This is a genomic window from Amycolatopsis sp. NPDC051371, from assembly GCF_040682155.1.
Classification (GTDB): Bacteria; Actinomycetota; Actinomycetes; order Mycobacteriales; family Pseudonocardiaceae; genus Amycolatopsis.
Genome location: NZ_JBFBAG010000044.1, coordinates 54,568 through 96,615 on the forward strand (window position 1 = coordinate 54,568; position 42,048 = coordinate 96,615).

At 71.3% G+C, this 42,048-nt stretch carries 41 protein-coding genes; 30 read left to right on the plus strand and 11 right to left on the minus strand.

Annotated features, from left to right (window positions below):
- The first annotated feature begins 634 nt into the window (after nt 1-634).
- The 6 genes from rpsB (at nt 635) to AB0M59_RS40420 (ending at nt 6,466) form a co-directional block, all read left to right on the plus strand.
- Entirely contained in the window at nt 635-1,519 is an 885-nt protein-coding gene (gene rpsB / locus AB0M59_RS40395; protein WP_364626355.1) for a 30S ribosomal protein S2, read from the plus strand.
- A gap of 93 nt (nt 1,520-1,612) precedes the next feature.
- Nucleotides 1,613-2,428 carry a translation elongation factor Ts gene (gene tsf, locus AB0M59_RS40400; protein ID WP_364626358.1) on the plus strand — a complete coding sequence of 272 codons (816 nt, stop codon included), beginning with the start codon at nt 1,613-1,615 and terminating at the stop codon, nt 2,426-2,428.
- A gap of 154 nt (nt 2,429-2,582) precedes the next feature.
- Nucleotides 2,583-3,326 (plus strand): UMP kinase, encoded by a 744-nt coding sequence (gene pyrH, locus AB0M59_RS40405; protein ID WP_284750389.1) that lies wholly within the window; start codon nt 2,583-2,585, stop codon nt 3,324-3,326.
- Between the two features lie 49 nt (nt 3,327-3,375).
- Nucleotides 3,376-3,933, plus strand: coding sequence for a ribosome recycling factor (gene frr / locus AB0M59_RS40410; protein WP_155545327.1), 558 nt, complete (start codon nt 3,376-3,378; stop codon nt 3,931-3,933).
- On the plus strand, nt 3,933-5,066 hold the full coding sequence (locus AB0M59_RS40415; protein WP_364626361.1) for a phosphatidate cytidylyltransferase: 1,134 nt from the start codon (nt 3,933-3,935) through the stop codon (nt 5,064-5,066). The genes frr and AB0M59_RS40415 overlap by 1 nt, the downstream gene beginning before the upstream one ends.
- Nucleotides 5,067-5,146: 80 nt before the next feature.
- Entirely contained in the window at nt 5,147-6,466 is a 1,320-nt protein-coding gene (locus tag AB0M59_RS40420) for an MFS transporter (protein WP_364626364.1), read from the plus strand.
- Here the strand turns inward: AB0M59_RS40420 and AB0M59_RS40425 are convergent.
- Nucleotides 6,454-7,299, minus strand: coding sequence for a VOC family protein (locus tag AB0M59_RS40425; RefSeq protein ID WP_364626367.1), 846 nt, complete (start codon nt 7,297-7,299; stop codon nt 6,454-6,456). The two genes, AB0M59_RS40420 and AB0M59_RS40425, sit on opposite strands and share 13 nt — an antisense overlap.
- 112 nt (nt 7,300-7,411) lie before the next feature.
- Between AB0M59_RS40425 and AB0M59_RS40430 the strand changes: the two genes are divergently transcribed.
- Complete coding sequence (locus AB0M59_RS40430) at nt 7,412-8,233, plus strand: methyltransferase domain-containing protein (protein WP_364626370.1); 822 nt, start codon at nt 7,412-7,414, stop codon at nt 8,231-8,233.
- Here AB0M59_RS40430 and AB0M59_RS40435 read toward each other — a convergent pair.
- A complete protein-coding gene (locus AB0M59_RS40435; protein ID WP_364626372.1) occupies nt 8,161-8,805 on the minus strand; it encodes a PadR family transcriptional regulator in 645 nt (214 codons plus the stop codon). The genes AB0M59_RS40430 and AB0M59_RS40435 overlap by 73 nt on opposite strands.
- A 161-nt stretch (nt 8,806-8,966) precedes the next feature.
- Between AB0M59_RS40435 and AB0M59_RS40440 the strand changes: the two genes are divergently transcribed.
- The 6 genes from AB0M59_RS40440 (at nt 8,967) to AB0M59_RS40465 (ending at nt 15,737) form a co-directional block, all read left to right on the plus strand.
- Nucleotides 8,967-9,974 carry an iron chelate uptake ABC transporter family permease subunit gene (locus AB0M59_RS40440; RefSeq protein ID WP_364626375.1) on the plus strand — a complete coding sequence of 336 codons (1,008 nt, stop codon included), beginning with the start codon at nt 8,967-8,969 and terminating at the stop codon, nt 9,972-9,974.
- Entirely contained in the window at nt 9,971-10,996 is a 1,026-nt protein-coding gene (locus AB0M59_RS40445) for an iron chelate uptake ABC transporter family permease subunit (protein ID WP_364626377.1), read from the plus strand. Before AB0M59_RS40440 ends, AB0M59_RS40445 begins: the two co-directional genes overlap by 4 nt.
- A gap of 10 nt (nt 10,997-11,006) precedes the next feature.
- Nucleotides 11,007-11,825 (plus strand): ABC transporter ATP-binding protein, encoded by an 819-nt coding sequence (locus AB0M59_RS40450; RefSeq protein ID WP_364626379.1) that lies wholly within the window; start codon nt 11,007-11,009, stop codon nt 11,823-11,825.
- Nucleotides 11,815-12,822 (plus strand): iron-siderophore ABC transporter substrate-binding protein, encoded by a 1,008-nt coding sequence (locus tag AB0M59_RS40455; protein WP_364626382.1) that lies wholly within the window; start codon nt 11,815-11,817, stop codon nt 12,820-12,822. Before AB0M59_RS40450 ends, AB0M59_RS40455 begins: the two co-directional genes overlap by 11 nt.
- Nucleotides 12,823-12,834: 12 nt before the next feature.
- Entirely contained in the window at nt 12,835-13,320 is a 486-nt protein-coding gene (locus AB0M59_RS40460; RefSeq protein WP_364626385.1) for an Lrp/AsnC family transcriptional regulator, read from the plus strand.
- Nucleotides 13,321-13,427: 107 nt separating this feature from the next.
- A complete protein-coding gene (locus AB0M59_RS40465; protein WP_364626388.1) occupies nt 13,428-15,737 on the plus strand; it encodes a pyruvate dehydrogenase in 2,310 nt (769 codons plus the stop codon).
- On the opposite strand, the gene AB0M59_RS40470 is transcribed toward AB0M59_RS40465, so the two are convergent.
- Both AB0M59_RS40470 and AB0M59_RS40475 read right to left on the minus strand, forming a co-directional pair.
- A complete protein-coding gene (locus AB0M59_RS40470; protein WP_364626391.1) occupies nt 15,730-16,323 on the minus strand; it encodes a hypothetical protein in 594 nt (197 codons plus the stop codon). The genes AB0M59_RS40465 and AB0M59_RS40470 overlap by 8 nt on opposite strands.
- 91 nt (nt 16,324-16,414) lie before the next feature.
- The gene (locus AB0M59_RS40475; RefSeq protein WP_364626394.1) at nt 16,415-17,152 is read right to left on the minus strand and encodes an RDD family protein; all 738 of its coding nucleotides are present in this window, start codon (nt 17,150-17,152) and stop codon (nt 16,415-16,417) included.
- Between the two features lie 175 nt (nt 17,153-17,327).
- Here AB0M59_RS40475 and rlmN point away from each other — a divergent pair, with 175 nt between their 5' ends.
- From rlmN to AB0M59_RS40490, 3 genes are read left to right on the plus strand one after another with little or no spacing between them, the layout of a single operon-like run.
- Nucleotides 17,328-18,434, plus strand: a complete 1,107-nt coding sequence (rlmN, locus tag AB0M59_RS40480) for a 23S rRNA (adenine(2503)-C(2))-methyltransferase RlmN (RefSeq protein ID WP_364626397.1) — start codon at nt 17,328-17,330, stop codon at nt 18,432-18,434.
- Between the two features lie 32 nt (nt 18,435-18,466).
- The gene (locus AB0M59_RS40485; protein ID WP_364626400.1) at nt 18,467-18,733 is read left to right on the plus strand and encodes a hypothetical protein; all 267 of its coding nucleotides are present in this window, start codon (nt 18,467-18,469) and stop codon (nt 18,731-18,733) included.
- Between the two features lie 42 nt (nt 18,734-18,775).
- Complete coding sequence (locus tag AB0M59_RS40490; protein ID WP_364626402.1) at nt 18,776-19,633, plus strand: helix-turn-helix domain-containing protein; 858 nt, start codon at nt 18,776-18,778, stop codon at nt 19,631-19,633.
- A 36-nt stretch (nt 19,634-19,669) separates the two neighbouring features.
- Here the strand turns inward: AB0M59_RS40490 and AB0M59_RS40495 are convergent, their stop codons facing one another.
- On the minus strand, nt 19,670-20,167 hold the full coding sequence (locus AB0M59_RS40495) for a MarR family transcriptional regulator (protein ID WP_364626404.1): 498 nt from the start codon (nt 20,165-20,167) through the stop codon (nt 19,670-19,672).
- Between the two features lie 127 nt (nt 20,168-20,294).
- On the opposite strand from AB0M59_RS40495, the gene AB0M59_RS40500 reads away from it, so the two are divergent.
- Nucleotides 20,295-21,233 carry an NADP-dependent oxidoreductase gene (locus AB0M59_RS40500; protein WP_364626406.1) on the plus strand — a complete coding sequence of 313 codons (939 nt, stop codon included), beginning with the start codon at nt 20,295-20,297 and terminating at the stop codon, nt 21,231-21,233.
- Between the two features lie 327 nt (nt 21,234-21,560).
- Here the strand turns inward: AB0M59_RS40500 and AB0M59_RS40505 are convergent, their stop codons facing one another.
- The 6 genes from AB0M59_RS40505 to AB0M59_RS40530 form a co-directional block, all read right to left on the minus strand.
- Nucleotides 21,561-22,358, minus strand: coding sequence for an arginine deiminase-related protein (locus tag AB0M59_RS40505; protein WP_364626409.1), 798 nt, complete (start codon nt 22,356-22,358; stop codon nt 21,561-21,563).
- A gap of 92 nt (nt 22,359-22,450) precedes the next feature.
- The gene (locus tag AB0M59_RS40510) at nt 22,451-22,597 is read right to left on the minus strand and encodes a hypothetical protein (protein WP_364626412.1); all 147 of its coding nucleotides are present in this window, start codon (nt 22,595-22,597) and stop codon (nt 22,451-22,453) included.
- Nucleotides 22,598-22,687: 90 nt separating this feature from the next.
- Nucleotides 22,688-23,260: a hypothetical protein gene (locus AB0M59_RS40515; protein ID WP_364626414.1), complete on the minus strand. Its 573-nt coding sequence runs from the start codon at nt 23,258-23,260 to the stop codon at nt 22,688-22,690.
- Between the two features lie 205 nt (nt 23,261-23,465).
- Nucleotides 23,466-24,788: a helix-turn-helix domain-containing protein gene (locus AB0M59_RS40520; RefSeq protein ID WP_364626417.1), complete on the minus strand. Its 1,323-nt coding sequence runs from the start codon at nt 24,786-24,788 to the stop codon at nt 23,466-23,468.
- A 203-nt stretch (nt 24,789-24,991) separates the two neighbouring features.
- A complete protein-coding gene (locus tag AB0M59_RS40525) occupies nt 24,992-26,206 on the minus strand; it encodes an MFS transporter (RefSeq protein WP_364626420.1) in 1,215 nt (404 codons plus the stop codon).
- Between the two features lie 236 nt (nt 26,207-26,442).
- On the minus strand, nt 26,443-26,739 hold the full coding sequence (locus AB0M59_RS40530; protein WP_364626423.1) for an antibiotic biosynthesis monooxygenase: 297 nt from the start codon (nt 26,737-26,739) through the stop codon (nt 26,443-26,445).
- Nucleotides 26,740-26,905: 166 nt separating this feature from the next.
- Here AB0M59_RS40530 and AB0M59_RS40535 point away from each other — a divergent pair, with 166 nt between their 5' ends.
- The 13 genes from AB0M59_RS40535 (at nt 26,906) to AB0M59_RS40595 (ending at nt 41,363) form a co-directional block, all read left to right on the plus strand.
- Nucleotides 26,906-28,291: an AlkA N-terminal domain-containing protein gene (locus AB0M59_RS40535; RefSeq protein ID WP_364626426.1), complete on the plus strand. Its 1,386-nt coding sequence runs from the start codon at nt 26,906-26,908 to the stop codon at nt 28,289-28,291.
- A gap of 22 nt (nt 28,292-28,313) precedes the next feature.
- Nucleotides 28,314-29,138, plus strand: coding sequence for an isocitrate lyase/phosphoenolpyruvate mutase family protein (locus tag AB0M59_RS40540; protein WP_364626428.1), 825 nt, complete (start codon nt 28,314-28,316; stop codon nt 29,136-29,138).
- A gap of 162 nt (nt 29,139-29,300) precedes the next feature.
- Nucleotides 29,301-30,476, plus strand: coding sequence for an acyl-CoA dehydrogenase family protein (locus AB0M59_RS40545; protein WP_364626431.1), 1,176 nt, complete (start codon nt 29,301-29,303; stop codon nt 30,474-30,476).
- 31 nt (nt 30,477-30,507) lie between these two features.
- Nucleotides 30,508-32,172, plus strand: coding sequence for an ABC transporter substrate-binding protein (locus tag AB0M59_RS40550; RefSeq protein ID WP_364626433.1), 1,665 nt, complete (start codon nt 30,508-30,510; stop codon nt 32,170-32,172).
- Nucleotides 32,173-32,244: 72 nt separating this feature from the next.
- The gene (locus AB0M59_RS40555; protein WP_364626436.1) at nt 32,245-33,585 is read left to right on the plus strand and encodes a SidA/IucD/PvdA family monooxygenase; all 1,341 of its coding nucleotides are present in this window, start codon (nt 32,245-32,247) and stop codon (nt 33,583-33,585) included.
- Nucleotides 33,582-33,953: a cupin domain-containing protein gene (locus tag AB0M59_RS40560; RefSeq protein WP_364626439.1), complete on the plus strand. Its 372-nt coding sequence runs from the start codon at nt 33,582-33,584 to the stop codon at nt 33,951-33,953. The genes AB0M59_RS40555 and AB0M59_RS40560 overlap by 4 nt, the downstream gene beginning before the upstream one ends.
- On the plus strand, nt 33,950-35,488 hold the full coding sequence (locus AB0M59_RS40565) for a class I tRNA ligase family protein (protein WP_364626442.1): 1,539 nt from the start codon (nt 33,950-33,952) through the stop codon (nt 35,486-35,488). Before AB0M59_RS40560 ends, AB0M59_RS40565 begins: the two co-directional genes overlap by 4 nt.
- Complete coding sequence (locus tag AB0M59_RS40570) at nt 35,485-36,732, plus strand: FAD-dependent oxidoreductase (RefSeq protein WP_364626445.1); 1,248 nt, start codon at nt 35,485-35,487, stop codon at nt 36,730-36,732. Before AB0M59_RS40565 ends, AB0M59_RS40570 begins: the two co-directional genes overlap by 4 nt.
- Nucleotides 36,733-36,748: 16 nt before the next feature.
- Complete coding sequence (locus tag AB0M59_RS40575; protein WP_364626448.1) at nt 36,749-38,047, plus strand: ATP-grasp domain-containing protein; 1,299 nt, start codon at nt 36,749-36,751, stop codon at nt 38,045-38,047.
- Entirely contained in the window at nt 38,044-38,385 is a 342-nt protein-coding gene (locus tag AB0M59_RS40580; RefSeq protein WP_364626451.1) for a hypothetical protein, read from the plus strand. The genes AB0M59_RS40575 and AB0M59_RS40580 overlap by 4 nt, the downstream gene beginning before the upstream one ends.
- Entirely contained in the window at nt 38,382-39,728 is a 1,347-nt protein-coding gene (locus tag AB0M59_RS40585) for an FAD-binding oxidoreductase (RefSeq protein WP_364626453.1), read from the plus strand. Before AB0M59_RS40580 ends, AB0M59_RS40585 begins: the two co-directional genes overlap by 4 nt.
- 23 nt (nt 39,729-39,751) lie before the next feature.
- Nucleotides 39,752-40,258 (plus strand): flavin reductase family protein, encoded by a 507-nt coding sequence (locus AB0M59_RS40590; RefSeq protein WP_364626456.1) that lies wholly within the window; start codon nt 39,752-39,754, stop codon nt 40,256-40,258.
- A 55-nt stretch (nt 40,259-40,313) separates the two neighbouring features.
- Nucleotides 40,314-41,363: a radical SAM protein gene (locus AB0M59_RS40595; protein ID WP_364626459.1), complete on the plus strand. Its 1,050-nt coding sequence runs from the start codon at nt 40,314-40,316 to the stop codon at nt 41,361-41,363.
- The last annotated feature ends 685 nt before the right edge of the window (nt 41,364-42,048 follow it).

Sequence of the window (42,048 nt, forward strand, 5' to 3'; positions counted from 1 at the left end):
TGAGGTCGCCTGCTCGTGGCGGCACGGGTGGCGGTCCGAGGTCGCCCGTCTGGGCGGCAGGTATCCCCAGCCCCAGCGTCGCTACCACACCCGATCGGGCGGCCCCACCACCGACCGCCGCACCCGATCCGGCCGACCACGCCACCGCCGCAGGCTCTGAAGTCCAAGCACCGAACACCCCCGTAAAACCCACCGTGACCAGGGCGATCACGGCCAAATCACGACCCGCCACCCACCATCGGAAACCGCTGATCAACTTCACCTCTCCAGCCTGCGGCACCGGAGACCGCCGCGGGGAGGGGAAGCTGAATCTGTGGACAACCGGACCCGATGTGGACAACTCCGTCCGTCCGCGGCCGCCGGTGGGGGAGGGGCTGGTGGCAGGGGGTAGAATCTTTTCCGCGGTCCACGTGAGTGGGCTGACTTCGCGTGCACGTGCGCGATCCCCGGCGGAATTTCGGCCGGCGAGTCGCACGATGTCCGGCGGTCCCTGGGGTTCCTCACTCCTCAGGGTCCGGACACCGCCACGGGCACCAGGGCGAGCGGCCACCCGGCCGCGAGCGACAAAACCGAGTAGCGCGTGACCGGCGGACCGCCGCGAACGCGCACGACACAGAAGAGGTTGATTCCGGCAATGGCCGTCGTCACCATGAAGCAGCTGCTCGACAGCGGCGTGCACTTCGGGCACCAGACTCGTCGGTGGAACCCGAAGATGAAGCGCTACATCTTCACCGAGCGCAATGGCATCTACATCATCGACCTGCAGCAGACGCTGACCTACATCGACCGCGCCTTCGAGTTCATCAAGGAAACCGTCGCGCACGGTGGCACGATCATGTTCGTCGGCACCAAGAAGCAGGCTCAGGAAGCCATCGCGGCCGAAGCCTCCCGCGTGGGCATGCCCTACGTGAACCAGCGCTGGCTCGGCGGCATGCTGACCAACTTCCAGACCGTGCACAAGCGTCTCCTTCGCCTCAAGGAGCTCGAGTCGCGCGAGCAGACCGGCGGCTTCGAAGGTCTCACCAAGCGCGAGATCCTGACGCTGACCCGCGAGAAGGACAAGCTCGAGAAGACCCTCGGCGGTATCCGCGACATGGCCAAGGTGCCGAGCATCGTGTGGATCGTCGACACGAAGAAGGAGCACATCGCCGTCGGCGAGGCTCGGAAGCTGAACATCCCGGTCGTCGCGATCCTGGACACCAACTGCGACCCGGACGAGGTCGACTACCCGATCCCGGGCAACGACGACGCGATCCGCTCGGCCGCTCTGCTGACCAAGGTCGTCGCCGAGGCCGCGGCCGCCGGTCTCATGCAGCGCTCCAGCCGCAACGGTGCCTCCGCGGACACGAAGCCGGAGCCGGGTGTCGCCACGGACGAGCCGCTGGCCGAGTGGGAGAAGGAGCTGCTCGCCGGCTCCGAGACCGCCGCCGCCGACGCGACCGAGGCCGCCGCTGCCGTCGAGGCTCCGGTCGAGACGCCGGCCGAGGCCCCCGCCGAGCAGGCCACCGCCTCCTCCTGATGCACCGCTGCCCGTGCGGCCGGCTTCGCGCCGGCCGCACGGGCGTAGCACCCCCCAAGATTTCACGTACCTGAAAAGGACGGATTTAGCAGAATGGCGAACTACACCGCCGCTGACGTGAAGCGCCTGCGCGAGATGACCGGCGCCGGCTTCATGGACTGCAAGAAGGCGATGGAGGAGAACGACGGCGACTTCGACAAGGCCGTCGAGTTCCTCCGGATCAAGGGCGCCAAGGACGTCGGCAAGCGCGCCGAGCGCGCCACGGCCGAGGGCCTGGTCGCCGGCGACGGCGGCGTCCTGATCGAGCTCGACTCCGAGACCGACTTCGTCGCGAAGAACGCCGACTTCCAGGCGCTCGCCGCGAAGATCGTCGAGGTCGCGAAGACCCTCAAGACCAGCGACGTGGACGCCCTCAAGGGCGCCGAGCTGGAGGGCAAGACCGTCAACGAGGTCGTCCAGGAGATGTCCGCCCGCATCGGCGAGAAGCTCGAGCTGCGTCGCGTCGTGTCCTTCGAGGGCCAGACCACCAGCTACCTGCACCGCCGTGGCTCGGACCTGCCGCCGGCCGTCGGTGTGCTCGTCGAGTTCACCGGTGACGACGTCGAGGCCGCCCGCGGTGCCGCCATGCAGGTCGCCGCGCTGCGCGCGAAGTACCTGACCCGCGACGAGGTGCCCGCCGAGATCGTCGAGAACGAGCGCTCCATCGCGGAGAAGACCGCTCGTGAAGAGGGCAAGCCGGAGCAGGCCCTCACGAAGATCATCGAGGGCAAGGTCAACGCTTACTACAAGGACAACGTCCTGCTCGAGCAGCCTTCGGTCAAGGACAACAAGAAGACCGTCAAGGCCCTGCTCGACGCGGCGGGCGTGACGATCACGAAGTTCGCGCGCTTCGAGGTCGGCCAGGCCTGAGGCCAGGTCCGGGTATAGGTTTCACCCCCAGTGCCCCGTCTCCGTCCATCGGGGACGGGGCACTGTCAGGTCCAGGCGGGGAGACGGGCCGAGGGGCCACCCGCCGACGCACTCCCTCCCGCGGAGGCGGCGATCAACACAGGAGGCGACGTAGATGGGTGACCGGGTCGAAGGTGGCTACCGGCGGGTGCTGCTGAAGCTGGGCGGCGAAATGTTCGGCGGTGGTTCCATCGGCGTCGATCCGGATGTCGTCCACTCGGTCGCGCAGCAGATCGCCGACGTCGCCCGCACCGGTGTCCAGGTCGCGGTCGTGATCGGCGGCGGCAACTACTTCCGCGGCGCCGAGCTGTCGGTGCGCGGCATGGACCGCGACCGCGCCGACTACATGGCGATGCTGGGCACCGTGATGAACTGCTTGGCGCTGCAGGACTTCCTGGAGAAGGAGGGTCTGCCCACCCGCGTGCAGACCGCCATCACGATGGGCCAGGTCGCCGAGCCCTACATCCCGCGCCGCGCCGAGCGGCACCTGGAGAAGGGCCGCGTCGTGATCTTCGGCGCCGGGGTCGGCATGCCGTACTTCTCCACCGACACCGCGGCGGCGCAGCGGGCGCTCGAGCTGGGCTGCGAGGCCGTGCTGATGGCCAAGGCCGTCGACGGCGTCTACACCGCTGACCCCAAGAGCGACCCCACCGCCGAGATGTTCCGCGAGATCACCCACCGCGAGGTGCTGGAGCGGGACCTCAAGGTCGCCGACGCGACGGCGTTCAGCCTCTGCATGGACAACAACATGCCGATCATCGTGTTCAACCTGCTCACCGAGGGGAACATCGCCCGCGCGGTGAGTGGTGAAAGAATCGGCACGTTGGTCAGCACCCCCGCCGACGGGGTGCCGGCCTAGACCTGCTGGGATCAGCAAGCGCCACACCATCACAACACCGGGAGTAGCCGTGATCGACGAGACCCTCCTCGACGCCGAGGAGAAGATGGAAAAAGCGGTGTCCGTCGCGAAGGACGACCTGACGTCGGTGCGCACCGGCCGGGCCACCTCGTCGATGTTCTCGCGCATCGTGGTCGACTACTACGGCGCGCCGACCCCGCTGAACCAGCTGGCCAGCGTCAACGTGCCGGAGGCGCGGATGGCGCTGATCAAGCCCTACGACCAGACGCAGCTGAACGCCATCGAGAAGGCGATCCGCGAGTCCGACCTCGGGGTCAACCCGAGCAACGACGGCAACGTGATCCGGATCGTCATCCCGCAGCTCACCGAGGAGCGGCGCAAGGAGATGGTGAAGGTCGCCAAGAGCAAGGGCGAGGACGCCCGGGTGACCATCCGCAGCATCCGCCGCAAGGCCAAGGAAGAGCTCGACCGCATCGGCAAGGACGGCGAAGCGGGCGAGGACGAGGTCGTGCGCGCGGAGAAGGAACTGCAGAACCTCACCGACACCTACTCGCACAAGGTCGACGAGCTGGTCAAGCACAAGGAAGCCGAGCTGCTCGAGGTCTGATGGCACAGGTGAGCGAGGAACGCGAGGACCGGGTGGAAGCCACCGGAGAAGAACCGGCGGCCGCTCCCGGGACGCCGGGGCCGGCCGACGCCGGCATCCCGGCCGCGCCGGAGTTCCCGGGGACCGGCCCAGCGGCCGAGACGCCGGGTGTGCCGGTGACTCCGGGAACCGGCAGCGCGGCCGAGACGCCGGTCGTGCCCGAGACCTCGGGTGCGGCTTCGGTGCCCTCGGGAACCGGTGAAGCCAGCCGCTTGTCGGCCGCCGGGACCGCCGCGGCGGAGACGCCCGTCGGGACCCCGGCGCCCGAGGCCAAAAAGGGCTCCAAGGCCGGGCGGAACCTGCCCGCGGCCATCGGCGTGGGGCTGCTGCTCGGGGCCGCGATCATCGTTTCCCTGCTCACCGTGCGCTTCCTGTTCATCGGGATCATCGCGATCGCGATCGCGGTCGGCACCTTCGAGTTCGCCGGGGTGCTGCGCCGGGTCGCCGACACCCGGGTCGCGATGATCCCGGTGCTCGTCGGCGGGCAGACGATGATCTGGCTGGCCTGGCCGTTCGGCCGGGAAGGCGCGCTCACCGCGTTCGTCCTCACCGTGCTCGCCTGCCTGCTGTGGCGTCTGCCCGGCGGCGCGAAGGGCTACCTGCGCGACATCAGCTCGTCGGTCTTCGCCGCCGCGTACCTGCCGCTCTTCGGCGCCTTCGCGGCGATGCTCGTGCCGCCCTCGGACGGCGTCGGGCGCGTCCTCACGTTCCTGATCGGCGTTGTCGCGTCGGACACCGGTGGTTACATCGCCGGCGTCCTCGGCGGGAAGCACCCGATGGCGCCCACCATCAGCCCGAAGAAGACCTGGGAAGGTTTCGGCGGTTCGCTGGTCGGCGGCGTCGTGGCCGGGGCGCTGACCCTCAGCCTGCTGCTGGACGGCCACGTCTGGCAAGGCGTGCTCTTCGGTGTCGCGATCGTGCTGACCGCGACCCTCGGCGACCTCGTCGAGTCGCTGATCAAGCGCGACCTCGGCGTCAAGGACATGGGCACGCTGCTGCCCGGCCACGGCGGGATCATGGACCGCCTCGACTCGCTGCTGCCTTCAGCGGTGGTGTCCTGGCTGCTGCTTTCGGCCTTCGTGCCCCTAGGCTGACCTGGGGTGGGAGCTTCCGCCTAAGAGACGTAGGCGAAGCGTCGTGGACGGCCGAAGCTTCGGCGGGTTTCACTCGGGGCATGCTCACCGAATCCCGCGCCCGGCTCGCGCTCGCCGCCGTCTGCCTGGGCTTCGTGATGATCACGCTCGACGCGACCATCGTGAACCTCGCCCTGCCCGCGATCGGCGCCGACTTCGGCGAACCGTCGACGGCCGCGCTGCAGTGGGTTGTCGACGCCTACACCGTCACGCTCGCCGCGTTCCTGCTCACCTGGGGCGCCGCCGGCGACCGGTGGGGTTCGCGACACGTGTTCGAGGTCGGCGTCGCCGTCTTCGTCCTCGCGTCCGTCGCCTGCGCACTCGCCGGTGACGCCGCCTGGCTGATCGCCGCGCGGGCGGTGCAGGGCGCGGGCGCCGCGGCGCTGCTGCCGTCGTCGCTCGCACTGATCGTCCACCAGTTCCCGGACGCGCGGGAGCGGGCGCGCGCCCTCGGTGTGTGGGGCGGTATGAGCGGCGTCGGCCTCGCCGCCGGACCGATGCTCGGCGGGCTCGCGGTCGGCCTCGCCGACTGGCGGCTCGTCTTCGCGGTCAACGTCCCGGTCGGCGTCGTCGCGATCGTCCTGACGCGGCGCGCGGTCGCGGAACCGCCCCGCCACACCACCACCCGCCTGGACCTGGCCGGGCAGCTGACGGGCACGGCGTCGCTCGCGGGGCTCGTCGCCGGGTTCATCGGGTCCGGGCACGCCGGCTGGCTCGCGCCGGGGACGCTCGCACTGCTGGGCGGAGGAGTCGTGGCCGGTGCGGTGTTCGTGGCGGTCGAGAAGCGCGTCGGGGAACCCGTGCTCCCGCTCGGAATCCTGAAGATCCGGAACTTCGCGGTGGCCACCGGGATCGGCGGCCTGTTCAACTTCTGCCTCTACGGCACGCTCTTCTGCCTCGCGCTGTACTTGCAGCGCGCCTGGTCGCTCGGCGCGCTCGCCGCCGGGCTCGTCTTGGTGCCGCTGACGGTGGTGATCGGGCTCAACGCGTTCTTCAGCGGCCGCCTGACCGGGCGGTCCGGCCCGCGCGTCCCGATGGTCGCGGGCGCGTTGGCGGGCCTCGCCGGTTCCGTGGGCTTCGCGCTGCTGCCGCAGGACCGGGCGCTCGTGCCGTTCGTCGTGGTCTCGGTCGTCTTCGGCTGCTGCTCGCTGGCCATGCCCGCGATGACGTCGCTGGCGATGAACTCCTTGCCGGGCAAGGCCGGGCTGGCCGCGGGCGTGCTCAACGCGTCGCGCCAGACCGGCGGCGCGATCGGGGTCGCGCTCGTCGGCGCACTGCTGCCGGCCACGGGGATGTGGCTGGTGGCGGGCGGGTACGCGCTCGTCGCGGGGCTCGCGTTCGCCGAGCGTCAGTCGTCGTAGGGGTCGTCGACCTCGGCGCGGCCCCAGTCCTCCGAGACGCGCGAGTGGTCGATCACCGCGAAGACGGCGCCTTCCGGGTCGGCGAGGATCGACATCCGGCCGAACGGCGTGTCGTACGGCTGGATCACGACGGTGCCGCCGTTCATCAGCGCTTCGCCGGCGACGGCGTCGACGCCGCGGGCCGGGTCGATGTCGAAGTAGACGAGCCAGTGCGGCGGGGTGTCGAGGCTGTACTCCGAACCCATCACGTACCGGTACAGCACGGGCTCGTGCTCGATGAGCCATTCGACGTAGTCCAAGGACTCGCCGTCGCCGATCTGGTGGCTCCCGTAGGTGAACAGCTTGGTGTAGAAGTGATCCGCCGCGACGCCGTCGTGGGTGTTGAGGTCCGCGCCGCTGAAGGTGTTGGGGATCCCGGTGACGAACTCCCAGTCCGGCGGCACCTCCCAGAACACCACCGGCGCGCCGCTCGTGTCGTAGGCGTGCAGGATCGTGCCGCGCTGCGGGATCGGCATGGGGCCCAGCGTCAGCCGCCCGCCGAGGTGCTCCACCCATTCGGCCGCGCTCGCGGTGTGCGGCACCGACAGGTGCGGCATCCAGCCCAGCGGCGCGCCCTGGGCGGCGCGGTAGAGGCCGCCCACCGGGACGGCACCGAGCGTCGCGATGGCGTACCGGCCGTCGGACGTCGCCGGGTCGCGCTGAGTGGCGTAGGTCCATCCGAAGAGGGCACCGTAGAATCTTTCCGCCACGGCCTGTTCGCGGCAGGCCAGCTCGATCCAGCACGGGATTCCGGCCGGGACCGGGGACGCGGTGGTGGACGGGTCGATCGCCATGGGTGCTCCTCCCGAGACCCACCGAATTCTATGCGTGATCCGTGAGGTTTCCGCCAAGATTCGGCCGCCGGAAAATAACTGCCGGCGAGTGAAGGCCCCGAAAGGAGCAGCGGTGCGGTGGTCGTCCCGGCGCGCGGAGGTCGTGCCGAGTCCGAACATCTGGTACTACCAGGCCGATTACGAGCTGGAGAACCGGGCGCAGGACAGCGGCGGCGAGATCTGGCGCGTGCTGCGTGAAGAGGGCGACTGGGCCGGCCGGGACGTGCTGGACGTCGGCTGCGGGGACGGGTTCCACCTGCCGCGCTTCGCCCGCGACGCGCGTTCGGTGCTCGGAGTGGAACCGCACGAGCCGCTCGTGCGCACCGCGCTGGAGCGGGTCGAGGGACTGTCGAACGTGGACGTCCGGATGGGCCGGGCCCAGCGGCTGCCGGTCCGCAGCGCGAGCGTCGACGTCGTCCACGCGCGCACGGCGTACTTCTTCGGGCCCGGCTGCGAGCCGGGGCTGGCGGAGGCCGAGCGGGTGCTGCGGCCGGGCGGGGTGCTGCTGATCGTCGACCTCGACGTGACCAGCGAGCCCTACGGCACCTGGATGCGCGCCGACCTACCGCACTACGACCCGGGTGCCGTCGAACGGTTCTTCGCCCGGGCCGGGTTCGGGTGCCGCCGGGTCACCACCGAGTGGCGGTTCGAGACGGCGGGGGACCTCGAAGCGGTGCTGAAGATCGAGTTCAGCAAGCGCGTCGCCGAACAGGCGATCGCGGAGTCGGTGCAGCGTAATGGGAATCGCGCGCACGACCTGACGCTGCCGGTGGGCTACCGCGTCCACGCGCGGGGCAAGCCCACCGGCCTCGTCCTGCCACGTCACTCGGCTGCTTCTTCGGTCGAAGTCTCGGGGGCCGAGGACTCATCCTCGTCTTCGCCGAGGATGCCGTAGAGCGAGCGCCGGGCGTCGTTGAGCACCTCGGCCGCGCGGGCCTGCTGGCTCTCGGTGCCCGCGCGCATGATCTGCAGGACGGCGGCGGCCAGGTTCTTGCCCGCCTTGGCGAGCCCGACCTCGGTCGGGTCGACGTCCTGCGCGATGTGCTCCCACGGCGGAGTGCTGTCCTGCTCTTCCGCGGCGGTGCGGCCGGTGTCGGTCAGCTCGAAGAGCTTCTTGCCGTGTTCGTCCTTGCTGATGACCAGGCCTTCGTCGGCCAGCAGCTGCAGCGTCGGGTAGACGGAGCCGGGGCTCGGCCGCCAGAAGCCGCCGGAGCGCTCGCCGATTTCGCGGATGATCTCGTAGCCGTGCCGGGGCTGCTCGGCGAGCAGCGCCAGGATCGCGGCGCGGACGTCACCGCGACGGCTGCGCCGTCCACCGTGACCCCGCCGGCCCGGTCCGTGACCCCGGCCGCGTCCGCCACGCGGGCCGAAGCCCGGGGGGAACTCGCCGAAGCCACCGAAGGGTGCACGCCCACGTTCCTGGGCGAAGGGATGTTCTTGCGTGAAGGGGTGTCGTTGCCTACGCATGTCTGTGTTCCTTTCTCGAACTGTTGCGACTGCTTCACGATATATCGGAAACGGTCGGATGGCAACCTCGGTCCGGTGATGCCGCTCACGGAACTTGAGTCGTCAGGTGCTGAGCTTTAGATTAGGCAAGCCTAAACAGCTGTTAGCAAAGGTAACGACCAGTGCGCACCCGATCGCTCCCGCTGACGGCGGGGCTGCTGGTCCTCACCGCGGCCGTCGCCGCCGCCGTGCTGCTCAGCATCGCCGTCGGGACCCGCGGCCTGAGCCCGGGCACCGTGCTGGACGCGCTCTTCCACTTCGACGCGAGCAACCCCGACCACCTCGTCGTCCGCGAGCTCCGGCTCCCGCGCACCCTCGCCGGGGTGCTCGCCGGCGTCGCGCTGGGCCTGTCCGGCGCCATCATCCAAGGCGCGACGCGCAACCCCCTGGCCGACCCGGGACTGCTCGGCGTCAACGCGGGTGCGGCGCTCTTCGTCGTCCTGGGGATCGGCACCTTCGGCATCACCAGCGTCGGCGGCTACGTCTGGTTCGGCTTCGCGGGCGCCGCGGCCGCCGGTGCCGTCGTCTACGGCGTCAGCTCGCTCGGCCGGGCCGGGGCGACACCGGTGAAGCTCGCGCTCGCCGGCGCCGCGGTGACGGCGGCCCTCGCCTCGGTGACGAGCGCGTTGCTGCTGACCGACACGACGACCTTCGACCAGTACCGCTTCTGGCAGGTCGGCTCGCTGACCGGCCGGGACGCGGCGACGATCACCCAGGCCGTGCCGTTCGTCCTGGCGGGCGTCGTGCTGGCGCTGATCTCCGCCCGGCTGCTCAACGCGCTCGCCCTCGGCGAGGACGTCGCCCGCTCGCTCGGCCAGAACGTGCCGGTCGCGCGGCTGGTGTGCGCGCTGGCCGTCGTCGTGCTGTGCGGGACGGCGACGGCGATCGCCGGGCCGATCGCGTTCGTCGGGCTGACCGTGCCGCACGCCGCCCGGCTGCTCACCGGCCCCGACCACCGCTGGCTCCTGCCGTACTCGGCCTTGATGGCGCCGCTGCTCCTGCTGGTTTCCGACGTCCTGGGCCGCGTGGTCGCGCGCCCGGCCGAGGTCCAGGTCGGGATCGTCACCGCGCTCGTCGGCGCGCCCGTGTTCGTGCTGCTGGTGCGCCGCCGGAAGGTCGTGGCGGTGTGAACGCCGTCGAGGTAGTGGTTGCCGCGCGCCGCCGCGGCGCTGTCCGGGCCCGCACGGTGTCGCTGCTGTTGCTGCTCGCGATCGTCGTCGTCTTCGCGGTTTCCCTGGCGGTGGGCGACTTCCCGGTCCCGCTCGGCGACCTGCCTGGTCTCCTGTTCGGGGACGCCACCGGCCGCGCGGCCTACGTCGTGACCGAACTCCGGCTGCCGCGAGCCGTCACCGGTGTCCTCGTCGGCGTCGCCTTCGGGACGTCCGGCGCGCTCTTCCAGCGCCTCCTGCGCAACCCGCTGGCCAGCCCCGACGTCATCGGCGTGACGCAGGGCGCGAGCGCGGCGGCCGTCGTCGCGATCGTGCTGTTCGGGGCCGGCGGCGCGGTCGTCTCGGCCGCGGCCCTGGCCGGCGCGCTGCTCACCGGCGCCACGATCTACCTGCTCGCCCGCCGCGGCGGCGTCCACGGCTACCGGCTGGTGCTCGTCGGCGTCGGCGTCGGCGCGGTGCTGACCAGCGTCGTGTCGTATCTGATGACCTGGGCCGACGTCACCCTCGCCCAGCAGGCGCTGGTCTGGCTGACCGGCAACCTGAACGGCCGCGGCTGGGACCACGCCGGGCCGCTCGCCGCCGCGCTCGTCGTCCTGCTTCCCGCGGCGTTGCTCCAGAACCGGGCGCTCATCGGGCTGCAGCTGGGCGACGACACCGCCGCCGGACTCGGCCTGCGCGTCGAACGCAGCCGCGTTGCGCTCCTCCTGGTCGCCGTCGCGCTCGCCGCGTTCGCGACCGCGGCCGCCGGACCGGTCGCGTTCGTCGCCTTCGTGGCCAACCCGATCGCGACCCGGCTCGTCGGCGGCGCCCGCGCGGGACTCGTCCCCGCGGCGCTGACCGGCGCGCTCGTGGTGCTGCTGGGCGACTTCGTGGCCCAGCACCTGCTCGGCGCCCAGCTGCCGGTCGGCGTCGTCACCGGCGCTGTGGGCGCGCCGTACCTGCTGTGGCTGCTCGCGACCGCGAACCGCGCCGGGCGAGTGTGAGGGGAACGCCATGACACTGCACACCGAGAACCTCGAACTCGGCTACGGATCTCTGCGGGTGGTCAAGGACTTGTCCGTCCGCATCCCCGAGGGACGCGTGACGATGATCGTCGGGACCAACGCCTGCGGGAAGTCGACGCTCCTGCGCGGCCTGGCGCGGCTTCTGACGCCGACCGCGGGGGCCGTCTACCTCGACGGCAAGGGCATCACCACGTTGCGCAGCAAGGACGTCGCCACCGTGCTCGGCCTGCTGCCGCAGTCGCCGACCGCACCCGAGGGCATCACCGTCGCCGACCTCGTCGGCCGCGGCCGCTACCCGCACCAGGGCATGTTCCGCCGCTGGAACGCCGAAGACGACGGCGCCGTCGCGAAAGCGATGCTCGCGACCGACACCGTCGAGCTGGCCGACCGGCCCGTCGACGAGCTGTCCGGCGGGCAGCGCCAGCGCGTCTGGATCGCCATGGCCCTGGCGCAGCGGACGCCGGTGCTGCTGCTCGACGAGCCCACGACGTTCCTCGACATCGCCCACCAGGTCGAGGTCCTCGACCTGCTCGCGGAGCTGAACGCCGAGGACGGCCGGACGATCGTCATCGTCCTCCACGACCTCAACCTGGCCGCCCGCTACGGCGACCACCTGATCGCGATGAAGGACGGCCGGATCGCCGCCGAGGGCGCGCCCGCCGACATCCTCACCGCCGACCTCGTCGCCGACGTCTTCGGCATGCCCTGCCGGGTCATCCAGGACCCGGTCTCCGCCACGCCCCTGGTCGTCCCGATCGGCCGGCGGCGGGCCACCCCCCAGGAAGAAGGCACTCCCGATGCGTCCTAAGTGGACCCGCCTGGTCGCGCTGCTCGCGGCCGGCACGCTCCTCGCCGCCTGCGGACAGCCGGCGAAGCCGAGCACGTCCGGCGTCGGCGACCAGGACGTCGCGACCGGCGGCCGGCTGTTCTCGACCGCGGACAGCGAGACCGCCAAGCTCGGCGCGGACGTCGGTCCCGGCGTCTTCCCGCGCACCGTCACGCACGCGCTGGGCAAGACGAAGCTCGACAAGAAGCCCGTGCGGGTCGTCGTCCTCGACAGCGGTGAGCTCGACGACGTCCTCGCGCTCGGCGTCACCCCGGTCGGCATGGCCACCACCGCCGGGCAGACGGGTGTGCCGTCCTACCTGGCCGATCGCGTCAAGGGCATCCAGACCGTCGGGGACATCAACAACTTGAACCTCGAGGCGATCGCGGCGCTGACGCCGGACCTGATCGTCGGCAGCAAGCTGCGCGCCAACGACCTCTACCCGCAGCTGTCGAAGATCGCGCCGACGGTGTTCAGCATCCGGCCCGGCTTCCCGTGGAAGGAGAACCTGCTGCTGATCGGGGCGTCGCTGGGCGACGAGACGAAGGCCGTCGGGCTGCTCAACGACTACCAGAAGCGCGCGAACGAGGTGAAGGCCGCCGTCAAGGGCGCGCCCAAGATCTCGCTGCTGCGGTTCCTGTCGGGCAACATCCGGCTCTACGGCAACCTGTCCTTCATCGGCGTGATCCTCAAGGACGTCGGCCTCGAGCGGCCCGCGAACCAGAACATCGACGAGCTGGCGGCGCAGATCTCCAAGGAGCGCATCGACGAGGCCGACGCCGACTGGATCTTTTACTCCAGCTACGGCGCGGGCCCGAGCGCGGACGAGAAGGCTGTCACGAGCAGCGGGCTGTGGGCCGGGCTGGGTGCGGTCAAGGCCAAGCACGCCATCCCCGTCGCCGACGAGGTCTGGTTCCTGGGGCTCGGCCCGATCGGGGCGATGAAGGTCCTCGACGACCTCAAGAAGTACCTGGGCTGAGAAGATCGGCGCGTGCCGGAAACCATCGACGAGATCGACGCGCGCCTGCTCCAGGCCCTGGGGGAGGACCCGCGGTCCACGGCCGTCGCGCTGGCCGAGCGGCTGGGCCTGTCCCGCAACACGGTGCAGGCCCGGCTCGCGCGGCTGGAGCAGCGCGGCGTCCTCGGGTCGTTCGAACGCCGCATCGACCCGGCGCGGCTGGGCTACCCGCTGCGGGCGTTCGTCAACGCGCAGGTCGACCAGCGGCGGCTGGCGGAGATCGCCGACGCGCTGGCGACGATCCCCGAGGTCACCGAGGTGTGCGGCCTGACCGGGGCGAGCGACCTGATGGTGCAGGTGGTGGCCGTCGACGCCGACGACCTCTACCGCATCGCCGGGCGGATCCTCGCCTCGCCCGGCGTGGAGCGGACGAACATCTCGCTCGTCATGCGCGAGCTCGTCCCGTACCGGCTCACGCCCCTGCTGGAGCGCGTGCATTCTGCGCACCCGGAGACCTGAGCCGTCCCGTTCGGGTGGGCATTCTGCTCGGTTGCGAGGGCGTCGGTTGTGCGAAGCGTCCACCAGTGCTGTCCTGGTGGGCACTTCCTGCACGAAAGGTGTCGACGATGACCCAGCCCTCCGCGACCGTTCCGGCGACCGGCTCCGAAGAGCTCGCCGCGATCGAACGGCGGGTGCTGTGGCTCGCCACCGCGATCGTGCACCAGGCCAACCGCGTCCGGCCCAACCCGTCCGGGCTGAAGGTCGGCGGGCACCAGGCGTCGTGCGCGTCCCTGGTCTCGATCATGACGTCGCTGTGGTTCCGGCACCTGCGCCCCGAGGACCGCGTCTCGGTGAAGCCGCACGCGTCCCCGGTGCTCCACGCGATCAACTACCTGCTCGGCGAGCTCGACGAGGCCTACCTGCCGACGCTGCGCGAGTTCGGCGGCCTGCAGAGCTACCCGAGCCGCGCCAAGGACCCCGACCCGGTGGACTACTCGACCGGCTCGGTCGGCATCGGCGCGACCGCCCCGATCTGGGGCGCGCTGGCCCGCCGCTACCTGACCACCCGGGGCTCGTCGGCCGGCACCGGCCGCCAGTACTCGCTGGTCGGCGACGCCGAGCTGGACGAAGGCGCGATCTGGGAGGCCATCCTCGACCCGGGCGTCGCCGACCTGGGCGAGATCGTCTGGATCGTCGACCTCAACCGCCAGTCCCTCGACCGCGTCGTGCCGAACATCGCGGCCGGGCGGCTGCAGGGCATGTTCGACGCGGCCGGCTGGCAGGTCCTGACGCTGAAGTACGGGCGGCTGCTGGAAGAGCTCTTCACCCGACCCGGCGGCGCCGAGCTGCGCGCGCGGATCGACGGCATGCCGAACCCGGAGTACCAGCGGCTGCTGCGCTGCGACGCCGCCCAGGTCCGGGACCGGCTGCCCGCGGGGGACTCCGCGCTGGCCGGCCTGGTGGCGTCGCTCGACGACGAGACGCTGCTGGCCGCGATCCGGAACCTCGGCGGCCACGACCCCGGCTCGCTCGACGACGCCTTCGCGTCCATTTCGGACAGTCGCCCGACGGTGATCTTCGCCTACACCGTCAAGGGTCGCGGTCTTCCGACGCAGGGACATCCGCAGAACCACTCGTCGCTGCTGACCGTCGCGCAGATGGAAGAGCTGGCATCGTCGTTGGGGACGGATCTCGCTTCGCCGTGGGAGGGCTTCGCGCCGGGCTCGTCCGAAGCGGCGTTGTGCGCTGAAGTCGCTTCGCGCCTTCGCCGTCCCGACGTCCCTTCGGCGCCTTCGCTGGAGCTGCCCGTCGACATCGGGCGGACGCCGTCCGGGACCGCGACGACGCAGGCCGCGTTGGGACGCGTCCTGCTCGACCTGACGCGTGAAGCGCCCGAAGCGGCGAAGCGTGTCGTGACGGTCAGCCCCGACGTCAGCTCGACGACCAACCTCGGCGGCTGGGTCAACAAGGTCGGCGTCTGGTCGGCGACCGAGCGCCGCGACTGGTTCGACGACGACCCCGAAACGATCATGCACTGGCGCGAGAAGCCCACCGGCCAGCACGTCGAGCTGGGCATCGCCGAGACGAACCTCGTCGGGCTGCTCGGCGAGCTGGGCGCGACCTGGAGCCGCTGGGGCGAGCCGCTGCTGCCGATCGGCGTCATGTACGACCCGTTCGTCGAGCGCGCGCTGGAGCCCTGGTCGTTCGGCATCTACGCGGGCGGGCAGTCGATCCTGATCGGCACGCCGTCCGGCGTCACGCTCGCCCCGGAGGGCGGCGCGCACCAGTCGATCACCACACCGTCGATCGGCATCGAGCAGCCCGGCTGCGTCAGCTACGAACCGGCGTTTGCGATCGACACGGAGTGGACGCTGCTGGCGGCGCTCGGCCGGCTCGGCAAGCCGGGCGGCACGTCGTCGTACTTCCGGCTCTCGACGCGGCCGGTCGACCAGACCCTCGCCGGCGTGCCCACGGACCCGGCGGCGCGCGAACGCCGTCGCCGTCAGGTGGTGGCGGGCGCCTATCTGCTGAGGCGGGCTTCGTCGCCTTCGGTCACCCTCGCGGCGATGGGCGCGCTCGTGCCCGACACCCTGGCCGCGGCCGAGCGGCTGTCCCAGGTGGGCGTCGAGGCCGACGTCGTGTGCGTGACGAGCCCGGGCCTGTTGTTCGAGGCCATGCAAGCGCGGTCGGGCCGCGGCAGCGGGGACTCGTGGATCCTCGACCAGGCGTTCCCGGCTTCGCGGGCGAAGCCGCTGGTCACCGTCCTCGACGGGCACCCGCACACGCTGGCGTTCCTGGCCGGGATCAACCGGGTGCCGTCGGTCGCGCTGGGCGTCACGGGCTTCGGTCAGTCCGGGTCGCTGGAGGACGTGTACCGCCACCACGGCATCGACACGGACGCGATCATCCGGGCGGCGCTCGACGTCCTCAGCTGAACGTCGCCGCGGCGAGCATCGCGTCCATCTTCGTGTCCCAGTCTGCGGAGGCCCCGTACTCGACCACGAGGATCTTGCTCGTCGGCAGCCACCACATCCGGACCTGGTTGTTCTGGGTCGCGTCCTGGCAGGTGACCTGCCACTTGCCGTACTCGGCCTTCTTCGGGCCGATCGGCTTGAACCCGGAGTCGAGCAGGTCGCTGCCGGTCGCCACGGCGGCGTCCCCGGGCGGCGAGGCGGCGGTGATGCAGGTCGGGACGTCCGTGCCGGTGTACCAGCCGAAGGGCCGCTTCGCGCTGGGCAGGTTGATGGGCGCGTTGGGGTCCGACGTCGCTTCGCGCAGATCCAGCAGCCGGGCCTGGCAGACGGCGCCGCCTTCGGCGACGCAGCCGTCGAGCAGGCCGTCCTGGCCCTTGTCCGTGTACGTCGTCCCGACGGGCAGGGCGACGTGCATGGTCGCGACCACGACCTGCGGCCCGGCGACCTTGGTCACGGTCGGAACGGGCTGCGCCTGACCGCCGGTGGTGGAACTGCAGGCGGCGGCGCCCAGCACCACCGCGACGGCCAGGAGGAAACGGCTCCGCACGGGTTCACCTCTTTCGTCCGCCCTTGGACTCACGACCGCCCCGGCCGGTTTCGCCGGGCGATCGACAATCTAGCCAGGGCGGGCGGAGGCGTCAGGACGCGGTGTCGTCCACCGGGTCGCCGGTCGCGCGGGACCGCAGCTGCCGGCCGGTCGCGCGCAGCTGGGCCGCGGCCGGCGAGTCCTGCACCTGCCGCAGCTGCTGCCCCCAGGTGATCGGCACGACGACCGACCCGGCCCGGCGGTCGTGCCAGCAGGTGCGGCCTTCGGGCGTGGCCCGCAGCGCGAGGCAGTCGGCGAGCGACGCCACGAGCAGCAGGACGCCGGGCACCGCCCACAGGAGACTGAGGTCGAGCAGCGCGAGGATCAGCAGCACCCAGGCCAGTCCGGGGAGGACGACCGCGCTGGCGGTGCGGCGAAAGGTGTTGCCGAGCGGGAGCAGGGCGCCGCCCGTCCCGGCCCGGACCACGGTCAGCGAAAACGCCATCTTCCCCGGGGTGCGACCGAACCGGTACACGAAGACGACCTCATACGCCGCGACGAGGAGGACTTGGAGCGTCAGCGTGCAGCCGACGATGAGCACGATGGTGCTCCAGTAGCCGGACAGCGCCGCGAGCCCGACGTCGTCGAGGTTGCCCCACTTGCCGAACACGGCGTCGAGGGTGCTGTCGCGGGTCAGCAGCGCGGCCTGTTCGGTGGCGCCGGACTGGATCAGGTGGCCGGCCGCGAACCACAGGGGTGAGCCGATGAGCCAGGGAAGGAGCCAGTCGATCCAGCGGGCGCCCCACCGGCGCCAAGTCGTCGGGCGCGGTCCGCCGCCGGGTGTGGTCACGATCGTTCCCTTCGCCGCTGTTCGCGTTCAAGCCGGGAAGTCGTGCGCCGCCGCGGCGCTGATGCACGCCTCGCGCCTTTGTCCGGGAACTGTCCAGTCCGCGGGGTGACCTGGCGTACACCCGGCCAGGGCGGCCCGGGCGGCGGCTGGGGGCCCGTGGGAGACTGGTTCGGTTATGACTGCCCTCCCGCTCGTTTTCGACGCTCCCAAGCGCGGCCTGCCGCCGCGCCACCTCGCCGACCTCACGGTGGCCGAGCGCGCCGCCGCCGTCGCCGAGCTGGGGGAGAAGCCGTTTCGCGCGAAGCAGCTGTCGAACCACTACTTCTCGCGCCTGACGGTCGACCCGGCGGAGATGACGGACATCCCGGCGGCTTCGCGCTCCCGGCTCGTCGAGTCGTTGATGCCGACGCTCCTCACGGAGGTCCGCGCCCTGGAGGCCGACAACGGCGCGACGCGCAAGACGCTGTGGCGCGCGCACGACGGCACGCTGCTGGAGAGCGTCCTGATGCGCTACCCGGACCGCGCGACGCTGTGCATTTCGAGCCAGGCCGGCTGCGGCATGGCGTGCCCGTTCTGCGCGACCGGCCAGGGTGGGCTCGACCGCAACCTGTCGACGGCGGAGATCGTGGACCAGGTCCGTTCGGCGGCGGCGGTCATGCGCGACGGCACGATGCCCGGTGGGCCGGGCCGGCTGTCGAACATCGTCTTCATGGGCATGGGTGAGCCCCTGGCCAACTACAAGCGCGTGGTGGCGGCGGTCCGGCGGATCACCGATCCGGCCCCGGGTGGATTGGGGATCGGTCAGCGGTCGGTCACGGTCTCCACCGTGGGTCTGGCGCCGGCGATTCGTAAGCTGGCTGACGAGAAGATGCAGGTGCGGTTGGCGGTTTCGTTGCACACGCCGGACGACGAGCTGCGGGACACGCTGGTGCCGGTGAACGAGCGCTGGTCGGTGGACGAGGTGCTGACCGCTGCTCGGTACTACGCCGACACTTCCGGGCGCCGGGTGTCCATCGAGTACGCGCTGATCCGGGACATCAACGACCAGCCGTGGCGGGCGGAGCTGCTGGCGAAGCGGTTGCGGAAGCACTTGGGTCAGCTGGTGCACGTGAACGTGATCCCGTTGAACCCGACGCCGGGTTCGAAGTGGGACGCGTCGCCGAAGCCGGTGGAGCGCGAGTTCGTGCGGCTGGTCAACGCGGGCGGAGTAGCGTGCACGGTGCGCGACACGCGCGGCCAGGAGATCGCCGCGGCTTGCGGTCAGCTCGCCGCCGAAGGCTGAGTTTTCGTTTCTATGATGGAGAAATCGTCGTGATGTATGCCCCCAGCCTGTTGGACCCGGCTGCGGAATCGTTGAAGCTCGCGGATTTCACCGGCGCGACTCAGATCGCCCGTGAGGCCCGGACGTTGCTGGGTGAGCGGTTCAGCTCGGTGACGTTCATGTACGTGCTGATGCGGGCGTACGAGGTGGAGTACACGGCGGCGCGGGATGCTTCGCGGTGGCACGAGTTCCACGGTGGGCCGCGTGCGTTGTCGGACGCGGATCTGGAGAAGCTGCTCGCGCCGTGGCTTGATCGCTGATTCCCCTGCGGACGGACGCCCGCCGTGGTGCAGACTCGCATCATGGCGTTGCGTGAGCTCGGGGCGGCGGTGCGCTGGTTGCGCGAGAACACCGAGCCCGCCTCGGTGGGACTGCCGGCCGAGGGCAGACGGCGGGTTCGTGGGTTGCGGCGGGAGGAGCTCGCCGAGCTGGCCGGGGTTTCCGCGGACTACGTGCGGCGGCTGGAGCAGGGACGCAGTCACCCGTCGGCCGGTGTGGTGGGCGCCATCGCGCGTGCCTTGCGGGTCGGGCGAGCCGATTACGAGCGGCTCTGTGCGCTGGCCGGGTACGCCGCCGCCGAGGGGCACGTGCCGCGCGAGGCCGGGGCGGCCGCGGTGCGGCTGCTGGACCGGTTCGGCAGTACTCCCGTTTTCCTGACCGACGCCGCGTGGAACGTGGTCGCCGTCAACGGTGCGTGGCTGGCGCTGGAATGCGGGGCGCCGGCCGGGAACGCCCGGGACTGGAACGTCGCGTGGCGCACCTTCCGCAACGCACTCGGCGGAATCAGCCGCACCGACGAGCGCGCGGCCGGTTTCCAGGCGATGCTCGTCGCGCGGTTGCGCAGCACCTTCGCGCGCTACCCGGCTGATGAGTCGCTCGCCGAGCTCGTCGACGAGTTGAGGAGCACGAGCCGGCCGTTCGACACCTGGTGGCGCGCGCCGGCTACAGCCGCCCCCTACGAGAACCGGGCCGTGTTCCGTCATCCGGAAGCCGGCGAGATCACGCTCGACGGCAACCTGCTCGAGGTCCCGGGTGACGACTTGATGGCGGTGGTCCTCACCGCGGCACCGGGCTCGGCCGACGCGGCGCGGCTCGGTGAGGTCGTCGGCGCCTCCGGCAAGCCGGCCGTCGTCAGGGTGGGCCAAGCCGGCCCAGGCTGACCGGGCCGGTGGCCGCCATCCTGGGGGCCATGTGGATCAAGCTCCGCCCTTGCGGCGGCGAGGCGCGGCCGAGCGGGGCGGTGTCGAGCGCATGTGGTCGCGCACCGGCGCCAGCAGGCCGGCGAGGGTTTCGACGTCGGCACGCGAGAGCGGCTCGAACAGCAGGCCGCCGACCACCTCGATGTGCCCCGGCAACACCTTCGCGAGCAACGCGCGTCCGGCGTCGGTGATGGTGACCGTGACGCTCCGCTCGTCGTCCGGCGAAGGGGTGCGCACGACCAGGCCCGCCTTCTCGAGCAGTCCCGCCTGGTAGGTCAGGCCGCTGCGGCTGTAGACGACGCCGTCGGCCAGGTCGGTCATGCGGTGGCTGCCCGTCGGCGAATCCCCGAGCCGGGCCAGGAGCTGGAACTGCACGTAGCTGAGGTCGCCGGCCTCGCGCAGCTGCTGCTCGACCGCGTGCCGGAGCAGGCTGGTCACCTCGACGAGGTCGAAGTACGCGCCGAGCTGCACCGGGTCGAGCGACGGTTCAGGCATGGCGGCAGTCTACTGCTTCGAATTGGAAGTACCCGTGACCGGCATCACTTGCTTCGAATTTGAAGCAGATGTACTGTCGCCTTCAGTTGCTTCGAACTCGAAGCAAACGAGTGAGAGTGAGACCGCCATGAAGGCAGTGCGTTTCCACGAGTACGGCGAGCCCGGCGTCCTGCGCTACGAAGACGTGGAGAAGCCCGTCCCCGGCGCCGGTGAAGTCCGGATCCGCGTCGCCGCGACGTCGTTCAACTCCGTCGACGGCAACATCCGTGGCGGCTTCATGCAGGGCCCCATCCCCGTGGTGCTGCCCCACACCCCCGGCCTCGACGTCGCCGGCACGGTCGACGCGCTGGGCGAGGGCGTCGACGGCATCGAGGCCGGCGTCGACGTCATCGGGTTCCTGCCGATGGACGGTGACGGCGCCGCCGCGGAATACGTCATCGCGCCGGCCGCGGTCCTGACGCCGGCGCCCAAGAGCATCCCGCTGCCCGACGCCGCCGCGCTGCCGGTGGTGGGCCTCACCGCCTGGCAGGCGCTCTTCGACCACGGCAAGCTGCAAGCCGGGCAACGCGTGCTCATCAACGGTGCCGGCGGAGCGGTCGGCGGCTACGCCGTGCAGCTCGCCAAGCGGGCCGGGGCCCACGTCATCGCCACGGCCAGCTCGCGCAGTCGCGAGGCGGTCAAGTCCGCCGGCGCCGACGAGGTCATCGACCACACGAGCACCAGCGTGCCCGCGGCGGTGACCGAACCGGTCGACGTCGTGCTCAACCTCGCGCCGGTCGACCCGGCCGACCTGGCCGCGCTCGTCACCTTGGTCCGCCCGGGCGGTGTCGTGGTCAACACGACGGTGTGGATGCCCGCGCCCGCTGACGAAGAGCGCGGTGTGCGCGGCATCGACCTCTTCGTCCGCAGCGACGCCGAACAGCTGTCGCAGCTGGTCGAGCTGATCGACGGCGGGGAGCTGCGCGTCGACGTCGGACAGCGGGTGCCGCTGGCCGAGCTGCCGGCGATCCACGCCCAGGCCGCCGCGGGCACGCTGGCCGGGAAAGTCGTCGTCCTCGCGCCCTGACGCGAAGCCGGCGCTAGGATTTCGCGTCATGGCAGCGGTACCCCGGGAACTGACGGGGACGGAAAGCGAAGTCCTCGAATTCATGCCCGAGACCGTTGCCGCCGCTCGACTTCCGGACGGCGAGCTACCGTCCGGGGCCGAAGTTCGCGGCCCCGCGGGCGAATACCTGGGCGAGGTGCTCGTCCGGGTCGGCGGCGGGTACCTGTCGGCCATCGAGTACGCGTGGGTCACCGACGAAACCCCGGATCGGCCGCCCGGCGTCTCGACGATGAAACTCGTCCGACCTCAGCGGCGCCTGGCGAGGAAGCTCTCGCCAGGCACCACTCGTCAGGCCGGGTTGTCCAGCGTCAGCGCCGTGCAGCGGATTCCGCCGCCGCCCTTGCGAAGTTCCGTCGTGTCCAGCTCCGTCACCGCCAGCCCCAACGACCGCAGGTCCGCCGCCAGCCGCGGGGCTCCCGCGGTCATCGTCACCGTCTGACCGTCGCTGATCAGGTTCAGCGCGAACGCCGCCGCCTCCGCGGGCGACACCTCGATCAGCTCCGTCCCCAGTCCCCGCAGTGTCCGCAGGCTGGCCGCGTCCAGCGCCGACGGGTTGTAGGCCAGGACAGAGGAAGCGATCACCGCCACCGCCAGGTCCAGGTCGTACCACCGGGCGCTCGTCGTCCGCAGCGGCACGACCTCGTAGTCCAAGTGCCGCGCCAGGGTGCGGAGCGCGCGGATGTCCGTGCGCTGCCCGTGCGCCGCCAGCAACAGCGGCCCGCACGCCAAAGCGTCGCCCTGGCCGCTGAACGCGTAGGGCGTCGAAGCCACTTCGAACTCGTGGGATTCCAGCCACGCCCGGTGGTGCGGGGTTTCCGCCGCCCGCTCGGCCGGCAGCGTGGCCAGCACCGCGCGGTTTCCCCGGACCACCGCCGCGTTCGCGGTGTACGTCATGTCGGGGCAGGACGGGTCCGCGTCGACGAACTCGATCTTGCGGCCCGCGGCCAGGTGCGCTTCCACGATGTTCTCGTGTTCGGTGATGGCGGCTTCGACGTCGGGCTGGACGCCGACGTGCATGTACGGGTTGATTTCGTAGTCGATGCGGAGGTACCGCGCGGAACACATCAGGAGCCGTTGGTGGGTCATGGTTTCACTCGTTTCGTCGGGTGGGCGGGCGATCCGGGACCGGGGCGGACCCGGCCCGGGAGGCGCGCGGCCGACGAAGCGAGCGAGCCGCGTCAGCCCAGGCCGCGCAGGCGGAACAGCTCGATCGTCATGAGGTAGTCCGGCTGCGACCGGGCCGCGTCGATGCGCTGCGCGACCGTCGTGGCCGACGGGGCCGGACGCAGGGCCGCGCTCACCGCACGTGCCAGCTTGGTGATCATTTCTTCTCCCTTTCTCCACGGAACTCGGGGAAAACCCAGGGTGCCCGGGCACGGTGCCGCGGGTCTGGCCAGATCCGGACAGCTTCCCGGTCATCGGGTCGCGTTCAGGAAGCCGATGACGACGGCGCCCCACCAGCACGCCTGCGAGACCGCCGTGGTGAGCCCGCCCCGGACGAGCAGGCGGAAGGGGACCGGCTCGGCGACGAGGGCCATGCGGTTGCCCAGCACCGTCGCGTGCACGCCGTTGACGGCGAGCACCCCGACGAGGCACAGCTTCACGATCGTGGCGGCGGAACCGAGGTCGGGGGAGAGCAGCGTGCCGCTCGCCACCAGGCCCGTCAGCCCACCCCAGACCAGCAGGTGCAGCCGGGAAGCGCTGTGGACGGCCTCGGCGAACGACGCGCGCCCCAGCGCCCACAGGGCGAAGAAGTAGTCCGCGACCAGGACCGCGCCGAAGCCCACCACGAGGGACGAGAGGTGCGCGAACAGCGCGATGTCGTGCCACGCCGTGCTCGGCCGCAGCCGCGTCGACAGCCAGATCGCGCCGGCGAGCAGCATGATCGAAGCAGACATGGCGTAATAGGCCGCGTAGCGTCGGTGACCACCGAACCCCGGCGGACGCGGGGTGGGCGGGATCCGTACCGGGATGCCGTTGTCGAGCATGACCTGTCCTTCCGGGAAATCCGTGGGGGAACGGGTTCCGCCGGAACGACCGGTGCGTCCGACCTGCCTGCGTCAGCGGGAAACCCGTGCTGTGCTGATTACAGGCCATCGCGGACTTGGCTGGGAGCGTTGTCCGCAAAGGACAATCAAACTCGCTTCCGAAGAGAAGACAGGGAACGGCGGCGCCGTTGCCGGATCCCCGGTGCTACGCGGACACCGGCCCTGCGAGAGCGGAAAGCTCGTGTCCGCCGGCCCCGACGGTGCTGAGCACGAAGTCGCGCACGGGCGGGGGCACCCCGTGGCCGTCGAGGTACGGGTCGGGGTGCGCGAGCAGGCCGGCGTCGGCGATCTCCTCGACGAGCTCGTCCAGCGCCGCGGACACGGCGTCGAACCCGGCGGGCGGCGTCTGCGCCAGCCGTTCCAGCAGCTCCCGCGCGGGCGCGCTGAGCGTGCGGTAGGCCGATTCCAGGGAATCGCGCAGGGAAAGGTCCCCGACGCTCAGCCAGTCCACGCTGGTGCCGTTGAGGCGCCATTCCTCGACGACCCGCCGCAGCGTCAGCCGCGGCCGCGAGGCGATCTTGCGCAGCGCCAAGTCGAGCGCGAGCGGCAGGTCGCCGCACAGCTCGGCCAGGCGGTCGCAATCGGGACCCGCCGAGACGGCGACGTGCGGGAGCGCCGCGGTGATCATCGCGATCGAGTCGCCGCGCGGCAGCGGCGTCAGCTGCAGCCGGTGGACGTCGCGCAGGCCCAGCAGCCGTTTGCGGCTGACCAGCAGCGTCGTGCTCGTCGTGGTCTCGGCGAGCAGCGGACGTACCTGCTGCTCGTCCTGGACGTTGTCCAGCACCACCACGAGCCGGCGTTCGGCCAGCAGCGTGCGGTACAGCCCGGCCCGGTGGTCGAAGGTGCCGGAGAGCTGGTCGTCGTCGACGCCGAGCGCGCGCAGGAAGCCGTCGAGGACATCGGCCGTCGCCGGTGCGGGTGGTGCGCCGCCGCCGTGGCGCAGGCCGCCGAGGTCGGCGTAGAGCTGCCCGTCGGTCTGCTCCGCGATCGAATGCGCGTAGTGCAGCGCGAGGTCGCTCTTCCCGACCCCGGCCGGGCCGCTGATCACCAGCGGGGTGTCGCGCGGGGAGCGCAGCCACGCCAGCTCGGTCGTGCGGCCGGTGAACCCCCGGGGTCGTTGCGGTAGCTGTGCCGGGTGCGGTGGGGTGCCGCGCCGCTGGAACAACGTCGGTCTTCTCTTGCGCCCCCCGAACGGAGGCTGCGTATAGCCGCTCGTCGCGGCGTGCCAGTGCCGGCGCCACGCCTCGTCGTCACCGCCGCACGCGGCGACGAACGCGAGCGTCACCTGCAGCGACGGCATCCGGTTGCCGCTCGCCGCGCTCGAGAGCACCGACGACGAGAACATCGCCGACCGGGCCATTTCCCGGTAGGTCGGGTTGCCGGCCCGCGCACGCAGTTCGCGCAATTCCCGGGCGAACTGGGTGGCGATGCCACCGGACGTGTTTACGGGCTTTTCTGGTCTTCCCATGGTAATCCCCTTCCCCTCACTTACTCAGCGTCGCTCTTCGGGGCTGGTGTCTCTTCCGCTGCCTGGCGGTCTCGTTAGCCCGTTCGTGCATTTCTCTGACGCTCGGTAGATCATTTCTTGGTGCTTATTTACGGCGTTCCGGTAAATTGCGGCAAGACTCGACGGCCGCCCGCGCGCAGCGGACGGCCGTCGGGTTCGGGACCTCAGGGGGTGGCGGGGCGGGCCGTCATGCCGAGCAGGGCGCACAGCGCCGCCACCAGGCCGAGCGCGCCGCACAGCCACCAGACGCCGTTGCCCAGCGCGACCCACGCGGCGACGCCGAACAGGGGGCCCAGTGCCATGCCCAGGCCGAAAGTCGCCTGGTGGGCACTGATGTAGCGCGCCTTGACGGCGGCGGGGAACGTCGAAGGGTAGGCGAACATCGTCGGCCCGTTGATCATGATCCCGAAGACGAACACGACCGTGCACGCGACGAGCGCGACCGCCGAACCGCCGCTGATCCCGAAACCGGCGACACCCAGGCCCATCAGCACGGTCCCGGCCGTGGCGGCGACGTGGCCCGGCCAGCGGGTGACGAACGAGGTGATCTTCAGCTCGCACAGGATCAGCACGGCCGACGCGGTCACGAGCACGACGCTGTAGAGGCCGGCGGAGTGACCCTCGGCGGTGATCTTCAGCGGCAGCGAAACCGTGTACTGGACGTAGATGACGGACCCGATGAGCACCGAGGCCAGGAAGAACCAGAACCGCCCGTCGCGCAGCAGGGTCCCGTACGCGGCCCGGGTTCCGCTCTCGGCCGGCGCCTGCGTCTCGCGCCCGACGCGGAGGTCGGGCAGCAGTCGGACCGCCAGGACCGCGTAGAGCAGCGCGGTCGCCGCGTCGAACCACAGCAGGAGGTTCCAGTCGAGCAGGATCAGCCCCGCCGCGATCAGCGGGCTGAGCGCCGCGCCGAGGTTGAGGGCGATCCGCATCATCGAGAAGCCCATGACGCGGTCGGAATCGGGCATCAGCTCGCTGAGCAGGACGGCGGCCGCGGGCCGGTAGCTCTGGGTCGCGAGGCCGGCGAGCAGCATCGCGGCCAGCAACGGCACGAAGAGCCAGGGGCGGCCGAAGAACGGGACGACGGCGAGGATCGCGGCCGAGCCGGACATCGCGGCGGTGATGGTGGCGCGCGGGCCGATGCGGTGGACCAGCTCGCCGCCGGCCAGGCCGCCGAGCACCGAACCGATGCTGTAGGCGGCGATGACGATGCCGGCCTGTCCCGCGGAGAAGCCGCGGAAGACCAGGTACAGCACCATGAACGTCTGGACGAACGCGCCGAGCTGGTTGACCAGCACACCGCCCAGCAGGTAGCGGACGGGCGTGGGCGTCCGGCGCAGGACGGCCAGTACGCCGGTCGGTTTTTCGGTGGTGGTCACGGCCGAGCCTCCAGGTGGCGTGCGAAGGGGGTGTGCCGCACCGTCGATCGGGTGCCGGCTTCCTCATTGCAGCGGCCTGGCCGATTGACCGGCAGAGTTGTTTCCGCCGGAAAATCAATTCTCGCGTGACGTGGACTACTTCGATAATCGGAGCGTGACGCCGTTGTCGCGGAATTCACCTTACCCGCGCCCGGCCGGACGCAGCCATTGCTGCATCCGGCCGGTAAGCGGGGAAATCAGAGTCCGACGACCAGTTCGTGGTCGATTTCGACGAACTCGGTGATCAGGCCGGCGAACTTGCCGGCGATCAGTTCCTTGTAGGCGGCCGAGCCGGTGTGCGCGTCGTAGGCGGCCTGGTCGGCGAAGTGCTCGACGAACAGCAGGAAGTCCGGCTTGGCGGGGTCGCGGTAGACGCGGAAGGACACGGTGCCGTCCTCCTGCCCGGGGCCGAGCGGCGCGAACTCGTGCACGAGCTTCTCGGCCTCGGCCTGCTTGCCCGGCTTGAGGGGGATGGGGAACACCTTCGCCAGCATGGGAAACCTCTCGGTAGTGCGGTGTGCGTGATCGGGGACCACTTTGCCGAGCCCGGACCCGCTCGTCCGGCCAGATCCGGACACGTCTTCTTCCGGGGTGCGCAGCTGCCGCGGTCATGTCCGGATCTGGCTAGCGCGGCCCTGCCGGATCGCCTACACCTGGGTCATGACGACTTTTTCGGCCGTGGTCACGACCGGCATCTACTGTCGTCCCGGCTGCGGGGCGAAACCGCTCGCGGAGAACGTGAAGACCTTCGAGCTGGCCGCCGAGGCCGAAGCCGCCGGGTTCCGGGCGTGCCTGCGCTGCCGCCCCTACCGCGTCGCGGGCCCGGTCGGCGCGGACGCGCCGGAGCTCGTCTGCCGCGCGGTGCAGCTGATCATCGCCGGGGCGCTGGACACCGGCACCGAAGCCGCGCTGGGGCAGCGGCTGGCGGTGTCCCCGCGGCACCTGCGCCGGCTCTTCCACGACCACCTCGGCGTGACGCCCGACCAGCTCGCCCGGTCGCGGCGGGCGCACTTCGCGCGCCGCCTGCTCGACGACTCCGACCTGACCGTCGCGGACGTGGCGTTCGCCGCCGGGTTCGGCAGCCTGCGCCAGTTCAACCGGGACATGAAGCTGGTCTTCCGCGCTTCCCCGGTCGAGCTGCGCAACCGGCGCCGGCGGACCGACCGGCTCGCCGCGGACGGCGGACTGATGATGCGGCTGCCGTTCGCGCCGCCGCTGCACTGGGAAGCGCTCAGCACCTTCCTGGCCGAACGCGCGGTTCCCGGCGTCGAGTCGGTGCTCGACGGCGTCTACCGGCGCACGATCAGCCTCGACGGCGAGGCGGGCGTCATCGAGGTCCGCCTCGGGGGCGACGACCACCTGCTGCTGACCGCGCACATGCCGTTCTGGGAGGGCCTGATCCACGTCGTCGACCGCGTCGGGCGGATGTTCGGGGTCGACGCCGACACCGCGCCCGCCGAGGCCGCGCTCGCCGAAGACCCGGTGCTGGGCCCGCTTCTGCGCAAGCGGCCGGGGCTGCGCGTGCCGGGCGCGTGGGGTTCGTTCGAGATCGCGGTGGAAGCCGTGCTCAGCCAGTACAGCGTCCGGACACGCGTGCGGCGGCAGCTGGCCGCGCTGGTCGAAGCGGCGGGCCAGCGCGTGCCGGGCCTCGAACACGGCCTGACCCACCTGTTCCCGTCGGCCGAGACCCTGGCCCAGGCGGACCTGGAGGGGGCCAGGCTGCCCGCGAAGACCGCGCGGACGCTGCGCACGTTCGCCTCCGCCGTGGCCGCGGACGAGACCCTGCTCGACCCCGGGGCGAGCCTGGCCGACTGCACGTCCGCGCTGACGGCGTTGCCCGGCATCGAGCAGAGCACCGCCCAGCAGATCGCGCTGCGGCTGGGGCACGCCGACGCCTTCCCGGCCACCGAGCGCACGCTCGAGACGATGTTGCTCGAGCACGACGTCTTCGCCGCGGCCGGCCGCTTGGCCGCCGCCTGGCACCCGTGGCGCGCCTTCGCCGCGACCCACCTGATCGCCGCCGGTGTACCGACGCCGGCCGCCTGAACACCCAGAAGGAGAACAACGGATGTCTGCCAACCGGCTCGCCGAACGGCTGCGTGCCCTGCACACCGACCGCACGCTGGTGCTGCCGAACGCCTGGGACGCCGCCAGCGCGGCCCTCATCGCGCGAGCCGGGGCCCCGGCGATCGCCACCACCAGCGGCGGGGTCGCCTGGTCCGCCGGACGGCCCGACGGGCACGGCCTCACGCGCGAGGAGATGGCCGAGCTGGTCGCGCGGATCGTGCGCGTCGTCGACGTCCCGGTGACCGCCGACATCGAGGGCGGCTACGGACCGTCCGAAGACGACGTCGCGGCGACCGTCCGCGCGGTCGTCGAAGCCGGCGCGGTCGGGATCAACCTGGAGGACTCGACCGCTCCCGGTGGTCCGCTGTTCGACGTCCCGGCCCAGGTCGGCCGGGTCCGCGCGGCCCGCGACGCGGCGACCGCGGCCGGCCTGCCCGAGCTGTGGGTCAACATCCGCACCGACGTCTACCTGTTCGGCATCGGCGAGCCCGAAGGCCGCCTTGACGACGTCCTCTCCCGTGCGGGCGCCTACGCCGCGGCCGGCGCGGACAGCCTGTTCGTGCCGGGACTGATCGACCTGGAGACGCTCCGTGTCCTCGTCAAGGAAAGCCCGCTGCCGGTGAACGTGATGGTGTGGCCGGGCGCCCCGACCGTCGCGGAGCTGGAAGCCGTCGGCGTCCGCCGCATCAGCGTCGGTACGGCGATCGCGCAGGGCGCCTACGCCGTCGCCCAGCGCGCGGCCGTGGAGCTGCTGGAGCAGGGCACTTACACCGCGCTGGAGGGCGGTCTCGACTTCGGCGCGGTCAACAGCGCCGTCACCGGCTGAGCCCTTCCCTCGACAGGGCCGCGACGGAAATCCGTCGCGGCCCTGTCTACTTCATTTTTGCACCCTGTTGATTTTCCTTGACGGACAAACGTTTCCATCAATTAAACCGCTGGCTTCAATCACTTCCACGACCGAGAAGAAGACCTCGAGGGAAGTGATGTGATGACCGTAGTCGAGCCGCTGTCCGTCCGGCCGCCCGAGACCGCCGCGGAGATCCTCGGCCGGGCGCAGGCCCTTGCCCCGGTGCTGCGGGACCGCGCCGAAGAGATCGAGCGGGCCCGCCGGCTGCCCGCGGATGTCGTGGACCTCCTGCGCGGAACCGGAGTGTTCCGGATGGGGTTCTCCCACGCTCACGGCGGTCCCGAGCTGACCTCGATCGAGCAGACCGAGGTGATCGAGGCCCTGGCCTACGGCGACGCCGGGGCCGGGTGGTGCGCGATGATCGGGTCGGACACCGGTCTCTACGCCTCGTTCCTGGACCACGCCGTCGCCGCGAAGATGTTCCCCAGCCTGGACATGGCGACCGCCGGGCTGCTCTTTCCCAACGGCCGCGCGGAAATCGTCCCCGGCGGCTACCGCCTCACCGGCCGCTGGCAGTTCGGCAGCGGTGTCACCCACGCCGACTGGGTCGTCTCCGGAGCGTTCCTGTACCGCGACGGTGAGCCCGAGCACGACTCGATCCTGCTCATGGTGCCCAAGGCCGACGTCGAGGTCCTCGACACCTGGCACACCACCGGCCTTGCGGGCAGCGGCAGCTGCGACTACACGATCACCGACGTGTTCGTGCCCGCCGAGCACACGCTGACGTTCGCCGACGTGCGCGGTGGTTCGGGCCCGCTGGCCCAGCCCGAGGTGCACATGCGGAACATGCCGGGCGTCGCGCTCGGCGTCGCCCGCGCCGCGCTCGATTTCGCCACGGACGCCGGCGTCTCCGCGGGCCGGGAAGACGACTACCGCACGCAGACCACCCTGGCCGACTGCGAAGGCGACTTCGCCGCGGCTCGCGAAGGCGTCTACGGCGCTTTGCGGCGCCAGCACGAAGTCCTGTCCGCGGGCGGCTCCCTCGACGACCTGACCCCGCGCGAGCGGGCCGCGCTGCCGCTGTCACGGCGGCACGCGTTCCGTACTGCCCGGGCGATCGTCACCCGCCTCTACGACCTGGTGCAGACCACCGCGATCTACCGGCCTTCGCCGCTGGACCGCTGGCTGCGCGACACCTCCACGATGTGCCAGCACATCGTGGCGCAGGACCGGATCCTGCAGACCGCCGGCGCCCACCTGCTCGGTGGCCGCCCCGCGTTCCCGCTGGCCCTCGGCATCACTTCCAGCCGGCGCTGACCCACTCCACCCCACGAGAAGGAAGACACCCATGCGCAAGCTCCGGGCCGCCGTGTGCGCGGCCGCCGTGCTGGCCGTCACGCTCACCGCGTGCAGCACCCCGAGCGGCACCACCGCCGCTCCCTCGCCGGACGGTGCCGCCGCGCCCGCCGCGGCGAACATCGACCGCGACGCGGTCATCAGCTACAGCGAGACCGAGCCGGCCAACCCGCTCGTCCCCGGCAACACCACCGAGGTCGGCGGCATCAGCGTGCTGGGCACGCTGTTCCGCGGCCTCATCGAGTACGACGCCAAGACGGCCGCTCCGCTCAACGCCGTCGCGGACTCGGTCACCACCGCCGACTCCCAGGTGTGGACGATCAAGCTCAAGGACGGCTGGACGTTCCACGACGGCACGCCGGTGACCGCCAAGAGCTTCGTCGACGCGTGGAACTACACCGCGTACTCCCCGAACCTGATGGCCGGCGCCAGCTACTTCTCGCACGTCGTGGGCTTCGCGCAGGTCAACAACGCGACCGCGGACGGCAAGCAGCCGGCGACGCTGCCGGCGGCCAAGGAGCTGTCGGGCCTGAAGATCGTCGACGACAAGACGTTCACCGTCACCCTCGACGCGCCGTTCTCGGAGTTCGGCGTCCAGCTCGGCTACGCGGCGTTCTTCCCGATGCCGGCGAGCTTCTTCGCCGACCGCAAGGCGTTCGAAGCGCACCCCGTCGGCAACGGGCCGTTCGAGTTCGAGTCGTACACGCCGGGCAAGGACCTCGTCGTCAAGCGGTTCGACGGCTTCGCCGGCGCGCAGAAGCCGAACGTCGGCGGCATCGACTTCCGCTTCTACACCGACCTCGACCAGGCCTACGCGGACGTCATCGCGAACAAGCTCGACTTCCTGTCGTTCACGCCGTGGACGTCCACCCAGGGCGGCAAGATCAAGAAGGACCTGCCCGAGGACCGGCGCAAGACCTACACCTACCTCGGCTACCAGGCGATCGCGTTCCCGCTGTTCGACAAGCGCTACGAGAGCCCGCAGTTCCGCCAGGCCATCTCCATGGCCATCGACCGGAAGGCGCTGATCCAGAAGGTGTTCAACGGCGGCCGCACCCCGGCCGACGGCCTGGTCGCCCCGAACGTCCAGGGCCACCTCGACAACCAGTGCGGCGAGCTGTGCACCTACGAGCCGCAGAAGGCCAAGCAGCTGTTCGACGCCTCGGGTTTCCAGGGTGACATCGAGCTGACGTCCAACATCGACTCCGGCAACCAGGAGTGGATGGAGGTCATCTGCAAGCAGATCCAGGACTCGCTGGGCCGCGCCTGCAAGTTCACCCCGCAGACGACGCTGGGCGACTTCCGCAAGCAGCTCAACAACCGGACCGTCACGGGCATTTACCGCTCGGCGTGGGTCGCGGACTACCCGTCGATCGAGAACTTCCTCAACCCGCTGTTCCGCACCGGGGCTGCCTCCAACGTCGGCCAGTACTCGAACGCGAAGGTCGACGCCCTGCTCCAGCAGGCCGACGCCGCGCCGTCGCAGCAGCAGGGCCAGGCGCTGTACCAGCAGGCCGAAAAGCTCGTCCTGCAGGACATGCCGACCGTCCCGATCTGGTGGCAGTCCGGCACCGCGGCGTGGGCGTCCCGGCTGCACAACGTCCAGCCGACCCAGTTCCGCGAGCTCGACCTGTTCAGCGTCACCGTCAGCAAGTAGCTCCGTGCGGCGCGCCGCGACCCGGCGCGCCGCACGTCGATCCGGCAGTTTCGTCGAGAAAGAAGAACAGCCATGACTGTCCACGAAGTGGATGTCCTGATGATCGGGGCCGGCCCGGCGAACCTCGCGCTGGCCGTGGCCCTCGAGGAGTGCGGCCGGTCCGGTGTCGCCCGCGACGCGATGATCCTCGAGCAGCACGAAGACGTGAAGTGGCAGCGCAACCTGATGCTGCCGTGGGCGCGCAGCCAGGTGTCCTACGTGAAGGACCTGGTGACCCTGCGCAACCCGCGCAGCCGCTTCTCCTTCCTCAACTTCATGCACGAGCGCGGCGAGCTCGACGAGTTCGTCAACCTGGGCACCTTCAACCCGTTCCGCTGGCAGATCTCGGCCTATCTGCAGTGGGTCGCCGACTCGCTGGAGCAGGTCCAGGTGCGCTACAACGCCCGCGCCGAGCGGGTCCTGCCCATCCACTCGGAGTCGGGCGAGGTGCTCGGCTTCACCGTCCCGCTGTCCGACGGCGACACGATCCTCTGCCGCGACCTGGTCGTCGGCGGGGGCCGGGACGCCCACGTGCCGGAGGTCTTCCGCGGGCTGCCGGCCGAGCGGGTCGTGCACAGCACCGAGTTCAGCACCCGGGTCGCCGAGACCACGGGGCTCGCCCGCCCGGGCAAGCCGCTGCGGCCGGTCGTAGTCGGCGGCGCGCAGAGCGCGGCCGAGATGTTCATGGCCCTGCACCAGGAGGCGCCGGGCTCGTCGCCGACGCTGCTGCTGCGCGCGATCGCCCTCAAGGACTACCAGACCAGCAAGTTCGTCAACGAGCTGTTCTTCCCGTCCTTCGTGGACGAGTTCTTCACGATGTCGGAAGAGTCGCGGGCGAAGGTGCTCGCGGAGATGCACCTGACCAACTACGGCGGCCTGGCGGCGCCGTTCCTCGAAGAGCTCTACACGATGCTCTACAAGCAGAGGATGCTCGGTCAGCCCGTTTCGACGATCCGCGGCTCGGCCGACGTCGTCGGCTCGCGGACGGAGTCCCTGCCCGGCGGCGGCGAGGAGCTCGTGCTCGACGTCCGCGACCTCAAGCACGACACGGTCGAGCAGGTCCGCTGTGACGCGGTGTTCCTCGGCACGGGCTTCGACCCGCGGATGCCGTCGATGGTCCGCGGCCTGGCCGACGCGATCGGCCTGGACGGGATCTCCGTGAACCGGCGCTACCGGGCCGACCTCGGCACCGGCGCGTTCGGCGCGCTGTACCTGCAGGGCGTCAACGAGGCGACGCACGGCATCTCGGACTCGCTGATCAGCGTGCTGGCGCAGCGGTCGGCCGAGATCGCCGGGGACATCGTCGAGCGGCGCGGCGCGGGTCCCGACGAGGACCGTCGGCGTTTCGACGAGTCCGTGGTGGTGGCGGTATGATCGACATCCACCGGCTCGACCGCGACCACTTGGAGCGCGCGTACGGGCTCGACTCGCAGCGGCTGCTGCCCTGGCCGGAGCTCAACGCGCCGTTCGAAGGTGCTTGGTGCGTCTTGCGGCCCGGCACCACGTCCACCCCGCACGCCCACCACGAGTACGAGATCTTCATCGCCGTGGCCGGCAGCGCCACGCTGGTCGTCGACGACGAACCGCACCCCTTCACCGCCGGCGACGTCGTCCGGCTGCCGCCGGGTTCCACCCACTGCGTCACCAACCAGGGCGACGCGGACTTCGAGTACTACGGCGTCTGGTGGGACCCCGAGATGTCGGCCCAGTTCACGGCCCGCCACGAAGCAGGCGTGTCATGAGCGCCCGGACGGTCGTCATCTCGCCCGCCCCGACGGCGAACGGGGACCTGCACCTCGGGCACATCGCCGGGCCGTTCCTGGCCGCCGACGTGCACACCCGCTACGCCCGGTCACAGGGCCGGGAAGTGTTGCTGGGAACGGGTTTCCAGGACACCTCGACGTTCGTCGTGACGACCGCGCACCGCCGCGGCGTCACCCCGGCGGAACTGGTCGCCACGTCGGCCGCGCAGATTTCCGCCAGCCTCGAAGCCATGGGCATCGGCGTCGACGGCTACACCGGCGACGACGACCGGTTCACCAAGTGGGTCGTCGACTTCGTCGGCCGGCTGTACTCGGCGGGCAAGCTGGAACTGCGCACGATGAAGTTCCCGTACTCGTCGCGCTCGGGTGAGTTCCTGGTGGACGGGTTCGCGTCCGGCAGCTGCCCGGAGTGTCTCGCCGAAGGCTGCGCGGGGCTCTGCGAGAGCTGCGGGCAGCTGGTCGCCGCCGGGGACCTGCTGGACGTCCGGTCCACTTTGGACCCGTCGGACCCCGTGGTGCTGCGCGAAGCCGACGTGCTCGTGCTGCCGGTCGAACGGTACCGGTCGCAGCTGCGGGCGCACTTCGCGGCGCACGCTGCGGGGATGCGGCCGCACATGGCGCAGGCGATGGCTTCCATGTTGTCGCGCCCGCTGCCGGACTTCCCGGTGACGTACCCGACCTCGTGGGGCATCGAGGTGCCCTTCCCCGAGGTCGCGGGGCAGCGCGTCAACCCCAACGCCGAGCCGATGGCGTGGAGCATGCACGCCACGGCGCTGGCGGCGGAGAAGCGGTCGGGTGCCGGTGCTTCGGAAGACGCACTGTGGCTGGCCGGCGCGGGTTCGGAGATCGTGTACTTCCTCGGGTTCGACAACATCTACCCGTTCGCGATCGCCGGTCCGGCGATGCTGCTGGCCTTGGACGGCCGCTACGACCTGCCGACGCGGTACCTCACCAACGAGTTCTACGAGCTGGACCACCGGAAGTTCTCCACCAGCCGCGGGCACGTGGTGTGGAGCCGGGAGCTGGCCGCCGAGGTGCCGCGGGACCTGATCCGGTTCCACCTGGCCGCGACGAGCCCGGAGCACCAGCGGACCAGCTTCAGCCGGGACGGGCTGGCGCGCGTCACGGGGGTGCGGCTCGTCGAGCCGTGGAACCGGGTCGCGGACAAGGTGAACCGCTGGGTCGGCGTCGGCCCGCTGCCGGTGTCTCCGCGGTCGCGGCGCGCGGCTTCGCTGATGGCCGAGCGCTTCGCGGCGTCGTACGAGCTGGCCGGGTTCAGCCTGAACCGCGCGGCGGAGACGATCGCGGAGCAGCTGGCCCGCCTGGACCGCCGGGAGGTGACGGGCGCGGACGCGGGTGACTTCTGCTTCGAGGTCGACCGGTTGCTGCGCGGGGCCGCGCCGATCCTGGTGGACCTGGCGTCACAGGTGCTGGGCGAGGACGCGGGAGTGGACGCGGAGTCGTTCACGCCGGCGTCGCTGCCGCGGCTGCGGGAAGCGGAGGCGGGACGATGACCGTCGCCACCCGGCAGGAGAACGGGGTCCGCGCGAGCCTCGCCGCACCCACCGCCGGCCTCACCGCCGGTGCCGGCCAAGCCCCACCCGCCGACGGCGATGTCCTGCTGGGCGCGGACCACTCCGTGCCCGGCCTGGTCACCGCGTCCCGCACCGGCCGGACTCCGCGCGCCCCCCGAGGCACCCTCCGCGTCGTGGTCGTCGGGGCCGGGATCAGCGGCCTCCTGACCGCCATCCGGTGTGTCCTCGCTGGCCACCGCGTGGTCCTCCTCGAACGCGGCCCCGTGCCGCACCCCGGGGCCACCTCGTTCGACCAGCACCGCGCGTTGCGGGCCCTGGTCGTCGGGGACCGGGCCGCCACCCGCACCGCCGCCGAGCTGCACCGGCGGTGGCGGGAGCTCGACGCCCTGCTGTGCGACCACCTGCCGGGTGCCGGCCTCTACCGGCGCGTCGGGGTGCTCCAGGCCCTGCCGCCCGGGCTCGTCCCGGCGGCCGTCGCCACCGCGTCGGCCGCCGGGGTGCCCCTCCGGATCGTGCACCCGTCCGCCTACCCCCTCATCGGGTTCCCGCGGGGCAGCGGCGCCGTGTTCGAGCCGCACGCCGGGACGCTGCTCGCCGACCGCGTGCTGCACGCCGCCGCGCGCTGGCTGCGCCACCACCCGGACGCCGAGCTGCGGCCCGGCCGGGAGGCCGTCGCCGTGGACCCGGACCGCGCCCGCGTGGACCTGGCCGACGGCACGGCGGTGACCGGCGACGTCGTCCTCGTCGCCGCCGGGCCGTGGACCGCGGCGCTGGTCGACCGGCCGGTCGCCCTGCACCGCCAGACGATGGTCTACCTGCGCCCGCCCGCCGCGCTCGCCCACGCCTGGGCGGCGACGCCCACCGCGGGCGGGATCGGCGCCGACGGGCGGGCGTGGCTGCTGCCCTCGGTGGCGGGCACCCTGCTCAAGGTCAGCACCGACGCCGTCCGGCGCGAGGTGACCACCCTCTCCGGCCCCGACGACGACGCGGGCTGGGCGGCGCGCGTCCTGTCCGCCGGCATCGTGTCCGATGTGGACGGTTACGACGTCGTACGCGTCAAGCACTGCCACTACGCCACCTCCGACGGCGGCGACACCGGCTTCGTCCGCGTCGGGCCCGCCGTCTGGGCCCGCCCGGCCAGCGGTCCCGACGGCTTCCGCACCGCCCCGCTGGCCGCGGACGCCGTCGTCGCCGAGCTCGCCGCCCGACCCTCGTTCCTCTGACCCGAAAGGACTTTCGATGACCTCGAACCCGGGTGCGCTGCTCGTCATCGGCAGCGGCCTCAAGCTCTACCGCGAATACCTCGTCCGGTCCGTCGCCCGCCGCGCCCGCGAAAACGGGCTCCGGCTGGTCCTGATCAACAACCTCAAGCCGACCTGGCAGCACGAGTACTTCGACGACATCACCGTGGTCAACGTCTTCGACCACGCGCTGCTCGCCGAGACCGCCCGCGAGCTGGCGACCCGCTACACGGTGGCCGGCGTGCTCTGCTGGGACGAGCCGCTGGTCATGCCCGCGGCCGAGCTGGCCGACGAGTTCGGCGTGCCCGGCCTGAGCATCCCCGGTGTGCACGGCTGCCGCGACAAGCACAGCTGCCGCGTCCGGCTCACCGCCGCCGGCCTGCCCCAGCCCGGCTTCCACCTGGCCATCGACCTCGACGACGCCCGCGCGGCGGTCGGCCGCATCGGCTTCCCGGTGGTCGTCAAGCCCCGCGCGCTCGGCGCCAGCATGGGCGTCTCCCTCGCCCGGGACGCGGGCGAGTTCGACGCCGCCTACCGCGTCGCCCACGAGGCCAGCCTCGTCGGCGACGAGCCCTACCGCGGCGGCGCCCTCATCGAAGGCTTCGCCGACGGCCCGGAAATCAGCATCGACGGCGCCGTCCACAAGGGCGAGTACCTGCCGATGTTCGTCGCCCGCAAGAGCACCGGGATGCCGCCGTTCTTCGAGGAGACCGGTCACCTCGTCGACTCCGCCGACCCGCTGCTGCGCGACGAAGAACTGCTGCGCGTCCTGGCCGAAGCCCACCGCGTGCTCGGCATCGAGAACGGCATCACCCACACCGAGGTCCGGCTGACCGCCGACGGCCCGGTGATCATCGAGGTCAACGGCCGGCTCGGCGGCGACCTCATCCCGTTGCTCGGCAAGACGGCCACCGGCATCGACCCGGGCAGCGTGCTGTTCGACGTCGCCACCGGCCAGCGCCCGGACGTCGCCCCGACGCGGTCCGGCGTCGCCGGCATCCGGTTCGGCTACCCCGACCACGACTGCGTCGTGCACTCGGTCGAGGTGCCGTGGGACGCCCCCGGGCTGGTCATGGCCTCGCCCATGGTCGAGCCGGGCACCACGCTGCGGCTGCCGCCGGGCGGCTACATCGCGCGCCACTCGTTCGTCGTGTGCGAAGCCGACGACACCGCGACGTGCCGGCAGCGGCTGGAGCACGCGGCTTCGCTGGTCTCGGCGGATGCCGTGGAGATCGAGCCGCCGCCCACCGGCACCACCCTGTCGATGCCGGCCGGGCTCCTGGACGTGGACGAATGAGCATCCACTACGACGGCCGCCGGTTCCGCGCGCTAGGCGGCGGCGACGGCACGTACGCGGAGTACCGCCAGCAGGGCGACCTGGTGTGGGCCGAGTTCGAGGGCGGCCACGTCCTGCGCGGCACGGTGACCGGCACCTGCGACGCCGGTGGCGTCCTGCGGCTGGCCTACACGATGGTCCTGGAAGGCGGCGAGGTGATCGCCGGGCACAGCACCAACACCCCGCAGTGGCACGGCGGCACCCTGGTGCTGCGCGAGGTCTGGCAGCGCTACGGCGAGCACGCGGCCACCGGCGTCTCCTTCCTCGAAGAGGTTTCGATGGAAAGTCGCGCGTCATGACGGCCTGGGACGGCCTCCGCGGCCTGGGCGAACTCCGGTTCCCCGGCGACCCCGGCTTCGCCGCCGTGGCGCCGGTGAACCGGCGGTTCGCCGCCACCCGCCCCGCGGCGGTGCTCTCGGTCGCCCACGCGGGCGACGTCGCCCGGGCCGTCGAGTGGGCCCGCGGGGAGTCGGTTCCCGTGGCGGTCCGCGGCGGCGGCCACAGTTACGCCGGCCACTCGGCGGGCCCCGGCCTGGTGCTCGATCTCGGGCGGCTGTCCGGGATCCACGTCGATCGCGGCACCGGGCTGGTCACCGTCGGCGGCGCGACGCCGATGAAGGCGCTCTACGCGGGGTTGCGGCCGTGGGACCTGACGTTCCCGCTCGGCAACTCCGACACCGTCGGCATCGGCGGCCTGACCCTCGGCGGCGGCGTCACGACGATCTCCCGCGCGCACGGCCTCACGTGCGACGCGCTGGTCTCGACCGACGTCGTGCTCGCTTCTGGCGAGGTCGTAACGGCGTCGGCCGCGGAGCACCCGGACCTGTTCTGGGCCTGCCGCGGCGGCGGGGGCGGCAACCTCGGCGTGAACACGAGCTTCACGTTCCAGGCGCGCCCGGCCCCGGCCGGCTCGACGTGCGTCGTGCTTTGGGCGTGGCCGTACGCGGTCGAGGTCCTCGCCGCGATGCAGGAGATCATGCTCGCCGCGCCGGAGGAGTTCTCCGCGCGGATCGGCATCGCGCGCTCGATGGGCGACGACGGCGTCGTTTCCGTGGTGGGCCACCACCTCGGCCCGGCCTCGGAACTGTGGGAGCTGCTGGCGCCGGCCTTCGCCGTCGCGGCCCCCGACCGCGTGGACATCGAAGACCGGGACTTCTGGGACGCGGCGTCCTTCCTGCACCACAGCAGCGAAGGCGGGGCGTTCGCCGTCCGCACGCGCTGCACGCCGCACGCGATCGCGGACGCCGGGCTGGAGGCGCTCGTCCGGGCCGTCGAGAAGTGGCCGGGCAGCGGCAACCCCGACGGCGCCGGGGCGGCGTTGTTCGCGTGGGGCGGGGCGATCGGCAGAGTTCCGGTGGCGGACACCGCGTTCCCGCACCGGGACACGAAGTTCCTGCTGAGCCTGGACACGTCGTGGACCGAGCGGGACGCACCGGACGTCGTCGCGGCGAACCTGGACTGGCTGCACGCGCTGCACGCCGAGACGGGCGAGTTCGCGCCGGACGCGTCGTACGTCAACTTCACGGATCCGGACCTCGAGGACTGGCGCGGCGCCTACTACGGCCCGAACGCCGCCCGGCTCGCCGAGGTCAAGCGCCGGTACGACCCGGACCGGTTCTTCTCGCACCCGCAGGGGTTGTGATGGCTCCCGATCTCCGTGGTGCGATGCGCACCTTCGCGACCGGCGTGTGCGTCGCCACGACGTACCGCGACACCCCCGGCGGCCGGCGACACGACGCCGTCACCGTCAACTCCCTCGGGTCGATCTCCCTCGACCCGCCGCTGGTCTCGCTGTCCTTCCGCAAGGAATCGGCGTTCCTGGCGGACCTACTGGACGCCGGCCGCTGGGTGGTGTCGATCCTGCCGGCGGACGCGCGGGACGTCGCCCGCCGGTTCGCCGGCCCACGAGCCTCCCGCGTCCCGGAGGTTGCTCTCTTGCAAGCGAAGCCAGGGGAGCGGACCGGGGCGCTCGTGCTGGACGGCGCGAGCTGGCTGGAGTGCGCCCTGGCCGAGAAGTTCGACCTGGGCGACCACACCCTGGTCGTCGGCGAGGTGCTGGCCACGGGCCACGACCGGCACGCGCCGGCGCTGGTGTTCGTGCACGGCGGCTACCACGCGGTGACCGATCCGCGGCACGTTTCCGGGCCGGGCCAGTGGGGCGAAGCGCTCTAGCGGTCATGTCCGAATCTGGCTAGCCCGGTCCCGCCGGGCCGGGCATGCTCGTCCGGTGAGCGAAGACGCGATGCGCTGGAGCGGCCAGCGCACGGACCGGGTCGACGAGGGAACCCTGCCGGGCCTGGCCCGGCTGACGGGGTTCATGCGCAGCGTCCGGACGCCGGAGTTCCGGGAGGTGACATTCCACGAGGTGCTCGCGAAGAGCGCGTTGAACCACGTCCCGGCGGACGCGCGCATGTTGCCGGGCGAGTACACGATCAACCCGTATCGAGGGTGTACGCACGCGTGTCAGTACTGCTTCGCGCGCCCGACGCACACGCGTCTCGGCCTCAACGTCGCCGGCGACTTCGACAACGAGATCATCGTCAAGACGAACATCGTGGAGGTGCTGCGCGGCGAGCTGTCCCGCAAGCGCAAGCTCCCGCCGAGGGTGGCGTTCGGCACGAACACGGACGTGTACCAGCGCGCGGAGGGCCGCTACGAGCTGATGCCGGGCATCATCGACGCCCTGTCCGGGCACCGGGTGCCGTTCTCGATCCTGACGAAGGGACCGCTGATCCGCCGAGATCTCGGTCTCTTGGCCCGGGCTGCCCAGCGAACGACGGTGCACTTGGGTGTATCGCTGTCGATGCTGGACGAGGAGCTACAGCAGTCGGTCGAGTTCGGCACAGCGACGACGTCTGCCCGCTTGGCAACGGTCCGTGCCATTCGGGACGCGGGGCTGGAGTGCACGGTGTTCCTGTCGCCGATCCTCCCGCACCTGTCGGATTCGGAGTCCCAGCTGGATTCGCTGGTGTCCGCGGTGGCTTCCGCCGGGGCGACGGACGTGTTGTATCACCCGCTGTACTTGTCTTCTGGCGTCAAGGAAGTGTTCTTCGGTTGGCTGCGGCGGACGCATCCGTCGTTGGTGGCGGAGTACACGCGGTTGTATTCGTCGGGATCGGAGACGGGGTATCGGCACGAGATCGGGGCCCGGATCCGGCCGTTGATCGCGAAGTACGGGTTTCCGGAGCCGAGCAAGGAGATCGAGGACAAGTTCGCGTTGAACGGGAGGCGGGGGCAGCAGCCGCCGGAGGAACCGGCCCAGGCAACGTTGTTCTGAAGGCTGGGGGCGGTGTGGTGGCGGCATCGGCTGGGGTCGGACGACTGGCCCGGAAGGTGTACAGGGCATTGGTGCGTGGCCGGATCAATCGCCCCGGGCGATGCTGTTTGACTGTCAGCCAGTGGTTAGCGCCGGGGCTGAGAGCGGATTGTGTCGCGGCAACCGGCTGCGGCTGGCTCAGACGACTGGCCTGGATGGTGCAGGGGGCATTGGTGAGCTGTCGCATCAATCGGCCGGGGCGATGCTTTTGATTGTTGGCCGGTGGTTCGCGGTGGGCGAGAGCGGATCGTGCGCGGCGGCATCGGCTCGGCCCGGTCCCGATCGATGGGCGGCTCGGGCGGTCGGTCTCCATGGTGCGCGCGGCATTGGTGCACTGCGGATCAACCGGCGCTCGCGCATCGACGGGGTTGTCGGCGAAGCCTTGCGCCGCTGTGTACACGCGTCTCGGCCGGGCTGGGATCGCGCCAACGGCAGTCGCGCTCGACGTCGAATCTACTGCGCCGCGTAACATCCCGACCGAAGGCGTGGGTGTAGGCCCGTAGCCGGTTGACTGCGGGCCTTTCCCGTGTTCGATTGTTCAGGCTGCGAATGGCAGTGGTTGGTGCAGGTTGTTGCGCCTGGGTTTTCGGCGCTTGTCCAGGAACACCGGTGGCAGGAACTCGGGCAACCCGTCGGCCGCGATGCG

Bases quoted from the DNA above. Each gene is read 5' to 3' on its own strand.
- AB0M59_RS40570 (WP_364626445.1), top strand. From the start codon at position 35,485: ATGACCGTCGCCACCCGGCAGGAGAACGGGGTCCGCGCGAGCCTCGCC.
- AB0M59_RS40555 (WP_364626436.1), top strand. From the start codon at position 32,245: ATGACTGTCCACGAAGTGGATGTCCTGATGATCGGGGCCGGCCCGGCG.
- AB0M59_RS40590 (WP_364626456.1), top strand. From the start codon at position 39,752: ATGCGCACCTTCGCGACCGGCGTGTGCGTCGCCACGACGTACCGCGAC.
- AB0M59_RS40500 (WP_364626406.1), top strand. From the start codon at position 20,295: ATGAAGGCAGTGCGTTTCCACGAGTACGGCGAGCCCGGCGTCCTGCGC.
- AB0M59_RS40505 (WP_364626409.1), bottom strand. From the start codon at position 22,358: ATGACCCACCAACGGCTCCTGATGTGTTCCGCGCGGTACCTCCGCATC.
- AB0M59_RS40565 (WP_364626442.1), top strand. From the start codon at position 33,950: ATGAGCGCCCGGACGGTCGTCATCTCGCCCGCCCCGACGGCGAACGGG.
- AB0M59_RS40585 (WP_364626453.1), top strand. From the start codon at position 38,382: ATGACGGCCTGGGACGGCCTCCGCGGCCTGGGCGAACTCCGGTTCCCC.
- AB0M59_RS40435 (WP_364626372.1), bottom strand. From the start codon at position 8,805: ATGCGTAGGCAACGACACCCCTTCACGCAAGAACATCCCTTCGCCCAG.
- AB0M59_RS40560 (WP_364626439.1), top strand. From the start codon at position 33,582: ATGATCGACATCCACCGGCTCGACCGCGACCACTTGGAGCGCGCGTAC.
- AB0M59_RS40545 (WP_364626431.1), top strand. From the start codon at position 29,301: ATGACCGTAGTCGAGCCGCTGTCCGTCCGGCCGCCCGAGACCGCCGCG.
- AB0M59_RS40530 (WP_364626423.1), bottom strand. From the start codon at position 26,739: ATGCTGGCGAAGGTGTTCCCCATCCCCCTCAAGCCGGGCAAGCAGGCC.
- AB0M59_RS40450 (WP_364626379.1), top strand. From the start codon at position 11,007: ATGACACTGCACACCGAGAACCTCGAACTCGGCTACGGATCTCTGCGG.
- AB0M59_RS40495 (WP_364626404.1), bottom strand. From the start codon at position 20,167: ATGCCTGAACCGTCGCTCGACCCGGTGCAGCTCGGCGCGTACTTCGAC.
- AB0M59_RS40575 (WP_364626448.1), top strand. From the start codon at position 36,749: ATGACCTCGAACCCGGGTGCGCTGCTCGTCATCGGCAGCGGCCTCAAG.
- AB0M59_RS40510 (WP_364626412.1), bottom strand. From the start codon at position 22,597: ATGATCACCAAGCTGGCACGTGCGGTGAGCGCGGCCCTGCGTCCGGCC.
- AB0M59_RS40415 (WP_364626361.1), top strand. From the start codon at position 3,933: ATGGCACAGGTGAGCGAGGAACGCGAGGACCGGGTGGAAGCCACCGGA.
- AB0M59_RS40455 (WP_364626382.1), top strand. From the start codon at position 11,815: ATGCGTCCTAAGTGGACCCGCCTGGTCGCGCTGCTCGCGGCCGGCACG.
- AB0M59_RS40485 (WP_364626400.1), top strand. From the start codon at position 18,467: ATGTATGCCCCCAGCCTGTTGGACCCGGCTGCGGAATCGTTGAAGCTC.
- rpsB (WP_364626355.1), top strand. From the start codon at position 635: ATGGCCGTCGTCACCATGAAGCAGCTGCTCGACAGCGGCGTGCACTTC.
- AB0M59_RS40540 (WP_364626428.1), top strand. From the start codon at position 28,314: ATGTCTGCCAACCGGCTCGCCGAACGGCTGCGTGCCCTGCACACCGAC.
- pyrH (WP_284750389.1), top strand. From the start codon at position 2,583: ATGGGTGACCGGGTCGAAGGTGGCTACCGGCGGGTGCTGCTGAAGCTG.
- AB0M59_RS40465 (WP_364626388.1), top strand. From the start codon at position 13,428: ATGACCCAGCCCTCCGCGACCGTTCCGGCGACCGGCTCCGAAGAGCTC.
- rlmN (WP_364626397.1), top strand. From the start codon at position 17,328: ATGACTGCCCTCCCGCTCGTTTTCGACGCTCCCAAGCGCGGCCTGCCG.
- AB0M59_RS40520 (WP_364626417.1), bottom strand. From the start codon at position 24,788: ATGGGAAGACCAGAAAAGCCCGTAAACACGTCCGGTGGCATCGCCACC.
- AB0M59_RS40550 (WP_364626433.1), top strand. From the start codon at position 30,508: ATGCGCAAGCTCCGGGCCGCCGTGTGCGCGGCCGCCGTGCTGGCCGTC.
- AB0M59_RS40425 (WP_364626367.1), bottom strand. From the start codon at position 7,299: ATGGCGATCGACCCGTCCACCACCGCGTCCCCGGTCCCGGCCGGAATC.
- AB0M59_RS40490 (WP_364626402.1), top strand. From the start codon at position 18,776: ATGGCGTTGCGTGAGCTCGGGGCGGCGGTGCGCTGGTTGCGCGAGAAC.
- AB0M59_RS40580 (WP_364626451.1), top strand. From the start codon at position 38,044: ATGAGCATCCACTACGACGGCCGCCGGTTCCGCGCGCTAGGCGGCGGC.
- tsf (WP_364626358.1), top strand. From the start codon at position 1,613: ATGGCGAACTACACCGCCGCTGACGTGAAGCGCCTGCGCGAGATGACC.
- AB0M59_RS40515 (WP_364626414.1), bottom strand. From the start codon at position 23,260: ATGCTCGACAACGGCATCCCGGTACGGATCCCGCCCACCCCGCGTCCG.
- AB0M59_RS40535 (WP_364626426.1), top strand. From the start codon at position 26,906: ATGACGACTTTTTCGGCCGTGGTCACGACCGGCATCTACTGTCGTCCC.
- AB0M59_RS40420 (WP_364626364.1), top strand. From the start codon at position 5,147: ATGCTCACCGAATCCCGCGCCCGGCTCGCGCTCGCCGCCGTCTGCCTG.